The 57,671-nt window shown below is 54.9% G+C and carries 47 protein-coding genes, 5 tRNA genes and 2 pseudogenes (2 of these 54 only partly in view); 34 read left to right on the top strand and 20 right to left on the bottom strand.

Features of this window, described 5'->3' with window-relative positions; translation table 11 throughout:
* Nucleotides 1–768, bottom strand: partial view of an alpha-amylase gene (locus ACMGGE_RS15955; RefSeq protein WP_420293941.1) — the beginning only. The gene continues 1,263 nt to the left of window position 1, outside the view; the window shows 768 of its 2,031 coding nt (coding positions 1–768); it begins with the start codon at nucleotides 766–768; the stop codon falls past the left edge of the window.
* 313 nt (nucleotides 769–1,081) lie between these two features.
* Between ACMGGE_RS15955 and ACMGGE_RS15950 the strand changes: the two genes are divergently transcribed.
* Nucleotides 1,082–1,906 (top strand): protein bax, encoded by an 825-nt coding sequence (locus tag ACMGGE_RS15950; protein WP_048028064.1) that lies wholly within the window; start codon nucleotides 1,082–1,084, stop codon nucleotides 1,904–1,906.
* Nucleotides 1,907–1,945: 39 nt separating this feature from the next.
* Here ACMGGE_RS15950 and xylR read toward each other — a convergent pair whose 3' ends face one another.
* The 4 genes from xylR to xylF all read right to left on the bottom strand — a co-directional run bounded on the left by xylR (nucleotide 1,946) and on the right by xylF (nucleotide 6,923).
* Entirely contained in the window at nucleotides 1,946–3,124 is a 1,179-nt protein-coding gene (gene xylR / locus ACMGGE_RS15945) for a D-xylose utilization transcriptional activator XylR (RefSeq protein ID WP_420293940.1), read from the bottom strand.
* A gap of 33 nt (nucleotides 3,125–3,157) precedes the next feature.
* Nucleotides 3,158–4,339: a xylose ABC transporter permease XylH gene (gene xylH, locus ACMGGE_RS15940; RefSeq protein WP_045907874.1), complete on the bottom strand. Its 1,182-nt coding sequence runs from the start codon at nucleotides 4,337–4,339 to the stop codon at nucleotides 3,158–3,160.
* A complete protein-coding gene (locus ACMGGE_RS15935; protein WP_048226578.1) occupies nucleotides 4,317–5,858 on the bottom strand; it encodes a xylose ABC transporter ATP-binding protein in 1,542 nt (513 codons plus the stop codon). The genes xylH and ACMGGE_RS15935 overlap by 23 nt, the downstream gene beginning before the upstream one ends.
* 72 nt (nucleotides 5,859–5,930) lie before the next feature.
* Nucleotides 5,931–6,923 (bottom strand): D-xylose ABC transporter substrate-binding protein, encoded by a 993-nt coding sequence (gene xylF, locus ACMGGE_RS15930; RefSeq protein ID WP_008502746.1) that lies wholly within the window; start codon nucleotides 6,921–6,923, stop codon nucleotides 5,931–5,933.
* A 371-nt stretch (nucleotides 6,924–7,294) separates the two neighbouring features.
* On the opposite strand from xylF, the gene xylA reads away from it, so the two are divergent.
* The 4 genes from xylA to ACMGGE_RS15910 all read left to right on the top strand — a co-directional run bounded on the left by xylA (nucleotide 7,295) and on the right by ACMGGE_RS15910 (nucleotide 11,696).
* Nucleotides 7,295–8,617: a xylose isomerase gene (gene xylA / locus ACMGGE_RS15925; protein WP_086374966.1), complete on the top strand. Its 1,323-nt coding sequence runs from the start codon at nucleotides 7,295–7,297 to the stop codon at nucleotides 8,615–8,617.
* 61 nt (nucleotides 8,618–8,678) lie between these two features.
* Entirely contained in the window at nucleotides 8,679–10,133 is a 1,455-nt protein-coding gene (xylB, locus tag ACMGGE_RS15920; RefSeq protein WP_420293939.1) for a xylulokinase, read from the top strand.
* Between the two features lie 103 nt (nucleotides 10,134–10,236).
* Nucleotides 10,237–10,776, top strand: coding sequence for a cysteine hydrolase family protein (locus ACMGGE_RS15915; protein ID WP_063622830.1), 540 nt, complete (start codon nucleotides 10,237–10,239; stop codon nucleotides 10,774–10,776).
* Nucleotides 10,776–11,696: a GlxA family transcriptional regulator gene (locus tag ACMGGE_RS15910; RefSeq protein WP_414455884.1), complete on the top strand. Its 921-nt coding sequence runs from the start codon at nucleotides 10,776–10,778 to the stop codon at nucleotides 11,694–11,696. The genes ACMGGE_RS15915 and ACMGGE_RS15910 overlap by 1 nt, the downstream gene beginning before the upstream one ends.
* Here the strand turns inward: ACMGGE_RS15910 and ACMGGE_RS15905 are convergent.
* On the bottom strand, nucleotides 11,689–12,684 hold the full coding sequence (locus ACMGGE_RS15905) for an acyltransferase (protein WP_414455885.1): 996 nt from the start codon (nucleotides 12,682–12,684) through the stop codon (nucleotides 11,689–11,691). The genes ACMGGE_RS15910 and ACMGGE_RS15905 overlap by 8 nt on opposite strands.
* A 183-nt stretch (nucleotides 12,685–12,867) precedes the next feature.
* Between ACMGGE_RS15905 and ACMGGE_RS15900 the strand changes: the two genes are divergently transcribed.
* The 3 genes and pseudogenes from ACMGGE_RS15900 to glyS all read left to right on the top strand — a co-directional run bounded on the left by ACMGGE_RS15900 (nucleotide 12,868) and on the right by glyS (nucleotide 16,323).
* On the top strand, nucleotides 12,868–13,173 hold the full coding sequence (locus ACMGGE_RS15900) for a YsaB family lipoprotein (RefSeq protein ID WP_045907868.1): 306 nt from the start codon (nucleotides 12,868–12,870) through the stop codon (nucleotides 13,171–13,173).
* Nucleotides 13,174–13,333: 160 nt separating this feature from the next.
* The gene (glyQ, locus tag ACMGGE_RS15895; protein WP_003860141.1) at nucleotides 13,334–14,245 is read left to right on the top strand and encodes a glycine--tRNA ligase subunit alpha; all 912 of its coding nucleotides are present in this window, start codon (nucleotides 13,334–13,336) and stop codon (nucleotides 14,243–14,245) included.
* 9 nt (nucleotides 14,246–14,254) lie between these two features.
* A pseudogene (glyS, locus tag ACMGGE_RS15890) lies at nucleotides 14,255–16,323 on the top strand (glycine--tRNA ligase subunit beta).
* A gap of 221 nt (nucleotides 16,324–16,544) precedes the next feature.
* Here the strand turns inward: glyS and ACMGGE_RS15885 are convergent.
* Nucleotides 16,545–16,721 (bottom strand): annotated as a pseudogene (locus tag ACMGGE_RS15885) (hypothetical protein); the annotation flags it as partial.
* An 844-nt stretch (nucleotides 16,722–17,565) separates the two neighbouring features.
* On the opposite strand from ACMGGE_RS15885, the gene ACMGGE_RS15880 reads away from it, so the two are divergent.
* Nucleotides 17,566–19,185, top strand: a complete 1,620-nt coding sequence (locus ACMGGE_RS15880) for an ABC-F family ATP-binding cassette domain-containing protein (protein WP_420293938.1) — start codon at nucleotides 17,566–17,568, stop codon at nucleotides 19,183–19,185.
* 39 nt (nucleotides 19,186–19,224) lie between these two features.
* Here the strand turns inward: ACMGGE_RS15880 and ACMGGE_RS15875 are convergent, their stop codons facing one another.
* Nucleotides 19,225–19,512 (bottom strand): HTH-type transcriptional regulator, encoded by a 288-nt coding sequence (locus tag ACMGGE_RS15875; RefSeq protein WP_008502755.1) that lies wholly within the window; start codon nucleotides 19,510–19,512, stop codon nucleotides 19,225–19,227.
* Nucleotides 19,513–19,843: 331 nt separating this feature from the next.
* Here ACMGGE_RS15875 and ACMGGE_RS15870 point away from each other — a divergent pair, with 331 nt between their 5' ends.
* Nucleotides 19,844–20,554, top strand: a complete 711-nt coding sequence (locus ACMGGE_RS15870; protein ID WP_024909075.1) for a DUF3053 domain-containing protein — start codon at nucleotides 19,844–19,846, stop codon at nucleotides 20,552–20,554.
* 246 nt (nucleotides 20,555–20,800) lie between these two features.
* Entirely contained in the window at nucleotides 20,801–21,013 is a 213-nt protein-coding gene (gene cspE, locus ACMGGE_RS15865) for an RNA chaperone/antiterminator CspA (protein ID WP_003860775.1), read from the top strand.
* A gap of 59 nt (nucleotides 21,014–21,072) precedes the next feature.
* Here the strand turns inward: cspE and ghrB are convergent, their stop codons facing one another.
* The 6 genes from ghrB to ACMGGE_RS15835 all read right to left on the bottom strand — a co-directional run bounded on the left by ghrB (nucleotide 21,073) and on the right by ACMGGE_RS15835 (nucleotide 27,126).
* On the bottom strand, nucleotides 21,073–22,047 hold the full coding sequence (ghrB, locus tag ACMGGE_RS15860; protein ID WP_069720483.1) for a glyoxylate/hydroxypyruvate reductase GhrB: 975 nt from the start codon (nucleotides 22,045–22,047) through the stop codon (nucleotides 21,073–21,075).
* A gap of 28 nt (nucleotides 22,048–22,075) precedes the next feature.
* On the bottom strand, nucleotides 22,076–23,356 hold the full coding sequence (locus ACMGGE_RS15855) for an MFS transporter (RefSeq protein WP_045907864.1): 1,281 nt from the start codon (nucleotides 23,354–23,356) through the stop codon (nucleotides 22,076–22,078).
* A gap of 116 nt (nucleotides 23,357–23,472) precedes the next feature.
* The gene (locus tag ACMGGE_RS15850) at nucleotides 23,473–24,411 is read right to left on the bottom strand and encodes a sugar kinase (protein ID WP_126534947.1); all 939 of its coding nucleotides are present in this window, start codon (nucleotides 24,409–24,411) and stop codon (nucleotides 23,473–23,475) included.
* Between the two features lie 3 nt (nucleotides 24,412–24,414).
* Nucleotides 24,415–25,164: a sugar phosphate isomerase/epimerase family protein gene (locus ACMGGE_RS15845; RefSeq protein ID WP_420293937.1), complete on the bottom strand. Its 750-nt coding sequence runs from the start codon at nucleotides 25,162–25,164 to the stop codon at nucleotides 24,415–24,417.
* Between the two features lie 103 nt (nucleotides 25,165–25,267).
* Nucleotides 25,268–26,284, bottom strand: a complete 1,017-nt coding sequence (locus ACMGGE_RS15840; protein ID WP_045907861.1) for a LacI family DNA-binding transcriptional regulator — start codon at nucleotides 26,282–26,284, stop codon at nucleotides 25,268–25,270.
* Nucleotides 26,285–26,463: 179 nt separating this feature from the next.
* Nucleotides 26,464–27,126 carry an OmpA family lipoprotein gene (locus tag ACMGGE_RS15835; RefSeq protein ID WP_024909080.1) on the bottom strand — a complete coding sequence of 221 codons (663 nt, stop codon included), beginning with the start codon at nucleotides 27,124–27,126 and terminating at the stop codon, nucleotides 26,464–26,466.
* Between the two features lie 211 nt (nucleotides 27,127–27,337).
* Here ACMGGE_RS15835 and ACMGGE_RS15830 point away from each other — a divergent pair, with 211 nt between their 5' ends.
* Nucleotides 27,338–29,617 (top strand): molybdopterin guanine dinucleotide-containing S/N-oxide reductase, encoded by a 2,280-nt coding sequence (locus tag ACMGGE_RS15830; protein ID WP_420294190.1) that lies wholly within the window; start codon nucleotides 27,338–27,340, stop codon nucleotides 29,615–29,617.
* On the opposite strand, the gene ACMGGE_RS15825 is transcribed toward ACMGGE_RS15830, so the two are convergent.
* The gene (locus ACMGGE_RS15825) at nucleotides 29,580–30,026 is read right to left on the bottom strand and encodes an N-acetyltransferase (RefSeq protein ID WP_045907860.1); all 447 of its coding nucleotides are present in this window, start codon (nucleotides 30,024–30,026) and stop codon (nucleotides 29,580–29,582) included. The two genes, ACMGGE_RS15830 and ACMGGE_RS15825, sit on opposite strands and share 38 nt — an antisense overlap.
* The gene (gene tag, locus ACMGGE_RS15820; RefSeq protein ID WP_104949701.1) at nucleotides 30,004–30,585 is read right to left on the bottom strand and encodes a DNA-3-methyladenine glycosylase I; all 582 of its coding nucleotides are present in this window, start codon (nucleotides 30,583–30,585) and stop codon (nucleotides 30,004–30,006) included. Before tag ends, ACMGGE_RS15825 begins: the two co-directional genes overlap by 23 nt.
* Nucleotides 30,586–30,738: 153 nt before the next feature.
* On the opposite strand from tag, the gene ACMGGE_RS15815 reads away from it, so the two are divergent.
* The 9 genes from ACMGGE_RS15815 to dppF all read left to right on the top strand — a co-directional run bounded on the left by ACMGGE_RS15815 (nucleotide 30,739) and on the right by dppF (nucleotide 41,335).
* Entirely contained in the window at nucleotides 30,739–31,437 is a 699-nt protein-coding gene (locus tag ACMGGE_RS15815) for an autotransporter domain-containing protein (RefSeq protein ID WP_048028038.1), read from the top strand.
* A gap of 238 nt (nucleotides 31,438–31,675) precedes the next feature.
* The gene (locus ACMGGE_RS15810) at nucleotides 31,676–32,878 is read left to right on the top strand and encodes an MFS transporter (RefSeq protein WP_126534943.1); all 1,203 of its coding nucleotides are present in this window, start codon (nucleotides 31,676–31,678) and stop codon (nucleotides 32,876–32,878) included.
* A 256-nt stretch (nucleotides 32,879–33,134) separates the two neighbouring features.
* Nucleotides 33,135–34,826: a kdo(2)-lipid A phosphoethanolamine 7''-transferase gene (eptB, locus tag ACMGGE_RS15805; RefSeq protein ID WP_045907857.1), complete on the top strand. Its 1,692-nt coding sequence runs from the start codon at nucleotides 33,135–33,137 to the stop codon at nucleotides 34,824–34,826.
* Nucleotides 34,827–34,917: 91 nt separating this feature from the next.
* Nucleotides 34,918–34,994 (top strand) — tRNA-Pro (locus tag ACMGGE_RS15800).
* Between the two features lie 620 nt (nucleotides 34,995–35,614).
* Nucleotides 35,615–37,222: a dipeptide ABC transporter periplasmic-binding protein DppA gene (gene dppA / locus ACMGGE_RS15795; RefSeq protein ID WP_045907856.1), complete on the top strand. Its 1,608-nt coding sequence runs from the start codon at nucleotides 35,615–35,617 to the stop codon at nucleotides 37,220–37,222.
* A 177-nt stretch (nucleotides 37,223–37,399) separates the two neighbouring features.
* Nucleotides 37,400–38,419, top strand: a complete 1,020-nt coding sequence (dppB, locus tag ACMGGE_RS15790) for a dipeptide ABC transporter permease DppB (RefSeq protein ID WP_008502770.1) — start codon at nucleotides 37,400–37,402, stop codon at nucleotides 38,417–38,419.
* 9 nt (nucleotides 38,420–38,428) lie between these two features.
* The gene (gene dppC / locus ACMGGE_RS15785; protein ID WP_008502771.1) at nucleotides 38,429–39,331 is read left to right on the top strand and encodes a dipeptide ABC transporter permease DppC; all 903 of its coding nucleotides are present in this window, start codon (nucleotides 38,429–38,431) and stop codon (nucleotides 39,329–39,331) included.
* 10 nt (nucleotides 39,332–39,341) lie between these two features.
* A complete protein-coding gene (dppD, locus tag ACMGGE_RS15780) occupies nucleotides 39,342–40,325 on the top strand; it encodes a dipeptide ABC transporter ATP-binding protein (RefSeq protein ID WP_008502772.1) in 984 nt (327 codons plus the stop codon).
* Nucleotides 40,322–41,335, top strand: coding sequence for a dipeptide ABC transporter ATP-binding subunit DppF (gene dppF / locus ACMGGE_RS15775; RefSeq protein ID WP_008502773.1), 1,014 nt, complete (start codon nucleotides 40,322–40,324; stop codon nucleotides 41,333–41,335). Before dppD ends, dppF begins: the two co-directional genes overlap by 4 nt.
* 43 nt (nucleotides 41,336–41,378) lie before the next feature.
* Here the strand turns inward: dppF and coaA are convergent, their stop codons facing one another.
* A complete protein-coding gene (gene coaA / locus ACMGGE_RS15770) occupies nucleotides 41,379–42,329 on the bottom strand; it encodes a type I pantothenate kinase (protein ID WP_021242480.1) in 951 nt (316 codons plus the stop codon).
* 317 nt (nucleotides 42,330–42,646) lie between these two features.
* Between coaA and ACMGGE_RS15765 the strand changes: the two genes are divergently transcribed.
* The 13 genes from ACMGGE_RS15765 (at nucleotide 42,647) to rpoC (ending at nucleotide 56,713) form a co-directional block, all read left to right on the top strand.
* Nucleotides 42,647–42,722 (top strand) — tRNA-Thr (locus tag ACMGGE_RS15765).
* An 8-nt stretch (nucleotides 42,723–42,730) separates the two neighbouring features.
* Nucleotides 42,731–42,815 (top strand) — tRNA-Tyr (locus ACMGGE_RS15760).
* Nucleotides 42,816–42,932: 117 nt separating this feature from the next.
* Nucleotides 42,933–43,007: transfer RNA gene (locus tag ACMGGE_RS15755), tRNA-Gly, on the top strand.
* 6 nt (nucleotides 43,008–43,013) lie between these two features.
* Nucleotides 43,014–43,089, top strand: a tRNA-Thr gene (locus ACMGGE_RS15750).
* Nucleotides 43,090–43,207: 118 nt separating this feature from the next.
* Nucleotides 43,208–44,392, top strand: a complete 1,185-nt coding sequence (gene tuf / locus ACMGGE_RS15745; RefSeq protein ID WP_014830236.1) for an elongation factor Tu — start codon at nucleotides 43,208–43,210, stop codon at nucleotides 44,390–44,392.
* Nucleotides 44,393–44,621: 229 nt separating this feature from the next.
* Entirely contained in the window at nucleotides 44,622–45,005 is a 384-nt protein-coding gene (secE, locus tag ACMGGE_RS15740; protein WP_003862342.1) for a preprotein translocase subunit SecE, read from the top strand.
* Nucleotide 45,006: 1 nt separating this feature from the next.
* A complete protein-coding gene (gene nusG, locus ACMGGE_RS15735) occupies nucleotides 45,007–45,552 on the top strand; it encodes a transcription termination/antitermination protein NusG (protein ID WP_003862341.1) in 546 nt (181 codons plus the stop codon).
* 155 nt (nucleotides 45,553–45,707) lie between these two features.
* Entirely contained in the window at nucleotides 45,708–46,136 is a 429-nt protein-coding gene (gene rplK, locus ACMGGE_RS15730) for a 50S ribosomal protein L11 (RefSeq protein ID WP_008503452.1), read from the top strand.
* A gap of 3 nt (nucleotides 46,137–46,139) precedes the next feature.
* A complete protein-coding gene (gene rplA, locus ACMGGE_RS15725) occupies nucleotides 46,140–46,844 on the top strand; it encodes a 50S ribosomal protein L1 (protein WP_006810530.1) in 705 nt (234 codons plus the stop codon).
* A 291-nt stretch (nucleotides 46,845–47,135) separates the two neighbouring features.
* Nucleotides 47,136–47,633 (top strand): 50S ribosomal protein L10, encoded by a 498-nt coding sequence (rplJ, locus tag ACMGGE_RS15720; RefSeq protein ID WP_003862338.1) that lies wholly within the window; start codon nucleotides 47,136–47,138, stop codon nucleotides 47,631–47,633.
* Between the two features lie 66 nt (nucleotides 47,634–47,699).
* Nucleotides 47,700–48,065, top strand: coding sequence for a 50S ribosomal protein L7/L12 (gene rplL / locus ACMGGE_RS15715; RefSeq protein WP_002445276.1), 366 nt, complete (start codon nucleotides 47,700–47,702; stop codon nucleotides 48,063–48,065).
* A gap of 319 nt (nucleotides 48,066–48,384) precedes the next feature.
* The gene (gene rpoB / locus ACMGGE_RS15710) at nucleotides 48,385–52,413 is read left to right on the top strand and encodes a DNA-directed RNA polymerase subunit beta (protein WP_045909524.1); all 4,029 of its coding nucleotides are present in this window, start codon (nucleotides 48,385–48,387) and stop codon (nucleotides 52,411–52,413) included.
* A 76-nt stretch (nucleotides 52,414–52,489) separates the two neighbouring features.
* The gene (gene rpoC / locus ACMGGE_RS15705) at nucleotides 52,490–56,713 is read left to right on the top strand and encodes a DNA-directed RNA polymerase subunit beta' (RefSeq protein WP_045909523.1); all 4,224 of its coding nucleotides are present in this window, start codon (nucleotides 52,490–52,492) and stop codon (nucleotides 56,711–56,713) included.
* Nucleotides 56,714–56,770: 57 nt separating this feature from the next.
* Here the strand turns inward: rpoC and ACMGGE_RS15700 are convergent, their stop codons facing one another.
* The 3 genes from ACMGGE_RS15700 to ACMGGE_RS15690 all read right to left on the bottom strand — a co-directional run.
* Nucleotides 56,771–57,088, bottom strand: coding sequence for a PTS lactose/cellobiose transporter subunit IIA (locus tag ACMGGE_RS15700; RefSeq protein WP_008503455.1), 318 nt, complete (start codon nucleotides 57,086–57,088; stop codon nucleotides 56,771–56,773).
* Nucleotides 57,088–57,396: a PTS sugar transporter subunit IIB gene (locus tag ACMGGE_RS15695; RefSeq protein ID WP_008503456.1), complete on the bottom strand. Its 309-nt coding sequence runs from the start codon at nucleotides 57,394–57,396 to the stop codon at nucleotides 57,088–57,090. The genes ACMGGE_RS15700 and ACMGGE_RS15695 overlap by 1 nt, the downstream gene beginning before the upstream one ends.
* Nucleotides 57,397–57,576: 180 nt before the next feature.
* Nucleotides 57,577–57,671: the 3' portion of a sensor domain-containing diguanylate cyclase gene (locus ACMGGE_RS15690; RefSeq protein WP_196365539.1), read on the bottom strand. Its footprint extends 1,447 nt past the window's final position; 95 of the gene's 1,542 nt are visible here — the last part of the coding sequence; its start codon lies off the right edge, out of view — the gene reads right to left on this strand; it ends in the stop codon at nucleotides 57,577–57,579.

Below are 57,671 nucleotides of genomic sequence, written 5' to 3'. Positions count from 1 at the left end.
GTGGATCTGCTCAAGCGGGGAGCTTATCCAGAGCGCATTCACCCCCAACTGCTGCAGGTAATCGAGCTTGCTGGTCAGCCCCTTTAGATCGCCACCGTGGAACGTGCCAATCTCCTGCATGCCGTCTTTATGGCGGCCATAGCTGTTGTCGTTGCTCGGGTCGCCATTTACATAGCGGTCGGTCAGTACAAAATAGACAGTGGCGTTTTGCCAGCTAAACGGTGCCGGCTTGTCGGTTTCGGCGCGCTCAAGCAGCAGCAGGCCGTTACTGTTGGCGGCTGGCTGCAGGGTGATTTTCCCATCTTGTACGGTCGCCGTCTGTTTACTGTAGTAGTCGCGCACGACGGAGCCTTCCGGGAAGGTATGGCTGACGTCCAGCGTTAGCGGCTTACCGTCCCACTTCGGACACTGGCGGATAACGTTGGCCACCGGCTGTTCTGTCGCGCTCTGAACCGCCAGCAGCAGGGTGGGCGTGCCGGATCGGGTATCAATCCGCATCTGGTATTCACCGTCGCGGAAAAGGCGCCACTGCGGCGGAGCGCCGTCACAGGGCTTGAGCGACAGCATCTCATTGAGTTTTATCGCGCCTGTGGGCTGCCAGCACGTCTTGTCAAAACTCAGCGTAAGAGGACGCGTACCCTTCGCAAGCTTTGCCTGGCTGGTGAAAATCCCGGTGCCCTCGGCGCGAAATGCGCCAAACCCCGGCGATGACCAGTCGGCATGTGCCAGTGCGGGTAACATCAGAAAGGCTATTGCGGTGCGTTTCATTCCTGGTTCCTGTCGCGGATTTTTTGACCAGTGTGCCAGCAGGCGGGCGGGAAAAACTCATCCCCTGTCGCTTTCTGCCAGGAGGATGCGTGAGGATGAGTGATCTTGCGCAAAATTAGGCAGTTATCTGCGATAACGCACACATTTTTCCGGAAATGATGTTTTTATGAGCAAGTTTCAGGTGACATAGTTTCGGAATTGGACTATTTCTATACGTGCTCTTGAAGTCTATTTTTGATATGATTTGAGATTCCGCTCTCAAATTTGTGAAAAAATAAGGTGTTAGGATGATTACATCCGACCAGGAGACCTAATGATATCGACTCCCATTCGACGATATGGGGCTGCGATACTCATGTTACTCACCACGGCATTTTCGGGTGAGGTGCTTGCGAAGACGCACACGGATACAACGAGTAAGAAAGCCCACGTAATAAAGACGACAAGTAGTAAGGTTAGCAGTAAACAAGAGTATTCTCGCAATAGTGCAAAGAGTAGTTCACTTCCTGATTTGCGAAAATACCCTTCCGGAACACCAAGGAAAAAAGCGTTTCTCCGGACGGTAATGCCTTACATCACGAGTCAAAATGCCGCGATTACTGCGGATCGTAACTGGCTGATTTCCAAACAGTACGATAGCCGCTGGTCGCCGTCAGAGCGCGCGCGTCTGAAAGATATCACGAAGCGCTACAAGCTGAGCTGGAACGGTAACACGCGTCGTGTTCCGTGGAATGCTCTCCTTGAGCGTGTGGATATCATCCCGGGCAGCATGGTTGCGACCATGGCTGCAGCCGAAAGCGGCTGGGGAACGTCCAAGCTTGCGCGTAACAACAACAACCTTTTCGGCATGAAATGTGTGAAAGGCCGTTGTACTAATGCGCCCGGCAAGGTGAAAGGCTATTCGCAGTTTGAATCCGTAAAGGATTCCGTGAACGCCTATGTGGTGAATCTGAACACGCACCCGGCCTACTCATCGTTCCGTAAATCACGCGCTCAGCTGCGTAAAGCGGACCAGGAAGTGACGGCCAGTACGATGATCCACAAGCTGAAAGGGTATTCGACGAAGGGACAGAGCTATAACAACTATCTGTTCGCTATGTACCAGGATAACCAGCGCTTAATCGCCGCTCATATGTAATCTCAAAAAAACGCCTTCCACTGGAAGGCGTTTTCTTTTCTAGATCAGCACCTCGCTGTGGCGATCCCGATACTCCTTCGGCGTGGTGTCATACTCTTTGCGAAACACTGAATAAAAATATTGCAGCGACGGGTAACCGCACATCTGCGAGATTTCGTTGATCGACAGCGACGTGGAGATGAGCAGGCTGCGTGCTTTCTCCAGCTTTTCAGCATGGATGACGGCATGAATGGTTTCGCCCACCTCTTCTTTAAAACGCTTCTCCAGATTCGAACGCGAAATGCCCACCGAATCCAGCACCTGATCGACCTTAATCCCTTTGCAGGCGTGGTTGCGAATATAGTGCATGGCCTGAATGACGGCCGGGTCGCTTAAGGAGCGATAATCGGTTGAGCGACGTTCTACGACGCGAACCGGAGGCACCAGCAGGCGCTGAAGCGGCAGAGATTCTTTATCCAGCAGGCGATGCAGCAGCTTCGCTGCCTGATAGCCCATCTGACGCGTGCCCTGGGCAACGGACGAGAGCGCCACGCGGGACAGGTAGCGAGTAAGCTCTTCGTTATCGATGCCAATCACGCACAGTTTTTCGGGCACCGGAATGTGTAAGTGTTCGCAGACCTGCAGCACGTGCCGCGCGCGGGCGTCCGTCACGGCAATAATGCCGGTTTGCGGCGGCAGCGTTTGCAGCCAGTCAGCGAGACGGTTTTGCGCGTGCTGCCAGTTTTCCGGGGCGGTTTCCAGCCCCTGATAGACCACGCCGCGATACTTCTCCCGTGCGACCAGCTGGCAAAATGCGTGTTCACGCTCAACGGCCCAGCGCTTGCCGCTGGTGGCGGGTAAACCATAAAACGCGAAGCGATGGACGCCTTTCTCTTTTAAATGGAGAAACGCGGCCTCGACCAGGGCATGGTTATCGGTGGCAATATAGTGAACCGGCGGATAGTGTTCGGGCGAATGGTAGGAGCCGCCGACGCCCACGATCGGAACGTCGACGTCGGTCAGCAGTTGCTCAATGACGGGGTCGTCATAGTCGGCGATAACGCCATCGCCCAGCCAGTCTTTGATGTTCTCCAGACGGGTGCGAAAATCTTCCTCAATAAAGATATCCCACTCGGATTGCGACGCCTGCAAATATTCACCCACGCCTTCTACCACCTGACGGTCGTAGGCTTTGTTGGCATTGAATAACAACGTAATGCGGTGACGCTTTTCAAACATGGCTCACTTCCCAATTAAGTCACAATACCGTTATCAGGCCCGTCGCTTGGTGGCCGAGTCCATCCAGACTGCCAGTAAAAGAATGGCCCCCTTGACGATATACTGCCAAAACGTCGGGACGTCCATCATACTCATCCCGTTATCCAACGACGCCATGATAAATGCCCCCATCACCGCGCCCGCGACGCTGCCGATACCCCCTGCGAGGCTGGTGCCGCCAATAACGCAGGCGGCGATAGCATCCAGCTCGGCGATGTTACCGGCAGAGGGGGAACCCGCCCCCAGACGCGAGCTGAGGATCAACCCGGCGATGGCGACCATCAGGCCGTTAATGGCGAAGACCGCGAGTTTGGTGCGTTCAACGTTAATGCCCGAGAGGCGGGCAGCCTCAAGGTTGCCGCCGATGGCATAAATACGGCGGCCAAACGCGGTGCGCGTGGCCATAAACATGCCGCCCAGCAGTAAAAGCGTCAGCAGCAGCACGGGGGTCGGAACACCGCGATAGTCGTTTAAAAGCCAGATGGCGCCCAGCACAATGACGGCCGTGAGCGCCTGACGTCCCACCACCGACGTGGATGCTGGCGACGCCAGCCCCAGCGCCTGACGACGCATGCGTCCACGCCACTGCCACGCGACAAATGCCAGCAGCCCCGCCACGCCGATGGTAAAGCCCACACCATCCGGGAGGTAGCTCTGACCAATCTGCGACATGGCCGCGCTGGTCGGGGAGACGGTGGTACCGTTGGTGATGCCGATTAAGATCCCGCGGAAGGCCAGCATCCCCGCCAGGGTGACAATGAACGACGGCACTTTACGGTAGGCTACCCACCAGCCGTTCCAGGCCCCCAGAACCAGCCCCAATACCAGCGTGACCGCCACGGTCAGCGGCAGCGGCCAGCCGAGCCAGACGTCAAAAATGGCCGCCACGCCGCCGAGGAGCCCCATCATTGAACCGACCGACAGATCGATTTCCGCGGAGATAATCACGAACACCATGCCCACGGCCAGGATGCCGGTGATAGCGGTCTGGCGGAGCAGGTTGGAGACGTTACGCGCGCTCAGGTACGAGCCATCCGTCATCCAGGTAAAGAAGAGCATGATGACGATAATTGCCGCGATCATCACGAACACCTGCAGGTTCAGCGCTTTTAGTCCTGCGAACGCACCGGGCGTCGGAACGGCGACTTTGATATCAGACGGATTGCTTTTCGACATGACGTTCGCTCCTTAAAGCGGCTTCCATCACCTGCTCCTGCGTCAGGTTCTGGTTAATCAGGTTGGCTTTCAGTTTTCCCTCGTGCATGACCAGTACACGGTCGCTCAGGCCGAGCACTTCGGGTAACTCAGACGAAATGACAATGACGGCAATCCCTTGCTGTACAAGCTGATTAATCAGTTTGTAGATTTCATATTTGGCACCGATATCAATTCCGCGCGTCGGCTCATCAAGGATTAATATGCGTGGATTGAGAAGCAGGCAGCGCGCCAGAATCGCCTTCTGCTGGTTGCCGCCGCTCAGGCGGCCAATGGCCAGTTCCGGTGAGGAGGTTTTGACCTTCAATCGGGCGAGTGACTGAAGGATGCACTGCTGCTCGGCGGCATCGTCCAGGCTGCTCAGCGCGCCGGAGAAGCGATCGAGCGCCGCCAGCGTAATGTTTTTCCCCACCGCCATAACCGGCACGATGCCGTCTTTTTTGCGGTCTTCCGGCACCATGGCAATTCCGCGGGCGATCGCCTGCTGGCAGTTGTCGATTTTCACCGGCTGGCCGTCGATATAAATCGTGCCCTCCCAGCGCCCTGGCCACACGCCAAACAGACACTGTACGGCCTCCGTGCGCCCGGCGCCGACTAACCCGGCGATACCGAGGATTTCGCCGCTGTGCAGAGAAAACGAGACGTTATTCACACGCTTGATGTGGCGGTTAACGGGGTGCCACGCGGTCAGATTTTCCACGCGCAACACTTCATCACCTTTGGTGTGAGGCTCATTCGGGTAGAGCGCCGTCAGCTCGCGTCCTACCATCATGGTGATGATGTCATCCTCACTCATGCCCGCGGCTTCACGCGTGCCGATGTGCTGCCCGTCGCGGATCACGCAGATGGTGTCCGAAATGGCTTTAACCTCGTTCAGTTTGTGCGAAATGTAGATGCAGGCGATGCCGTGATTTTGCAGATCGCGAATGATATCGAGCAGTACCGCAGTTTCCTGTTCGGTGAGCGAGGCCGTGGGCTCATCAAGGATCAGCAGCCTGACCTGTTTATTGAGCGCTTTAGCGATTTCAACCAGCTGCTGTTGCCCCAGTCCCAGGTCGCCCACGCGGGTATCCGGTGAAATGCTGAGACTCACCTGCGCGAGCAGCTTTTCACAACGTAGCGTCATGGTGTCGTAATCCAGCACGCCGTGGCGGGAAATTTCGGCCCCAAGGAAAATGTTCTCCAGCACGGTGAGATGCTTCACCAGCGCCAGTTCCTGGTGGATGATGGCGATGCCTTTACGTTCGGTATCACGAATGTGAGTCGCCTGGATAACTTCGCCAGCAAAAACGATTTCGCCTTCGTAACTGCCATACGGGTAGATCCCGCACAACACTTTCATCAACGTTGACTTGCCTGAGCCGTTCTCGCCACACAGCGAAACGACTTCGCCGGGATTCAACCGGAGACTGACGTTATCGACGGCTTTCACCGTGCCGAAGCGCTTGGTGATGCTTTTCATTTCAAGTAAATAAGGCATAACTGCTCCACATAAACCGAGGGAAGAACAGTACAACGTGATGCGCCCCTGCAAAGCAGGGGCCGCGCCGGATTACAGTTCGCTCTTCTTATGGAAGCCGTCTTTAATGACGGTGGCGTCAATGTTCTCTTTATTGACTTCAATAGGGGTGAGCAGGCGAGCCGGAACGTCTTTCAGCCCGTTATTCAGCGTTGCGTCTGCTTTAGGTTGCTTGCCATTGCCCAGTTCCACGGCGATTTCCGCCGCCGTATTGGCAAGCTCGGTAATCGGTTTGTAGACCGTCATGGTTTGGGTGCCTGCGATAATGCGTTTTACGCCAGCCAGATCGGCATCCTGTCCAGAAATGGCGACTTTACCCGCCAGCCCCTGGGCGCTTAATGCCTGAATCGCACCGCCTGCGGTGGCATCGTTGGAGGCCACAACCGCATCAATTTTGTTGTTGTTGGCCGTCAGCGCATTTTCCATAATCTTCAGCGCGTTTTCTGGCAGCCAGCCGTCGGCCCATTGATCGCCAACCACTTTAATTTTCCCGTTGTCGATGTACGGTTTAAGGACCTTCATTTGCCCTTCGCGGAACAGCTTGGCGTTGTTATCCACCGGAGAGCCGCCCATCAGGAAATAATTGCCCTGAGGCACTTTGTCGATCAGGCTTTGTGCCTGTAATTCGCCGACTTTTTCATTATCGAACGAAATATAATAATCAATGTCCGCATTATTAATCATGCGGTCATAAGCCAGCACTTTTATGCCTTCTTGTTTGGCTTCTTTTACCACGTTACTTAATACCTGGCCGTTATAGGGGATAATGACCAGCACATCGACGCCACGGTTAATCATATTCTCGATCTGCGACATTTGCGTTTCTTCGTTGCCGTTAGCCGACTGAACAAACACGTTTGCGCCGAGGGATTCCGCTTTTTTTACAAAGATATCGCGATCTTTTTGCCAGCGCTCCAGACGCAGGTCGTCAATCGCCATGCCAATTTTGACCTCTTTGGCATGACCGGCAAAACTGGCAAGCAGGAGCGTAGTGCAGAGCGTTAGGGTCAGGTTCTTTATCTTCATAATTATTAGGCCTTTTTGTAGGGGTATGTGTTGCTGAGATAAAAGAAACATTCACTGCTGAGACGCAGCAAATTTTTAACGCGGAAAGGCGGGCTGGCAATTACAGATTTTTATCTTCTCATTACGATATTTGGTTTATTTCTGAATTTATGACCGCGATCGGATTTTAAAATACGTAACGTCTTAATTACATTTGATTCTGGAATTCGCGCCGAAAAATAGTTTGTCTGCGCATTATTTTGCGAGCCAGCGCACAGTTGTGCATTCTCTCAATAGCAGTGTGAAATAACGTAATTGAGCAACCCAAAATGTCTATTCACTATTACTCCTGTATCAACGACTCGCCGCATACCCTGATTATGGAGCTCAATATGCAAGCTTATTTCGACCAACTCGATCGTGTTCGTTACGAAGGCCCGAAAACGACCAATCCTTTAGCATTTCGTCACTACAACCCGGATGAGCTGGTGCTGGGTAAGCGCATGGAAGATCATCTGCGCTTTGCCGCCTGTTACTGGCATACCTTCTGCTGGAACGGCGCCGATATGTTCGGCGTGGGCTCCTTTGACCGCCCATGGCAGCAACCGGGTGAGGCCATCGAACTGGCAAAGCGCAAAGCCGATGTGGCGTTTGAGTTCTTCCACAAGCTGAACGTGCCGTACTACTGCTTCCATGACGTCGACGTGTCGCCGGAAGGCGCATCGCTGAAAGAGTATCTGAACAACTTTGCGCAGATGGTGGATGTACTGGCGGCAAAGCAGCAGCAAAGCGGCGTGAAACTGCTGTGGGGCACGGCAAACTGCTTCACAAACCCACGCTACGGCGCGGGTGCGGCAACCAACCCGGATCCGGAAGTGTTTAGCTGGGCGGCCACGCAGGTGGTGACGGCAATGAATGCCACGCATCAGCTGGGCGGCGAAAACTATGTCCTCTGGGGTGGCCGTGAAGGATATGAAACGCTGCTGAACACCGATCTGCGTCAGGAGCGCGAGCAGATTGGCCGCTTTATGCAGATGGTTGTCGACCATAAGCACAAAATCGGCTTCCGCGGCACGCTGCTGATCGAGCCGAAACCGCAGGAACCGACCAAGCACCAGTATGACTACGACGTGGCGACGGTGTATGGCTTCCTGAAGCAGTTCGGTCTGGAAAAAGAGATTAAAGTGAACATTGAAGCCAACCACGCCACGCTGGCGGGCCACTCTTTCCACCACGAGATCGCGTCTGCGATTGCGCTGGGCATCTTCGGCTCGGTCGATGCTAACCGCGGCGACGCGCAGCTGGGCTGGGACACAGACCAGTTCCCGAACAGCGTGGAAGAGAACGCGCTGGTGATGTACGAAATCATCAAAGCGGGTGGTTTCACTACCGGCGGCCTGAACTTTGACGCCAAAGTGCGTCGCCAGAGCACCGACAAATACGATCTGTTCTACGGCCACATTGGTGCGATGGACACCATGGCGCTGGCGTTGAAAGTGGCGGCTCGTATGATTGAAGACGGCGAGCTCGATAAACGCGTGGCGAAGCGTTACAGCGGCTGGAACAGTGAGCTGGGCCAGCAAATTTTGAAAGGTCAGTTATCACTTGCGGACATCGCGAAGTACGCTGAACAACATCAGCTTGCACCGCAGCACCAGAGCGGGCACCAGGAGCTGTTGGAAAATCTGGTCAATCACTACCTGTTCGATAAATAACAGCACGTAGGCCCGGTAAGCGTTAGCGCCACCGGGCATTTCTGTTAAAGGAGTCACCGTAATGTATATCGGGATCGATCTTGGCACATCGGGTGTGAAAGCCATCCTGTTAAGCGAACAGGGCGAGGTGTTAGCAACGCAGACGGAAAAGCTGCAGGTTTCACGTCCGCATCCGCTGTGGTCGGAACAGGACCCGGAGCAGTGGTGGCAGGCAACGGATCGTGCAATCAAGGCGTTAGGTGAACAGCATTCTCTGCGTGACGTGAAAGCGCTGGGGATTGCCGGGCAAATGCACGGTGCAACCTTGCTGGACAGCGAACATCGCGTGTTGCGTCCTGCGATCCTCTGGAATGATGGCCGTTGTGCGGAAGAGTGCGCGCTTCTTGAGGCGCGTGTACCCACGTCTCGTGAGATCACCGGCAACCTGATGATGCCCGGCTTTACCGCCCCCAAGCTGCTGTGGGTGCAGCGACACGAGCCGGAGATTTTCCGGCAGGTGGCGAAAGTCCTGCTACCGAAAGACTATCTGCGCTTTCGTATGACGGGCGATTTCGCCTCCGACATGTCAGATGCCGCCGGCACGATGTGGCTCGACGTGGCGAAACGTGACTGGAGCGAGGCGATGCTGGATGCCAGCCACCTGACCCGTGAACACATGCCCGCGCTGTTCGAAGGTAGCGAGGTAACAGGCACACTGCTGCCGGACGTTGCGGAACGCTGGAATATGCCTGCCGTACCGGTGGTTGCCGGGGGCGGTGACAACGCTGCGGGTGCCGTGGGCGTCGGCATGGTTGAGGCAGGGCAGGCGATGCTGTCTCTGGGAACGTCTGGCGTCTATTTTGCCGTCAGCGATGGCTATCGCAGTAATCCCGAAAGCGCTGTGCACAGTTTCTGTCATGCGCTTCCGGGAAAATGGCATTTGATGTCGGTGATGCTGAGCGCGGCGTCCTGCCTGGACTGGGCGGCGAAACTCACCGGCATGACCGACGTGCCTGCGCTCATTGCGGCAGCACAGCAGGCGGATGACGCTGCGGGTGCCGTCTGGTTTTTACCGTATCTTTCTGGAGAACGTACGCCGCACAACAACCCGGAAGCGAAAGGGGTGTTCTTTGGCTTAACCCATCAGCATGGCCCGGCAGAACTGGCGCGTGCGGTTCTGGAAGGGGTGGGGTATGCGCTGGCTGACGGAATGGACGTGGTCCACGACTGCGGCCTGAAACCCGCAAGCGTCACCCTGATTGGCGGCGGTGCGCGAAGCCCTTACTGGCGACAAATGCTTTCGGATATCAGCGGGTTGCAGCTGGATTTTCGTACGGGAGGGGATGTTGGCCCCGCGCTCGGCGCCGCGCGTCTGGCGCAGATAGCCATTCATCCGGAACAACCGCTTTCGCAACTGCTGCCGCAGCTTACCCTTGAGCAGGCGCATTTCCCTGACGCGGCAAACCATGCGCGGTACGCGGAAAGGCGCGCGGTATTCCGTAAAATCTATCAGCAGCTGCTGCCGCTAATGTCGTAAACACGCTTGTCCGACCGCGGCACGAGGATGTCCTTTTTTGGTCTGTGCGTGCCTTCCTTTCCTTGCCAGTATGGTGTCACACCCACTGGCGAGGAGATCCACCATGTCACGCATTGCACTCATCAATATTGATACTCAGCAGTCGTTCCATCATCGCAATTACTGGCAGGAGGACGACATTCCTGCCTTTCAGCAGGCAATGCTGGGGCTGATTGAAGGCTGCCAGGCGCGCGGTATTCCGGTCGTTGATATTTTCCATGTAGATGAAGACGGCCCCTTCACGCTGCAAAGCGGCTTTGTTAAACCTATGGCCTTTTTGCGTCATCAGCCGGATGTGGTTTTCCAGAAACACGTCCATAATGCCTTTACGGATACCGGGCTCGATCGCTGGCTGCGTGAACGTGATATCAACCAGTTGATTATCTGCGGCATTCGCACTGAGCAATGCTGCGAAACCACCGCCCGGGTGGCATCCGATCTGGGTTATGCTGTGACCTTTGTTAGCGAGGCCACGCTGACGTTCCCCATGACGTACAGGGGCATTACCCTGAGTGCAGCGGAAATTCGCCACCGTACCGAAACGGTACTGTCCGGGCGTTTTGCCGACATTAAAACGGTAGCGGAGACGCTGGAGTCACTGTAATGCCCATCGACGTCTGGTTCGTCATGTTGCCCGGGGTGCTGTCATTAGATATGACGGGCCCGGCAGAGACCTTTGTGCTGGCTGGCGACGCGTTTCGTCTGCATTACATTGGGCCGCAACCGGACGTTCCGACGTCGATAGGCCTGACGATGAGCGGCATTCAGCCGCTACCGGAAAGGCTTCCTGAGGGGAGCCTGCTGGTATTGCCCGGCGTGAGCGACTCCCGCGCTCAGTTTTCGACACCACAGGCGTTACGGATACAGCACTGGCTGATGCACCTGCAGCCGATTATTCAGCGCCGGGATATCACGGTGATGTGCGTCTGTTCTGGCGCGCTGCTGGCGGCGAAATCGGGCCTGCTGAACAACCGGCAGTGTACAACCCACCATGACGTTATCAGTCGTTTACGCACCGCAGCCCCCACAGCGACGATTAAAGAAAACCGCATCTTTGTGCAGGATGAGAACATCTGGACCAGCGCGGGGATCACGTCTGGCATCGATCTGGCGCTGCATATGATTAACCGCCTGTGCGGTCCCGAAAAGGCGCTGGCCGTGGCGCGCGAGATGGTGGTCTGGTTCCGCCGTTCCGGTGACGATCCCCAGCTCTCCCCGTGGCTACGCTACCGCAATCATCTTCATCCGGCGATTCATCGGGCGCAGGATGCGCTCACGGCCGAGCCACAAAAAACGTGGAGCTTGCCTGATATCGCCGCGCTGGCGCACGTCAGCCCGCGCCATCTCACCCGGCTTTTTCAGTCACATTTAGGGATTAGCGTTCGCGATTATCTGGAGCAGCTGCGTCTGGCGGTGGCGGAGCAGTGGCTATTGCAGGGGCGCGGCGTGGAGCAGGCTTCACTGGCGGCAGGGTTTTCCTCCCCGCGCCAGTACCATCGCGCCCGGCAGCGAAGCATTAGCTGACGAAGTGGCGAGTGTCGATTTTTTGCAGCAGCATCGACAGCAGCAGGCTGATCGCCAGGGTCGCGGCAAAAATCCAGACGATATCCAGCACCGGCCAGCTTTTAAGCTCAACGCCTCTTGTCCGAAGCGCGTGGATCACCAGCGCGTGAAAACCGTAAATCCCGAGAGAGTGTCGTGAAATGACGCTCAGTACGGGAAGGGGACGCGCATTCAGGGTGTTTTTAACGAGCGTGAGCAGCGATACGGCACAGATAAAGACCATCGGCCCGCAGTAGAGATACCAGGTATCGGCAAAATTACCGCGCCATTGAAGCTCATGCAGCGTCCCGCGTGAAATCACCGCCACGCCAGCGATAAACAGTGCCCCGCAGAGCCAGTTCAGACCACGTTTTTGCGTGTCCATCATTCCGATGGCGCGCCCCAGCATGCCGTAAAGCACGTAATAGAAGGTATCGCCGTTGATATAAAGGTTGACCGGCAACCACTCAAAACCGTCGATTTTCTGCGAGACCGTATTTGGGTTGGCGACAATGCCAATCACCACCATCAGGGCCAGAAGCATTTTTCCGCTGACGTTTTTCACCTGAATGAGGGGGGAGACCAGATAGATCACGATAATGGCGAAGAAGAACCACAGGTGGTAGAACACCGGCTTTTGCAGCACGTATTTTAGCGATAGTCCGGCGTTTATTGAGGTAAACAGAGTGATATAGAGCAAGGCAACGGCGCTGTAGAACCCCAGGCAGGCCGCGATGCGGATGAAGTGCCTTGGCTGCGCGCTGCGTTCACCAAAAAAGAGAAAGCCGGAAATCATAAAGAACAGCGGCACGCTGACCCGCGACGCAGAGTTGAGAATATTGGCGATATCCCAGTTAACGGGGCTGATGCTGTGCGCATTCGTGACGTACCAGGTCGTCGTGTGGATCATGACCACCATCAGACAGGCTATTCCTCGCAGGTTATCAATCCAGTTAATTTTTGACTGCATCAGTTCCTCGTATTCCCTGTAAATTGAGTGTGACTCCCATTGTCCAAATGTCTTCGTTTGGAAAATTCTGAGTTTTATTCCGCAGGCTTGTCGGGAGGCCACGAGATTCGCAGAATGCCGGACCATAATCTATAAAAGCGTTGATACTAAAAATAACAGCCACTGACCAGGGCGGTAATAAAAATGATGATGAAGCGTGTGGCGTCACTCTTTCTGCTGTTCATACTGGCGGGATGCAGTGCGCCACAGGAAGCACCTGTGCAAAAAGCGCAGCAGGGTAAAATGAGCCCGGAACGATCACTGAATATGGAAGCGCTCTGTAAAGATCGGGCCGCTCGCCGCTATAACTCGGACGTGCAGAAAATTGACGTTACCGGTTTTGAACGTTTTCAGGGCAGCTATGAGCTGCGGGGCCATACGTCGCGTAAAGAGGGCTTTGTCTGCTCGTTTGATGCGGACGGTCAGTTTTTACACCTCTCCATGCGCTAGCCTGCTCGGATAATCAACAGCCAGACGCCGTCAGCGTTCTGGCCGGAAGGCTTATTTCCCAATTTTCCCTAAACAACCCCGTTTCGTACTGTATATCTTGCAGCCAGCGGGTATACTGGTCCCTTCCATTTAAAACCACACGTATCCAGCACGAAATACTATGCAAAAGTTTGATACCAAGACCTTCCAGGGCCTGATCCTGACCTTACAGGATTACTGGGCTCGTCAGGGCTGTACCATTGTTCAACCTTTGGACATGGAAGTCGGCGCCGGCACTTCGCACCCGATGACCAGCCTGCGCGCGTTGGGGCCAGAGCCAATGGCGACCGCGTATGTGCAGCCTTCCCGTCGTCCGACCGATGGTCGTTACGGTGAAAACCCGAACCGTCTGCAGCATTACTATCAGTTCCAGGTGGTGATTAAGCCATCACCCGACAATATTCAGGAACTGTACCTCGGGTCGCTGAAAGAGCTGGGTATGGATCCAACCATCCACGACATCCGTTTCGTGGAAGATAACTGGGAAAACCCAACGCTGGGTGCCTGGGGTCTGGGTTGGGAAGTGTGGCTGAACGGCATGGAAGTGACCCAGTTCACCTACTTCCAGCAGGTGGGCGGTCTGGAATGTAAGCCGATCACCGGTGAGATCACCTACGGTCTGGAACGTCTGGCCATGTACATTCAGGGCGTAGACAGCGTTTACGACCTGGTCTGGAGCGACGGCCCGCTGGGTAAAACCACCTACGGCGACGTGTTCCATCAGAACGAAGTGGAGCAATCCACCTATAACTTCGAATACGCGGACGTGGACTTCCTGTTCACCTGCTTCGAGCAGTATGAGAAAGAAGCGCAGCAGCTGCTGGCGCTGGAGACTCCGCTGCCGCTGCCTGCCTACGAGCGTATTCTGAAGGCCGCCCACAGCTTCAACCTGCTGGACGCCCGCAAAGCCATCTCCGTGACTGAACGTCAGCGCTACATTCTGCGTATTCGTACCCTGACCAAAGCCGTTGCAGAAGCTTACTACGCGTCCCGTGAAGCCCTTGGCTTCCCGATGTGCAACCGAAACAAATAAGAGGCGGCCATGTCTGAGAAAACTTTCCTGGTGGAAATCGGCACCGAAGAGCTGCCACCAAAAGCCCTGCGCAGCCTGGCTGAATCTTTTGCTGCGAACGTGACTGCCGAGCTGGATAACGCTGACCTGGCACACGGTAAAATTGAGTGGTTTGCCGCGCCGCGCCGTCTGGCGCTGAAAGTGGCAAATCTGGCGGCGTCCCAGCCAGATCGCGAAGTCGAAAAACGTGGCCCGGCGATTGCCCAGGCCTTTGACGCGGAAGGCAAACCGAGCAAAGCGGCGGAAGGCTGGGCGCGCGGCTGCGGCATCACCGTCGATCAGGCCGAGCGTCTGACCACGGATAAAGGCGAGTGGCTGCTGTACCGTGCGCACGTGAAGGGCGAAAGCGCGGAAGCGCTGCTGCCGGACATGATTGCCACGTCTCTGGCGAAGCTGCCTATTCCGAAGCTGATGCGATGGGGCGCGTCTGACGTGCACTTTGTGCGTCCGGTTCACACCGTGACCCTGCTGCTGGGCGACACCGTTATTCCGGCCACCATTCTGGGCGTGGCGTCCGATCGCGTGATCCGCGGCCACCGCTTTATGGGCGAGCCAGAGTTCACCATCGACAATGCCGACCAGTATCCGCAGATCCTGCTGGAGCGCGGCAAGGTCATTGCTGACTACGAACAGCGTAAAGCCAAAATCAAAGCGGACGCGGAAGACGCGGCGCGCAAGATTGGCGGTAAAGCCGATCTGAGCGACAGCCTGCTGGAAGAAGTGACCTCGCTGGTGGAATGGCCGGTTGTGCTGACCGCGAAGTTCGAAGAGAAATTCCTGGCCGTTCCGGCTGAAGCGCTGGTGTACACCATGAAGGGTGACCAGAAGTACTTCCCGGTCTATGCCAACGACGGCAAACTGCTGCCAAACTTCATCTTCGTGGCAAACATCGAATCGAAAGATCCGATCCAGATTATCTCTGGTAACGAGAAGGTCGTGCGTCCGCGTCTGGCGGATGCCGAGTTCTCTTCAATACCGACCGTAAAAAGCGTCTGGAAGATCATCTTCCACGCCTGCAGACCGTGTTGTTCCAGCAGCAACTGGGTACGCTGCGCGACAAGACCGACCGTATCGCGGAGCTGTCCGGCTGGATTGCCCGTGAAATCGGTGCGGACGTTAATCACGCAACGCGTGCTGGCCTGCTGTCTAAATGCGACCTGATGACCAACATGGTGTTCGAATTTACCGACACCCAGGGCGTGATGGGTATGCATTACGCGCGTCACGATGGCGAAGCGGAAGACGTGGCCGTGGCCCTGAACGAGCAGTATCAGCCGCGCTTTGCGGGTGACGAACTGCCGTCTAACCCGGTTGCGTGCGCGGTGGCGATTGCCGATAAGATGGACACCCTGGCGGGTATCTTCGGTATCGGTCAGCATCCGAAAGGCGACAAAGACCCGTTTGCGCTGCGTCGTGCTGCGCTCGGCGTGCTGCGTATCATCGTTGAGAAGAACCTGAACCTGGATCTGCAGACCCTGACCGAAGAAGCGGTGCGTCTGTACGGCGACAAGCTGACCAACGCGAACGTGGTGGATGACGTGATCGACTTTATGCTCGGTCGTTTCCGCGCCTGGTATCAGGATGAAGGTTACACCGTCGACACCATTCAGGCGGTGCTGGCGCGTCGTCCGACCCGTCCGGCTGATTTCGATGCGCGTATGAAGGCGGTTTCCCACTTCCGTACGCTGGAAGCGGCATCTGCTCTGGCGGCAGCCAACAAGCGTGTATCCAACATTCTGGCGAAATCCGACGAGACGCTGAACGAGCGTGTGAACGCCGCGACGCTGAAAGAACCGGAAGAGATCGCCCTGGCGATGCAGGTTGTGGTGCTGCGCGACAAGCTCGAGCCGGTCTTCGCGGAAGGTCGCTACCAGGAAGCGCTGGTGGAACTGGCCGAGCTGCGTGACGTTATCGACGCCTTCTTCGAGAAAGTGATGGTAAACGTAGAAGATAAAGAGCTGCGTATTAACCGTCTCTCTATGCTCGAGAAACTGCGTGAGCTGTTCCTGCGCGTGGCGGATATTTCGCTGCTGCAGTAATGTGCCCGTTGTGACAAATGCTAAAAACCCGCTTCGGCGGGTTTTTTTATGGGGCTTTCGTACGCCGGATAAGCGCAGCGCCATCCGGCAGGTTTAGCCGATCGCGATCAGGCTGGCTTTTAAAGCGTCCGGAACAGGATCCAGAAGCGCGGGTTGCAGAAGATTCAGACAGGCATAAAGTCTGCCGTAAAGCGCCATTTTTGGGGCGGGTTCTTCGCAATCTACCAGTGCGTCGGTAAAACGTTCGCAGTTATCCGCCAGTTCGGTGAAGTCGGTGGTGTGGTTGAAGGGCAGGGTGAATAAAGAATGAGCGTGGGTTGGGGTAGTAGCCATATTGGCAGCCTCCGATAAGTGATAAAGCTCCCACCACCGGAAATGCTAACTTCGCTGGTGGTGGACTGAACAGAGTTAGCATTACCGGCCTTATCGGATACCGGCGCATCTTTCGATGCCCCTGCTCAGCCCACCATTGAGATGTAGCAAAGCATGCTGCACAAAATGTGCCGCCGATAAGATAAGCCAGGATGCTAAACCCGGCACCTGATTTTGCAGGTGCGAAGAGAACTTACTGCTCATCAAAACAGGCGGCAACAGATTTGAGCTATGCCACTGAGGATATTACCATTTCTGGAAAGAGACTCGCAAAATTACCGCAATGAAAAGCATACTGCAGGCAGAGGTCTTACAGCGACGCTATGGTCCGGCTGTAAATCGCTGAGGCGTTTCCTGTAGGCCGGGGCGAGGCGCATGGATGCGCCGAGAGGGTGGGCTTTACAAGGATGTTACCTCCGCCCGTCCCCGATAAGCCGGAAGGAATAAGCCGAAGGTACCGCGTAGCGGCGATTTACCGCCGGGAGCCCGGGTAGCCAGGGTGGTGGCGACTGAGCCACCCTGGCACGTTCACGGGTATTGTCGTTACAGAGTAGCAAGGAACATAAAGTGAACGGAATGACCACCAGAGCCGTATGCTCCCCCTCACCCTAACCCTCTCCCCAAAGGGGCGAGGGGATTGTTCACTGCTCGCATTAATTTGTGGGGATCCCTCAGCCCAAAGGGAGAGGGAGTATAAGTCGTCCAAAATTTAACCTTGAAACCGTCAACACATTACCGCTATCCTTATCGCGTTAACTTACTCGCGCTGGAGCACCCCCCAAAAATGAACAAACACGACTGATGAATTTCGATCCTTGCTAAACGCCACCGCGTCGGCAGGGGATGTTTTGATTTCATTCAGGAGTGCTTATGGCTCATTTTGCGCAGTCCCCTTCTTTTATTTTGCATCAGGTCACCTGTCAGTTTCCGACGGGCGATACCCTTTTTGGTCCGCTGAATCTTTCGCTGGAATCCTCCCTGTGCGCACTGGTTGGCCGCAACGGCAGCGGAAAAACGCGTCTGCTGCGTCTGCTGGCGGGGCTGGACGAACCGGCTACCGGTCATATCGAACGCTTTGGCTCGCATTTCTATGTGGCGCAGCAGCACGTCATTTCTTCGCAGACGACGCTGGCTGAACTGCTCGGATATAACGCGATTTTTGCGGCGCGTAAGCGCATCGACAGCGGCGATTACCAGCCCGACGATCTGGCGTTGCTCGACGGTTACTGGGATATAGCCGAACGTCTGAGCGAAGCGTTTATCAATGCGAAGCTTCCGCCGTTTGATCCGGATAAACCTGCCGGTGAACTCAGCGGCGGCGAGCGCATTCGTGCCCTGCTGTGCGGGGCGTTTACGGCTGAAGCGGATTTCATGCTGCTGGACGAACCCACTAACCATCTGGATCGACAAGGCCGGGCATGGTTCTACGACCAGTTGAGTCGGTATCAGGGCGGCGTACTGGTGGCCTCCCATGACCGTGAGTTACTGGCTCAGGTACCCCGTATCCTTGAGCTGAGCGCCTCGGGTCTGCACAGCTACGGCGGAAATTATGCGGATTATCAAGCCCAGCGCGATGCCGAACAGCAGGCGGCCCGTGCGGCGCTGGAACATGCGGCAACCGAGCGCAAACGCACCCGCGCACGCATGCAAAAAGAGCATGATGACAGCCAGCGGCGGTCGGCAAAGACGTTACGCACCGTCGATACCCTGAATATCGCGTCGTTTGAGCGGGTCAAATATAAAGGCGCGGCAAAGGAACGTATCGGCTCCTGGAAAAAACAGCACAGCGAGCAAAATGAAGCGCTGAACGCTGCGGTTAACAAGGCGCGTGAGCGGGTTGAAGACGATAACCCGGTGATGTTCACTCTGCCGGGGAGTCAGGTCCCGGAGGGCAAACAGGTACTGGTGCTGGAGGATCTGGTGCTGCCGCATGTGCCTGTTCCACCGCTTACCTGGCGTATGGACGGACCGATGCGCGTGGCGTTAAAGGGACCGAACGGCTGCGGAAAATCGACGCTGTTAAAAACTATCCTCGGCGAGATGACTCCCCGTTCGGGTACCTGTAAGGTCTCCGTTAGCTGTGCTTATCTCGACCAGCATCTCTCCCGGCTCGATCTCTCGCAGTCGGTCATGACGCATCTCAATTTGAGTCATACCCCTCTGGAAGAGGGGGTATTGCGAACCCGTTTAGCGCAGCTTCAACTGGGGGCTGACAAAGTGATGCTCCCATTGGCGGCGCTCAGCGGCGGTGAGCGTCTTAAGGCTGCCCTGGCCTGCGTGCTGTGGCGCGCGGAGGCTACGCAGCTTCTGCTGCTGGATGAACCGACCAACCATCTGGATCTGGCTTCAGTCCAGGCCATTGAAGCGGCGCTGGCCGGTTTCCCTGGGGCACTGCTGGTGGTATCACACGATGAGGCGTTTTTAAGCGGCTTAACGTTAACGCATGCGCTGGTGTGGGAAGAGGCGGGTTGGCGTTGTGATAGCCTGTAAAACACAAGCCCCCGCAAAGGCGGGGGCATTCAATCTTCACTACGCTATCTGTTTGCTGAGTGCAGGGTTGGCCTGAATCAGGCGCATCAGCCTTAACTCGGTTGGGGTGGGTTTCTCACGTTTTGACTCCCACTCCTGCACCATAGCCACGCTGACACCCATCGCTCTGGCGAATTCTTCGGTTTTCAGTCCTGTCCCTTTGCGCAATTGCTCATATTCTGTAAAGGGATTGGATTTTTGTTGCAGGGTAATCGTCTGCGGTACATCTTTAAAAATGATCTGTTCCAGACTGCTCAGCAGTTCAAACTCAGGATCTTTATATTCCATTGAGGACTCCTCTTAAATCTCACATCGTGATCAAGAACATCAGAGAGCCAATTAAGAATAGTCCCTAATACCAACCCAGGATCGTCACGGGTGTGATTAATCGTGCGGTAACGATCGCTGTATCCGATTCAGCAATATGGAGAGTTATGCTAATTCCCTGATTAGTCATATGTCGGCTTCGCCAGGTATTTTTTTGTAAATGATAAGAAATAAATCGGCAATAGCCGTTTTGCATGAAAAGAGTATCTTGCAAGGCTGACCTGGACTATCCTTGTCAGCGTCGGGCACGCGTGTGCCGGTGTGCGCTTTTTTGGGTGAAAGGAGTAATAAAATGGCGACAGGAAAGTCCTGCTCTCGCTGGTTTGCGCCTATTGCGGCGTTGTTGATGGTTGTTAGCCTGAGTGGGTGTTTTGATAAAGAAGGCGATCAGCGCAAAGCGTTTATCGATTTTCTGCAGAATACAGTGATGCGCAGCGGCGAGCGGTTGCCGACGCTGACTGCGGATCAGAAAAAACAGTTTGGCCCCTTCGTGTCCGATTACGCCATTCTTTATGGTTATTCACAGCAGGTGAGCCAGGCGATGGATTCCGGTATCCGCCCGGTAGTGGATAGCGTGAACGCCATCCGCGTTCCACAGGATTACATGACGCAGCGTGAACCGCTGCGCCAGTCCAACGGTGCGCTTGGCGTGCTGAGCCAGCAGTTGCAAAATGCGAAAATGCAGGCTGACGCGTCACGTTCTGCGCTGAAGCAGGGCGACGATCTCAAACCGGTCTTCGACAAAGTGTATGAGAAAGTGGTGACCAAACCGTCTGAAGCACTGCAGCCGTTGATTCCAGCCGCGCAAATCTTCACGCAGCAGCTGGTCCAGGTGGGTGACTTTATCGCCCAGCAGAATACGCAGGTGAGCTTTGTTGCCAACGGTATTCAGTTCCCGACCTCGCAGCAGGCAAGCCAGTACAATACGCTGATTGGGCCGCTGGCCTCCCAGCATCAGGCCTTTAGCCAGGCCTGGAGTGCGGCAGTCACTGCCACAGAATAAGACGAAAAACCCCGCTTCTGGCGGGGTTTTTTTATGCATACAGAAAATAACGCTTGTCATTCCTCTACCACATCGGTATAACTGTTCCCGTCGGTTTGTTACACAGACCTAAAGCAGTTTAGTAAAGCAGTCCAGATTGTTATCCATAGATACCCTTCGTAGTGACCCTTCCTTCATCGCTTAAAAATCTGTAACGCAATCCATCAAGCCGGAAGGCACAATATATTTGTTAATAAGGTAATTTCTATGTCTGCTAAAATGACTGGTCTGGTAAAATGGTTCAACGCTGATAAAGGTTTCGGCTTCATCACTCCTGACGATGGCTCTAAAGACGTGTTCGTACACTTCTCTGCTATCCAGAACGATGGCTACAAATCTCTGGACGAAGGTCAGAAAGTGTCCTTCACCATCGAAAGCGGCGCTAAAGGCCCAGCAGCTGGTAACGTTGTAAGCCTGTAAGCTTCCAACCCAGTAGCAAAGAATTTAAAAACCCGCCTTCTGGCGGGTTTTTTTCGTTTCTACCGTTGCACCTGCGGGTTCACGCAGTTTATCTCCACCTTTCCACCTAATGCGGCAATCAGATTATCAACCGCGGTGGCCGCCATATTGTAGCGCGTCTCATGGGTGGCTGAGCCGATGTGGGGCAGAGCAACCACGTTAGGCAGCGAAAGCAGTGGCGAATCTACCGGCAGCGGTTCCTGCTCAAACACGTCCAGACCTGCGGCATGGATCTCACCGTTTTGCAGGGCCTCAATCAGCGCCTTCTCATCCACCACCGGGCCACGACCCGCGTTGATGAAAATGGCGGACGTCTTCATTTTTTCAAACGCCTCTTTGCCGATCAGATGACGGGTTTCGTTCGTCAGCGGCAGAACCAGGCAGACAAAATCGGCTTCCTGCAGCAGGGTATCCAGCTCGCAGTAACGGGCGTTGAAGCGTTCTTCGGCTTCACTGTGATGGCGACGCGCGTTATACAGAATCGGCATGTTAAAACCAAAATGCGCGCGCTGCGCGAGCGCCAGCCCGATACGCCCCATACCGACAATGCCCAGCGTTTTGCCGTGAACATCCACACCGAACCAGTCCGGACCAATGCTCTTTGTCCATTCGCCCGCTTTGACGCGCTCAGCCACTTCCACCACGCGACGGGCCGTGGTGAGCATGAGCGCCATCAGCGTATCGGCCACGGTTTCCGTCAGGGCATGCGGCGTATGCATCAGCAGGATCTTGCGGGCGTTTAGGGCATCCACGTCGAAGTTGTCGTAACCCACGGAAACGGTTGAGGTAGCACGAAGCTTCGGCATTTTCTCCAGCAGGGCGACATCCACTTTTTCGCTTGAACCCAGCAGGCCCTCGGCGCTGGCGAACGCGTCGGCGTGCTGTGCCACGGTTTCCGGGCGCAGGTTCTTCACCTGCGTGACGGTGAAGTGCTCTTCAAGACGTTTCTGCAGATCTTCCGGCAGGGCTTTATACAAAATGACGGACGGCTTCATGCTAATCTCCGTTGATTTTTTTAAGGATTCAGGCGTGGCGAGCGCCGACAGGGTGTTGTTGATTATTAGCAGGCTTAACAATCAGAGTAAGCCACACCGAGGCGAAAAGCGCCACCCCCATAAAGATGTACGATGCGGACGGACTGCCGGTGGCACCGTTCAGGTAACCCACGAACCAGGAGCCGCAGAACGAACCCAGTGCACCCATACTGTTAATCAGCGCCATCGCGCCACCCGCAACGTTACGTGGCAGCATCTCGGGGATGATGGCGAAGAACGGTCCGTACGGGGCGTACATGGCGGCACCGGCAATCACCAGCAGCGTATAAGAGACCCAGAAGTGGTTTGCGCCCACGGCCCAGGAGCCAATAAAGGCGAAGGCAGCAATCAGCAGCAGCGGCCAGACAAACAGCTTGCGGTTCTGCAGCTTGTCCGACGCCCAGGAGACGATGATCATCGCGATGGTTGCCGCCAGATACGGTACGGATGACAGCCAGCCTACTTCGACCATGCCGAGGTTTTCACCGCCGCTGCGGATAATGGACGGCAGCCACAGCACAAAGCCGTACACGCCAATGCTCCAGGTAAAATACTGTGCGCAGAGCAGGATCACGTTACGCGAGCGGAAGGCTTCACCATAGTTACGTACCGCCTTCAGACCTTGCTGTTCTTTATCCAGTTGCGCCTGCAGCGCTGCTTTTTCATCTTCGGAAAGCCACTTCGCCTGGGCAGGTTTATCTTTCACCAGCACCCACCAGCAGAAGGCCCAGATAATCGCCGGCACCCCTTCAATGATAAACATCTCGCGCCAGCCGAAGGACTGGATTAGGTAGCCCGACACCACCGACATCCACAGTACCGTGACCGGGTTACCGAGGATCAGGAACGTATTCGCGCGCGAGCGCTCAGATTTGGTAAACCAGTTGCTGATGTAGATCAGCATCGCGGGCATAACCGCCGCCTCAACGACGCCGAGGATAAAGCGAATGGCGGCCAGGGCAGGAATATTGTTCACCATGCCGGTCAGTGACGCGCAGGCGCCCCACAGGATCAGACAGATGAAGATCAGCTTACGCACGCTGCGGCGTTCCGCATAAATCGCGCCGGGGATCTGGAAGAAGAAGTAGCCCAGGAAGAAAAGGGCACCCAGCAGGGAGGAGATACCTTTGGTGATCCCGAGGTCCTCGGTGATCCCTGCTGCGGACGCGAAGCTGAAGTTGGCACGGTCAAGGTACGCCAGGCTGTACGTGATAAACACGATTGGCATGATGTACCACCAGCGTTTTACTGCATTGGTCGAACTGTTCATAGGCTTGCCTCTGTTGTTGAGGTTGTTACCGCCGTTGTCTGTAGGGTACACGGTGGTTTAATTATTTGGTGCGGCTTGCTGCCTCACCCTGGCCCTCTCCCACAGGGAGGGGGAATTTAAACGCCGAGCTGTGCTCGCGTTGGTAATCCTTCGCTATCGCCCTGCACCTGAATGGCCAGCGAGCCAATCTTGTTGCCTCGCGCGACGGCCTGCGGCAGCGTTTTACCTTCCAGCAGGGCGCTAATCACGCCCACGGCAAAGCCGTCGCCCGCGCCGACGGTGTCGACCACGTTCTCGACCTTCACTGCCGCGACCGCACCCTGTTCACCGTTAGCCGTTTTAAACCATGCGCCATCGGCACCGGTCTTCAGCACCACCGCTTTTACCCCTTTATTCAGGTAGAAGTCAGCAATGCCTTCCGGCGTGCTTTCGCCGGTCAGGATCATCCCTTCTTTCAGGCCTGGCAGAACCCAGTCCGCCCTGAACGCCAGACGGTTCAGTTTCTCCACCATTTCCGCTTCGCTTTTCCACAGCACCGGGCGCAAATTCGGATCGAACGAGATCGTTTTGCCCTGGGCTTTCAGGGTAGCTGCCGCATGATCCAGCAGTTCATACGAGCTGGCAGACAGCGCGGCCGCCACGCCGCTCAGATGAAGATGGCGCGCGGAGGCAAAGTAATCGGCGTGGTAATCCGCGACAGAGAGGTGGCTTGCGGCCGAGCCTTTACGGAAATACTCTACGATGGGATCGGTTCCATTTTCGACCTTGGATTTAAGCTGAAAGCCGGTAGGGAAGCGTCCGTCGAGGGTGACGCCAGCGGCATCAATCCCCTCTTTTTTCAGCGAATCGAGAACGAAATGGCCAAAGCTGTCATCCCCCACGCGGCTGACCCAGCCCACGTTCAGGCCGAGACGCGCCAGGCCGGTCGCGACGTTCAGCTCTGCGCCTGCGACGCGTTTGATAAAGTGCTCCACCGCACTCAGCTCGCCCGTTTCGGTGGCGACAAACATGGCCATGGCTTCACCAATCGTGATGACATCCAGCGTCTTGTGCATGGTTTACTCCTCGCGCAGCAGGTTGACGTAATGGCGGGTAACGGCGGTTAAATCCGACCCTTCCAGCGGGAATTCGATACCGCGCGGGGCATCGGCAGGCAGCTGGCCGAGCAGATCCAGCCAGCGTGCATCGGCGCGGTCCGGTGCGACGGCGCGGAAGTTATCTTTATGCGGCACGGCGGCTTTCACGTGGATATAGCTCACCGCAGGGGCCAGATGACGCGCGGCCTCTTCCGGTGAGTCGCCCACCCACAGCCAGTTGCCCATGTCGAAGGTCAGCGTGACGGGGAGCGCCATTTCCCGACAGGTGGCCTGGAAGCGCTGCATGGGCGCGAGCTGTCCGCAGTCGGTCTGATCGTTCTCCACGACCAGCGCCATACCGCTGGTGTTCAATAGCGTACGCAGGGCGTCGAGCGGTTGCGTGTCGCTGAAATGGCCGAGGGAAACCTTCAGCCACAGGGCGTTCAGGGTGTTGGCTTCAGAGAGATAGTGGGGCAGGTCCGGGTTGAGGGTGCCGTCAGGCATAAACAGGGCTGCGGGTGCGGAGTAGCACGCCAGCAGGCCCAGCAGCTCAATGGATTCGCCCAGCGCAGGCAGCGCCAGCAGCTCTTCGCTGTTGAACAGCTCGCGGCGGATCTCCACGCCGTCTGCCCCCGCGCCAGCAATAACAGGGAGCATCGCCCGTTGACCTCCCGCCTGCCGCACCTGTTCCGCACCGTACGCGGCGGTGACCACCATAATTTTTCTGCCCATCTTCGGACTCCATCGCAACATATCAATACTATTACGCTAGATGGAACCGGTTCCAAAGAAAAGGTCAGGATGTTGAATTTATGATCGCTATCACAAGGGAAATTTAACGCGCGGTAGAGCCACGAACGATCAGTTCACCGGAGAAGACCTGCTCGCGAACGGCATCGCTGGTGCCTTCAATACGACGAACCACTTGTTCAACAGCAGCATAGCCAATCTGCCAGGTGGGTTGTTTGAGGGTGGTAATGCCTACGCCAGCCAGTTCCGCCCACTCCAGTTCATCGAATCCCAGCAGACCAATGTCGCTGCCCCAGTGCAGGCCAATGCGCTTGAGCGAGCGGGCAACCTGCAGGGTCAACGCCCCGTTGGCGGAGATAACGGCTTTTCGCATCCCACGATGGCGCATGTGGAACTGACGCAGGGTGTTGTCGAGCTGCGCGGCTTCGTGCAGCGGCGTTTCGGCATTTTCGGCGATCACGCCGGGATAACGCTCCAGCGTGGCGCGAAATGCGCTCAGGCGTTCACGACGGGTGTTGACCATCCCCAGCGGTTCACTCAGAAACAGAATGGCCTCGAAGCCCTGTTCAATCAGATGTTCGGTGGCGGTCGTCGCGGCCTGGGTGTTGTCCAGCCCGACCACGTCGCAGGCAAATTCCGGGATTTTACGGTCGATGAGGACCATGGGCAGGGAGGATTGCTGCAGGCGATTTAATCCTTCTTCACGCATGCCTACCGCGTTGACCACAATCCCTTCCACCTGATAGCTGCGCAGCAGGTCGAGATAATGCAGTTCCTGGTCGACTTCGTTGTTGGTATTACAGACCAGCGGCGTAAAGCCTTTCTCGCGACAGGCGGCTTCGATACCGCTGAGCACGTTCACGGAGTAGGGGTTGGTGATATCGGCGATGATCAGCCCGATAAGGCGGGTGCGGCCGCGTTTGAGCCCGCGCGCCATGAGGCTGGGACGGTAGTCGAGATCGGCAATGGCCTGTTCAATACGCGCCAGCAACGCATCGGACAGCAGGTGTTTCTCGCCGTTAAGATAGCGCGAAATGCTGGTTTTACCGGTTTTGGCGGCTTTCGCCACGTCGCTGATGGTGGCCCGGGCTGGTTTGCTCATCACTGATTTCCCTGAATTTAGTGAGAATACCTTAGCGGGAAAATCGGACGAATCAAGTAATTTGCCCGGTGGTGCTGCGCTTACCGGAGGTTGCGGTCTGATGCCCTCACCCCAACCCTCTCCCACGGGAGAGGGCGCAAACACTAAAAACGGCAACGGGGTTGCCGTTTTGCTTTTACCTATTGAATTGGGCTTAACGTAATCTCAACACGGCGGTTCTGCGCTTTGCCTTCCGCCGTGCTGTTGCTGGCGATAGGGTTGGCAGGGCCCATGCCGCTGGTGCGGATGCGGTTTGCTTCAACACCCTGGGTGATGAGTGAGCTGGCCACGGCATCGGCGCGCTGCTGGGACAGACGCATGTTCAGATCCTGGCTGCCGGTGCTGTCGGTATAGCCCATCACGTTCACCGCGGTCTTGTTGTACTCTTTCAGCACCATCGCCACGCCGGTCAGGGTATTCGCGCCAGCCGGTTTCAGCGTTGCGCTGCTGCTGTCGAAGGTCACGTTGTTCGGCATGTTCAGGATGATGTTATCGCCGCTGCGCGTCACGCTCACGCCGGTTCCCTTCATTTTGTCGCGCAGTTTTGCTTCCTGCACGTCCATGTAATAGCCAACGCCGCCGCCCAGCGCTGCGCCCGCTGCTGCGCCAATCAGCGCGCCTTTGCCGCGGTCTTTCTTGGAGGAGGAGAGCGCCCCAACGCCTGCGCCGACCAGCGAGCCGATACCCGCGCCAATGCCGGATTTACCCGCTTCGCGTTCACCGGTGTAAGGGTTGGTTGTGCAGCCAGAAACAGCCAGGGCACCGCTCACCAGAGCGGCAATAACGAGTACGCGTTTTTTCATCTTCTTTCCTTAATCCTTTTTATTCTTTGCCACGGCGAGCGTGGCAGTTGATTATGACGTCCAGATACGGAGAAAATTCCGGGTATAACTCTGAAATTTGTGACAAACCATAAACGGCCTCAACAAGAAGGCCGTAAACCTGCACGCAACCAGGAGCGCACGCTTGAGCACCTCAACGAAAACCATTCTGACCGCCGCCCACTGGGGGCCGATGCTGGTCGAAACCGATGGCGAAAATGTTCTGTCGTCTCGCGGAGCATTGCCAACACAACATCCCAACTCTTTACAGACCGTCGTTCGCGATCAGGTGCATAGCAAAACGCGCGTGCGCTGGCCGATGGTGCGTAAAGGTTTTCTGGCCTCGCCGGACAAGCCGCAGGGTATTCGCGGGCAGGATGAGTTTGTTCGCGTGAGCTGGGATGACGCGCTGGCGCTGATCCACACCCAGCACAAGCGCATTCGCGACAGTTACGGTCCGTCGTCGATTTTCGCCGGGTCCTACGGCTGGCGCTCTAACGGGGTGCTGCATAAGGCGTCGACGCTGCTGCAGCGCTATATGAGCCTGGCGGGAGGCTATACCGGTCATCTGGGGGATTACTCCACCGGTGCGGCGCAGGCGATCATGCCGTACGTCGTGGGCGGGAACGAAGTGTATCAGCAGCAGACCAGCTGGCCGCTGGTGCTGGAGCATACCAATGTGGTGGTGCTGTGGAGCGCTAACCCTCTTAACACGTTGAAAATTGCCTGGAATGCCAGCGACGAGCAGGGCATTGGCTATTTCGACGCGCTGCGCAAAAGCGGCAAGCGCATCATCTGCATTGACCCGATGCGCTCTGAAACCCTGGATTTCTTCGGCGACAGCGCCGAGTGGGTTGCCCCGCATATGGGCACCGACGTGGCAATGATGCTGGGTATCGCACATACGCTGGTGGAAAACGGCTGGCACGATGTCGAATTCCTGACGCGCTGTACCACCGGCTTCGATAAGTTCGCCGACTACCTGACGGGCCAGTCCGATGGCGTGGCGAAAACGGCAGAGTGGGCAGCAGAGATTTGCGGTGTTCCTGCGGATAAACTCCGCGAACTGGCGGCGTTATTCCATAAAAATGCCACGATGTTAATGTCCGGCTGGGGGATGCAGCGTCAGCAGTTTGGCGAGCAGAAACACTGGATGCTTGTGACCCTTGCCGCGATGCTTGGGCAGATCGGTACGCCGGGCGGCGGTTTTGGTCTCTCCTATCATTTTGCCAATGGTGGTAACCCCACGCGTAAAGCGGCGGTGCTGGCGTCTTTGCAGGGCTCAGTGCAGGGCGGCGTGGATGCGGTGGATAAAATCCCGGTGGCGCGTATTGTTGAAGCCCTGGAAAATCCGGGCGGTTTCTATCAGCACAATGGTCTGGACCGCCACTTCCCGGATATTAAATTTGTCTGGTGGGCGGGCGGGTCAAACTTCACGCACCATCAGGATACCAATCGCCTGATCCGCGCCTGGCAGAAGCCGGAGCTGGTGGTCATTTCAGAGTGCTTCTGGACCGCTTCGGCGAAACACGCCGATATCGTCCTCCCGGCGACCACCTCGTTTGAGCGTAACGATCTCACCATGACCGGCGACTACAGCAATCAGCATATGGTCCCGATGAAGCGCGTTGTCGCCCCGCGTGATGAAGCGCGTGACGATTTTGACGTGTTTGCTGAACTGAGCGAACTGTGGGAAACGGGCGGTCGCGCGCGTTTTACTGAAGGGAAAAGCGATCTGCAATGGCTGGAGACGTTCTACCAGATTGCCGGACAGCGCGGCGCGGCGCAGGGCGTGACGCTTCCGCCATTTGCTGAGTTCTGGGAGGCGAACCAGATTATTGAAATGCCGGAGAACGAACAGAACGCGCAGTTTGTTCGTTTCGCTGATTTTCGACGCGATCCGGAAAACCATCCGCTGAAAACCGAGAGCGGAAAGATTGTGATCTACAGCGAGCGCATCGCCAGCTTTGGCTATGCTGACTGCCCGCCGCATCCTACGTGGCTCGAGCCGGACGAATGGCACGGCAACGCCCGGCCGGATCAGCTGCAGGTGTTGTCTGCCCATCCCGCGCACCGTCTGCACAGTCAGCTTAACTATACCTCCCTGCGCGAGCAGTATGCGGTCGCCGGGCGAGAGCCGATCACGCTGAATACCCTCGACGCGAAAGCGCGCGGGATTGCGGACGGCGACGTGGTGCGCGTCTGGAACTCGCGTGGACAGGTGCTGGCAGGGGCGGTGGTGAGCGACGGGATTAAGCCGGGCGTGATCTGCATTCATCAGGGCGCATGGCCTGACCTTGAGCTCGCCGAAGGCGGTATCTGCAAAAACGGGGCGGTTAATGTGCTGACCAAAGATCTCCCCAGCTCGAAGCTGGGGAATGGCTGCGCAGGAAACACGGCGCTGGCCTGGGTCGAGAAATATACGGGTCCCGAGCTTACCTTAACGGCGTTTGATCCGCCTGCCAGCTCATGATCCACGTCGGGTGCTGGGTGTCATCCTGCCAGGCGCTGTCTTCAATGCGAAAGCCCTGCGCATGGTAGAAGTTCACCGCCCGGACATTTTTCTGATACACCTCCAGGGTTAAGTGCGGGAAGCGCTGTTGAACATGGTTCAGCAGCGCGCGCCCGATCCCTTTCCCGATGCATGACGGCGCTACAAACAGGGCGCCGACAAACTGAGACTGCATCACGCTGATAAATCCGCAAGGTTCGCCGTCCTGTTCCCAGACCCAGGTTTCAGCGGACGGCAGGTAAACATCCCGCACCATGGCCTCATTCTCTTTCCAGTAATTCGGCGCGATAAACGGATGCGCTTCTGTGGTGCTTTCAAGCCACAGGCTCAGAAGCGGCGCGGTATTTTCACTTTGCCATTTGCGGATCATGATGACCTCCCGGATGACAGAAGCAGCCGGTAACGTGGTCGTTGACCAGGCCACAGGCCTGCATAAAGGCGTAGCAGATGGTGGAGCCGACAAACTTAAAGCCGCGTTTTTTCAGGGCCTTCGAGAGCGCATCCGAGGCTGGGGTGGAGGCCGGGATGTCCGCGAGTGTGGCGGCCTGCGTGACTTGCGGATCGTTATTCACAAACGCCCAGACAAAATCTGAAAATGATTCGCCGTTTTGTTCCATAGCCAGATAAGCCCGTGCGTTACCGATGATGGCCTGGATCTTACCGCGATGGCGGATGATGCCGGCATCCTGCACCAGTCGCTCGACGTCCTCATCGGTCATCGCGGCGACGGCGACGGGATCGAACTGATGGAAGGCGTTGCGGTAATTTTCGCGTTTCTTCAGTACCGTAATCCATGACAACCCCGCCTGCTGGCCCTCAAGGCAGATCATCTCAAAGAGCTTTTTGCCATCCGTTTCCGGCACGCCCCATTCCCGATCGTGATAGTCGATATAAAGCTGATCCTGGCTTACCCAACCGCAACGTTCCATCCGTCATCTCCCTTATTGATACTGATTTCGCAAAAATTTCGTTCTGACTGGCTTGACGTGTTTACTATAAAGACAATAGTTAATACAGGGCTATAAGCTCTTCCTGAATAACGACAAATATCGCCGAATTCGGCTCTCTCTGGGGTCGCGTTGATGATGATAAAAAAAATCAGTGGTCGCCATGCTGTGTCTGGCCTGGTGGGAATTTCAGCCTGCCTGTTTTTTTGTAATACAGCGTCTGCCTGGCAACAGGAATATATCGTTTCAGATGCCCAAAATAATACGGCGGAACGCTATACATGGGACGCGGATCACCAACCGCGCTATGAGGATATTCTCGCTGAGCGTATTCAGTCTTCGCAAAACGCCCCGGGTCTTGCCCTGAATATACCGTCTGGCAGTACGGCAGAGGGGGCGATGAGCGTGGGCTGGAATTTTCCCGTTTCAGCGCGCATCACCACTGGCCCGGTGGTGGCGTGGCGTTATGACGGCACGGCTCCCATGATGATCAACGAGTTTGGGGATAGCGCGTCGACACAGTCAGTCACGGACCCGCTCTGGCATGCCAGCATCAGCACGCTGGGGTGGCGCGTGAATACCCAGTACGGCGATCTCCGGCCCTGGGCGCAGATCAGCTATAACCAGCAGTTTGGTGAAAATCAGTGGAAATCGCAGTTTGGTATGCCACAAACGCCCGCCCCTGCTCAAAACGGTAGCTGGATGGATGTCACCGTAGGAACAGATATTCCCTTTAATACCCACATGGCGGCCTATGCGTCGCTGGCTCAGGGGGAGCATACCACTACCGGTGAGGAGTTTTTATACACCCTCGGCGTCAGCGCGAATTTCTAGAATTGTTACTTTTTCAAACGTTACGATAACATCTCGAATACAACAACCACAGGGTTTACAGCGATAGCAGGTACTAACACGCTATCGCTTTATTCCCGTGCCAGGTCATTCATTCCCGATTCCAGGCATTTCATTCCGTTCCGCCTGCATTTCATGCCGTTTTACCCCAGGCATATTAAGGTTTTGTTTATCGTTGTCCTCAGCGAACTTCCTTAATTTCTCTTGCAGGACAACTGCCATGAACACATCAACCTATAACCGCACGCGCTGGCTCACGCTCTTTGGTACCATCGTCACTCAGTTTGCGCTGGGGTCGGTCTATACCTGGAGCCTGTTTAACAGTGCGCTTTCCGACAAACTCGGCGCCCCGGTCAGTCAGGTCGCGTTCTCCTTTGGTTTGCTGAGCCTGGGTCTGGCGATTTCATCTTCCGTCGCGGGCAAGCTGCAGGAGCGTTTTGGCGTGAAGCGCGTGACCATGGCGTCCGGTATCCTGCTGGGTCTGGGCTTTTTCCTGACCGCGCATTCAAGCAACCTGATGATGTTGTGGCTAAGCGCTGGCGTGCTGGTGGGGCTGGCGGACGGTGCGGGGTATCTGCTGACGCTGTCAAACTGCGTGAAGTGGTTCCCGGAACGTAAAGGCTTAATCTCGGCGTTTGCCATTGGTTCTTACGGTTTGGGCAGCCTCGGGTTCAAATTTATCGACGCCCATCTGCTGGCGTCCGTCGGTCTCGAAAAAACCTTCATGATCTGGGGCGCTATCGTGCTGGTGATGATTCTGTTCGGCGCCACGCTGATGAAAGATGCGCCGCAGCAGGAAGTGAAATCTGTAAACGGCGTGGTGGAGAACGACTTCACCCTCGCGCAGTCCATGCGTAAGCCACAGTACTGGATGCTGGCGGTGATGTTCCTGACGGCCTGCATGAGCGGTCTGTATGTCATCGGCGTGGCGAAAGATATCGCGCAGGGGATGGTGAAACTGGATGCAGCCACGGCGGCCAACGCGGTGACCGTGATTTCCATTGCTAACCTCTCGGGTCGTCTGGTCCTCGGTATTCTGTCTGACAAAATTGCCCGCATCCGCGTGATTACGATTGGGCAGGTGGTTTCGCTGGTCGGTATGGCGGCGCTGCTGTTCGCTCCGCTGAATGAAGTCACCTTCTTCGCGGCGATTGCCTGCGTGGCCTTTAACTTCGGCGGCACCATTACCGTCTTCCCGTCACTGGTGAGCGAGTTCTTTGGCCTGAACAATCTGGCGAAAAACTATGGGGTTATCTATCTGGGCTTTGGGATTGGCAGTATCTGCGGCTCGCTGATTGCCTCCCTGTTCGGCGGGTTCTACGTGACCTTCTGCGTGATCTTTGCCTTGCTGATTATCTCGCTGGCACTGTCCACGACGATTCGTCAGCCGCAGCGTGAAGTCTTCAAAGAGGTGCATGCCTGAGACGTTAAATAAGGCCGGTTATCCGGCCTGTTTCTTATGTGAAAACCGAGGCTTTGCTGGCGTTGTCAAATTCCTGAAGTGTTTTTTGTAAATAACTGTACCGATCACACACTCTGCTGCCACTTTTCCCTTCCTCTGTGGTCTACTTACCACGCCTGTCGTCGTTTCACTGAACGATCCCCTGTGCGTATATGTAATCTGCCCACGTAATAATCAGCGTGGGCGGTGGTACTGTCCCTTGTTCCGGGTAGCTTGCATGAAATACATTAAATCGATGGCGCAACAAAAGCTCTGCTTTTTGCTGGCGTTGTACATCGGCCTGTTTATGAATGGCGCAGTTTTTTTTCGTCGGTTTGACGGTTATGCGCATGATTTTACCGTCTGGAAAGGAATTGCAGCGGTTGTCGAATTGGTCGCTGCGGTACTGGTCACCTTCTTTTTATTCCGTATTCTTACTCTGTTTGGCCGTCGCGTGTGGCGAGTGCTGGCAACGTTTATCGTGCTGTGCTCGGCGGGTGCCAGCTATTACATGACCTTTATGAACGTGGTGATTGGCTACGGCATTATTGCCTCGGTGATGACCACGGATATCGACCTCTCTAAAGAGGTTGTTGGGCTCCACTTTATTCTCTGGCTGGTGGCCGTCAGCGCCTTGCCGCTGCTGCTCATCTGGAGCAACCGCTGCCGCTACACGCTGGTTCACCAGATCCGCACGCCCGGAAAGCGATTCAGAAGCGTCGCCGTGGTGCTGCTGGCGGGCCTGATGGTCTGGGGGCCGATTCGCCTGCTGGAAGTGAAGCAGAAGAATGATGAGCGTACCTCCGGCGTGGATCTGCCAAGCTATGGCGGTGTGGTCGCCAACTCGTATTTGCCGTCTAATTGGATCTCCGCGCTGGGGCTGTATGCGTGGGCGCAGGTGGATGAGTCCTCGGATAATAAGTCGCTGATAAACCCGGCAAAGAAATTTACCTATGTTGCGCCAAAGGATATCGACGATACCTATGTCGTCTTTATTATCGGAGAGACCACTCGCTGGGATCATATGGGTATTCTCGGCTATAACCGAGATACCACGCCGAAACTGGCGCAGGAAAAGAACCTGATTGCCTATCGTGGCTATTCCTGTGATACCGCCACCAAGCTCTCCCTGCGCTGCATGTTTGTGCGCGAGGGCGGGGCGAGCGACAACCCGCAGCGTACGCTGAAAGAGCAAAACGTCTTCTCGGTGCTGCATCAGCTTGGATTTACGTCTGACCTCTATGCGATGCAGAGCGAGATGTGGTTCTACAGCAACACCATGGCGCAAAACATTTCCTACCGCGAGCAGATTGGCGCAGAGGCGCGCAACCGTGGAAAACCTGTCGATGACATGCTGCTGATTGATGAGATGAAACTCTCCCTCAACGGTAAGCCTGATGGCAAGCACATGATCATCCTGCATACCAAAGGGTCGCACTTTAATTACACCCAACGCTATCCGCGTAGCTTTGCCAAATGGACGCCGGAATGTGTCGGGGTGGATAAAGACTGCACCAAAGCGCAGCTGATTAACTCCTACGACAACTCCGTAATGTATGTGGATCACTTTATTGATACGGTGATTGACCAGGTTCGTGATAAGAAAGCGATCGTCTTCTATGCGGCGGACCACGGTGAATCCATCAATGAATACGAGCATCTGCACGGTACGCCACGCAAGATGGCGCCGCCGGAGCAGTTCCGCGTGCCAATGATGGTGTGGATGTCCGACAAGTATCTGGAAGACCCGGAGAAAGCGAAGATGTTTGCTCAGCTGAAGAAAGAGGCGGAGATGAAGGTGCCGCGTCGTCACGTTGAGCTGTATGACACCATCATGGGGTGTCTCGGCTATACCTCACCGGATGGTGGAATTAACGAAAACAACAACTGGTGTAAACTCCCCGATAACAGCGCAAAAGCCGCGCAGTAGCTGCTCTGGCGAGAATATCGCCAGTTGAATGGCTTTTTGAAAATAAGGGATTGACGGGGGCGCACCTCAGCAGTAAGATGCGCTCCGCATTCGGCGAGTAGCGCAGCTTGGTAGCGCAACTGGTTTGGGACCAGTGGGTCGGAGGTTCGAATCCTCTCTCGCCGACCACATTCTGAAAAGGGCTAACCGCAAGGTTAGCCCTTTTTGCATTATGACCTTATCTCACCAGAGTATCCAAAACGCCTGTTAGACTGGCTTCTCCCTGTCTGTTAACGATTTTGTGACATAATCCATTGTATTTTTTTATATATAGATTGATCTTTTTTCGCGTTGCTTATGGATAACCTCAGCATTTTTCGCTGTGCGTTTTAACGTTCGCGGTATTTAGTGCTCAGATAATCACCATTCTGCAAGAAAATTTACCCATTCTGAATAAAAGTTAATCACTGATTGTGGCGAAATAGGGAGAGAGTTGTGCTGCAACATGGCGAGTAGCATAAATTTCCCTGCTGAAAACTGGCGCTCATGGTTTTTTTAATCTTTGTTTGCGGTTTCTCACACTCAGCGTAAATCCCCGTCACCTGTATTGACGTTTTCACATTCTGTTGACAGATTGTAGGGCATGAGGGGCATTTCAGGGACGATCTGCGCTGCAACTCAAACGCTCTTCTGAAAGGATTCTCCATCCCTTTAACGCCTTCGGGCACCTCCGACCGGACCGGGTAAAAAATAAATAAAGGTCTGGCGGCGTAACACAACAAAGCAAAACATCACATTGGAGCAGAATAATGAGTATTTCCTTGAAGAAGTCAGGGATGCTGAAGCTTGGTCTGAGCCTGGTGGCTATGACCGTGGCAGCAAGCGTACAGGCAAAAACCCTGGTTTACTGTTCTGAAGGCTCGCCGGAAGGCTTTAACCCACAGCTCTTTACCTCTGGTACGACGTACGACGCAAGCTCTGTACCGATCTATAACCGTCTGGTTGAATTCAAAACTGGCACCACGGAAGTGATTCCGGGTCTGGCTGAGAAGTGGGACGTCAGCGAAGACGGTAAAACCTATACCTTCCACCTGCGCCAGGGCGTGAAGTGGCAGGACAGCAAAGATTTCAAACCAACGCGCGACTTTAATGCCGACGACGTTGTGTTCTCCTTCGACCGTCAGAAAAACGCCCAGAACCCGTACCACAAAGTCTCTGGCGGCAGCTATGAATACTTCGAAGGGATGGGCCTGCCGGATCTGATCTCTGAAGTGAAAAAAGTGGACGATAATACCGTTCAGTTCGTGCTGACGCGTCCTGAAGCGCCGTTCCTGGCTGACCTGGCCATGGACTTCGCCTCTATTCTTTCCAAAGAGTACGCGGACAACATGCTGAAAGCCGGTACGCCGGAGAAAGTCGACCTGAACCCAATCGGTACCGGTCCATTCCAGCTGCTGCAGTACCAGAAAGACTCCCGTATTCTGTATAAAGCGTTCGAAGGCTACTGGGGCACCAAGCCGAAGATTGACCGTCTGGTCTTCTCCATCACGCCTGATGCGTCCGTACGTTATGCAAAACTGCAGAAAAACGAATGCCAGGTGATGCCATACCCGAACCCGGCAGACATCGCCCGCATGAAGCAGGACAAGAACATCAACCTGCTGGAGCAGGCTGGCCTGAACGTGGGCTATCTCTCCTTCAACACCGAGAAGAAACCGTTTGATGACGTGAAAGTGCGTCAGGCGCTGACCTACGCGGTGAACAAAGAAGCGATTATCAAGGCGGTTTACCAGGGCGCTGGCGTTGCAGCCAAAAACCTGATCCCACCAACCATGTGGGGCTATAACGACGACGTTAAAGACTACTCCTACGATCCTGAGAAAGCGAAAGCGCTGCTGAAAGAAGCGGGCCAGGATAAAGGCTTCACCGTCGAGCTGTGGGCGATGCCGGTACAGCGTCCGTACAACCCGAACGCACGCCGTATGGCAGAAATGGTTCAGGCTGACTGGGCTAAGATTGGCGTTCAGGCCAAGATTGTGACCTACGAGTGGGGCGAGTACCTGAAGCGCGCCAAAGCGGGTGAGCACCAGGCAGTCATGATGGGCTGGACCGGTGATAACGGGGATCCGGACAACTTCTTCGCCACCCTGTTCAGCTGCGCGGCGGCAAAAGACGGTTCTAACTACTCTCGCTGGTGCTACAAGCCGTTTGAAGACCTGATCCAGCCGGCGCGTGCGACCGACGATCACAACAAACGTATTGAACTGTACAAGCAGGCACAGGTTGTTATGCACGATCAGGCTCCGGCGCTGATTGTTGCTCACTCCACCGTGTACGAGCCAGTGCGTAAAGAAGTGAAAGGCTACGTGGTTGATCCACTGGGCAAACACCACTTCGAAAACGTATCGGTTGAATAATTAAAAGCAACGCCAGGCGGCGCTGCGCTTGCACTGGCCTACGGTCTGTAGGTTGGGTAAGCGTAGCGCCACCCGGCAGCAGTGCTTAATTCTCTCTCTGAAAGGAGAGGGGATAAGATTTGTGAGCAATACAGACGTCACGCCACTGGTCGTGCGTCATCAGAGAGAATCCGGGTTATGTTGCAGTTCATCCTCCGACGTCTGGGACTTGTTATCCCCACGTTTATCGGTATCACCCTTCTCACTTTTGCCTTCGTCCATATGATCCCCGGCGACCCGGTAATGATTATGGCGGGCGAGCGTGGTATTTCCCCTGAGCGCCATGCACAGCTGCTGGCTGAACTCGGTCTCGATAAGCCGATGTGGCAGCAGTATCTCCACTATATCTGGGGCGTGCTGCACGGTGATTTAGGGATTTCGTTGAAAAGCCGTCTTCCGGTGTGGGACGAGTTCGTGCCGCGTTTTAAAGCGACACTGGAGCTTGGCGTCTGCGCCATGATTTTCGCCACCGCGGTGGGTATCCCTGTTGGGGTACTGGCTGCCGTCAAGCGTGGCTCTATTTTTGACCATACCGCCGTGGGCCTCGCGCTGACCGGCTACTCCATGCCTATCTTCTGGTGGGGCATGATGCTGATCATGCTGGTCTCGGTGCAGCTTAACCTGACACCAGTTTCCGGGCGCGTCAGCGATATGGTCTTCCTGGACGACTCCAACCCGCTCACCGGCTTTATGCTGATTGATACGGCTATCTGGGGTGAAGAGGGCAACTTCATGGATGCCGTCGCGCATATGATCCTGCCTGCCATGGTGCTGGGCACCATTCCTCTGGCGGTGATCGTCCGTATGACCCGTTCATCGATGCTGGAAGTGCTGGGTGAGGATTACATCCGCACCGCCCGCGCCAAGGGCCTGACGCGTATGCGCGTCATTATCGTCCATGCGCTGCGTAACGCCATGCTGCCGGTAGTGACCGTTATCGGTCTCCAGGTGGGAACGTTGCTGGCGGGGGCGATCCTGACCGAAACCATCTTCTCCTGGCCGGGCCTGGGCCGCTGGCTGATTGACGCGCTGCAGCGCCGTGACTATCCGGTTGTGCAGGGCGGTGTACTGCTGGTCGCGACGATGATTATCCTCGTCAACCTGCTGGTCGATTTGCTCTACGGCGTGGTGAACCCGCGTATTCGTCATAAGAAGTAAGGGGCCATCATGTCACAGGTTTCTGAAAACAAAGTTGTTGCTGCACCGGTTCCGATGACGCCGATGCAGGAGTTCTGGCACTACTTCAAGCGCAACAAAGGCGCGGTGGTGGGGCTGGTGTATGTCGCTATCATGATCCTGATTGCGGTGTTCGCAAACGTGCTGGCGCCGTATAACCCGGCGGATCAGTTCCGCGATGCGCTGCTCGCCCCGCCTGCCTGGCAGGACGGCGGTAGCCTGGCGCACCTGCTGGGGACCGATGATGTGGGCCGCGATGTGCTGTCGCGTCTGATGTACGGTGCGCGCCTGTCGCTGCTGGTCGGCTGTCTGGTGGTGGTGTTATCCCTGATTATGGGGATCGTACTGGGTCTGGTTGCCGGTTACTTCGGCGGCATTGTTGATAACATCATCATGCGTATCGTCGACATCATGCTGGCGCTGCCAAGCCTGCTGCTGGCGCTGGTGCTGGTGGCGATCTTCGGGCCGTCGATCGGTAACGCCGCCCTGGCGCTGACGTTCGTGGCGCTTCCTCACTACGTGCGTTTAACCCGCGCGGCGGTGCTGGTGGAAGTGAACCGCGACTACGTCACGGCGTCTCGCGTAGCGGGGGCCGGTGCGATGCGCCAGATGTTTGTCAATATCTTCCCGAACTGCCTTGCGCCGCTGATTGTTCAGGCGTCGCTCGGTTTCTCTAACGCCATTCTTGATATGGCCGCTCTTGGCTTCCTGGGCATGGGTGCGCAGCCGCCAACACCGGAGTGGGGCACCATGCTCTCCGACGTGTTGCAGTTCGCACAAAGCGCCTGGTGGGTTGTCACCTTCCCGGGTCTGGCAATCCTGCTGACGGTGCTGGCATTTAACCTGATGGGTGATGGCCTGCGTGATGCGCTTGATCCCAAACTGAAGCAGTAAGAGGCACGAGATGGCGTTATTAAATGTAGATAAATTATCGGTGCACTTCGGCGATGAAGGCACCCCGTTTCGCGCCGTGGACCGCATCAGCTACAGCGTCAATCAGGGCGAAGTGGTGGGTATCGTTGGGGAGTCCGGTTCCGGTAAATCCGTCAGCTCGCTGGCGATCATGGGGCTGATTGATTACCCGGGCCGCGTGATGGCGGAAAACCTGCAGTTCAACGGTCAGGACCTGAAGCGAATTTCTGAAAAACAGCGCCGCCAGCTGGTGGGCGCGGAAGTGGCGATGATTTTCCAGGATCCGATGACCAGCCTGAACCCGTGCTACACCGTCGGTTTCCAGATTATGGAAGCGATTAAGGTGCACCAGGGCGGGAATAAGAAAACCCGTCGTCAGCGGGCGATCGATCTCCTGAACCAGGTGGGTATTCCTGACCCGGCTTCGCGTCTGGACGTTTACCCGCACCAGCTTTCCGGCGGGATGAGCCAGCGCGTGATGATCGCCATGGCAATTGCCTGTCGGCCAAAGCTGCTGATTGCGGATGAACCGACGACGGCGCTGGATGTGACCATTCAGGCACAAATCATCGAGCTGCTGCTGGAGCTGCAGCAAAAAGAGAATATGGCGCTGGTGCTGATTACGCACGATCTGGCGCTGGTGGCCGAAGCCGCGCACAAAATCATCGTGATGTATGCCGGCCAGGTGGTCGAGACCGGAAATTCGCACGATATCTTCCGCGCGCCGCGTCACCCGTATACCCAGGCGCTTTTACGCGCGCTGCCGGAGTTTGCTCAGGATAAAGCGCGTCTGGCATCGCTGCCGGGTGTGGTGCCGGGTAAATATGACCGTCCGCAGGGCTGTCTGCTCAATCCACGCTGTCCGTATGCGACGGACAAATGCCGGGCGGAAGAGCCAGAGCTGAACCAGCTGGCTGACGGTCGTCAGTCGAAATGCCACTACCCACTCGATGATGCCGGGAGGCCAACACTATGAGTACGCAACAGGCCACCACGCAACAGCCGCTGTTGCAGGCCATCGACCTGAAAAAATATTACCCGGTGAAGAAGGGACTGTTTGCCCCTGAACGCCTGGTGAAAGCGCTGGACGGCGTCTCCTTTAACCTCGAACGCGGTAAAACGCTGGCGGTGGTGGGAGAGTCAGGCTGCGGGAAATCGACGCTGGGCCGTCTGCTGACGATGATTGAAGTGCCGACTGGCGGTGAGCTTTATTATCAGGGCCAGGATCTGCTCAAGCACGATCCGCAGGCGCAGAAGCTGCGTCGCCAGAAAATCCAGATTGTGTTCCAGAACCCGTATGGTTCTTTGAACCCGCGTAAAAAAGTGGGGCAGATTCTGGAAGAACCGCTGCTGATTAACAGCAATCTGAGCAAAGAGCAGCGCCGTGAAAAAGCGCTGGCGATGATGGCGAAGGTCGGCCTCAAAACCGAGCATTACGACCGCTATCCGCACATGTTCTCCGGTGGCCAGCGTCAGCGTATCGCCATCGCACGCGGTCTGATGCTTGACCCGGACGTGGTGATTGCCGATGAGCCGGTGTCGGCGCTCGACGTCTCCGTGCGGGCGCAGGTGCTGAACCTGATGATGGATCTGCAGCAGGAGCTGGGACTCTCTTACGTGTTCATCTCCCACGACCTGTCGGTGGTGGAGCATATTGCCGATGAAGTGATGGTGATGTACCTGGGGCGCTGCGTGGAGAAGGGGACCAAAGACCAGATCTTTAATAACCCTCGCCACCCGTACACCCAGGCGCTGCTGTCCGCGACGCCGCGTCTGAACCCGGACGATCGTCGTGAGCGTATTAAGCTGACGGGAGAGCTGCCAAGCCCGCTGAATCCGCCGCCGGGATGTGCATTCAACGCCCGCTGCAGCCGTCGCTTTGGCCCCTGCACCCAGCTACAGCCGCAGCTGAAGGAGTATGGCGGCCAACTGGTGGCCTGCTTTGCGGTCGATCAGGATGAAAACGGCGAGAAGCCACACGCATAATGAAAAAAACCGGCGCTAAGCCGGTTTTTTTATGTCTGCTTTATTATTTCCGCAGGCGAATCTGGTCAACGGCGTGCTTCTCGCTCTTGGTGAGGATCAGGCTCGCACGCTCGCGCGTCGGCAGGATGTTCTCTTTGAGGTTCACGTAATTGATCTCATTCCACAGCCCCGTCGCCACATTGATCGCTTCTTCTTCAGAAAGCTGAGCATAGTGGTGGAAATAGGAGTCCGGATCGGTGAACGCCCCTTCGCGGAACTTCAGAAAGCGGTTGATGTACCAGTTCTGCAGCAGGTCTTCCGGCGCATCGACGTAAATAGAGAAATCGACGAAATCCGAGACAAAGACGTGATGCGGGTCGTGAGGATAGTCCATGCCGCTTTGCAGCACGTTCAGACCTTCCAGAATGAGAATATCCGGCTGGACCACCGTTTTATCCCCACCCGGGATGCGATCGTAGATCAGGTGCGAATAGACCGGCGCTGTCACGTGAGGCACGCCGGATTTCAGGTCGGAGACAAATTTCACCAGACGGTGCATATCATAAGAGAGCGGGAAGCCTTTCTTCTTCATCAGCCCGCGTTCTTTTAAGACTTCGTTTGGATGCAGGAAGCCGTCGGTCGTGATCAGCTCCACGCTGCGGTGTTCCGGCCAGCGGCTCAACAGCGCCTGCAGAACGCGTGCGGTGGTACTTTTACCCACGGCCACGCTGCCTGCGATACTAATGATATAAGGAATGCGTTGACCGTTCGTCCCGAGAAACTGCTCCAGCACCGCCTGACGACGCAGGTTCGAGCTGATATAGAAGTTAAGCAAGCGAGAGAGGGGGAGATAAATTTCTGCCACCTCTTCAAGGGACAGATCTTCGTTTATCCCTTTTAACCGTGCGATTTCACCTTCCGTCAGCGTCATAGGGACGGAATCACGCAGGGCAGCCCACTGGCTGCGGTTAAAGTGAAGATAAGGCGTCATTAACGTTTGCTCTTTTTTGCTCATAAGCATGCTTCAGTGAGCCAGCGCTATACTGCCGGATCGTGGCTCATCACACAGTTAATTTTGGACAATGGGCAGGAGGTTAACACCAGATGGCAGGAATAATAAGAAAAAAGATGGATAGCGCTGCGTTACGCGGAAGCCGTCACGCTATGGTGTATATAGTGTAAATCACGCGTGCATGTTGATTATTTGACCCGCAATGACTACTTTTACAGCGCTTAGCGCTTCGTTCGCATAAAATGTGAGCGAAAGAACGTTTTATGCAAATTTTTAGTTGCATGACCGCGCAGGTATCCATAGAATGCGCGCTACTTGATGCCGACTTAGCTCAGTAGGTAGAGCAACTGACTTGTAATCAGTAGGTCACCAGTTCGATTCCGGTAGTCGGCACCATCAAGTCCGGTGGGGTTCCCGAGCGGCCAAAGGGAGCAGACTGTAAATCTGCCGTCACAGACTTCGAAGGTTCGAATCCTTCCCCCACCACCACTTTCTGGCAGCGTAAATGCCGCCGGAGCTGGTTGGAAAAATTAGCCAGCTCAAACTGAAAAAGAGAGAAATCTCTTTTTTTGTTACAGAAAGAACTGGGTAGCCGAGTTTCAGGATGCGGGCATCGTATAATGGCTATTACCTCAGCCTTCCAAGCTGATGATGCGGGTTCGATTCCCGCTGCCCGCTCCAATACGTGCTGATATGGCTCAGTTGGTAGAGCGCACCCTTGGTAAGGGTGAGGTCCCCAGTTCGACTCTGGGTATCAGCACCACTTCACTTCTCCTTCCCGTTTCTCTCTGTTTCAATTTTACTGTATTCAACAATTCAGGCATTTCGCCTGGTTGATGTGGTGATATCACCGATTTATCCGTGTCTTAGAGGGACAATCGATGTCTAAAGAAAAGTTTGAACGTACAAAACCGCACGTTAACGTCGGTACTATCGGCCACGTTGACCATGGTAAAACAACGCTGACCGCTGCAATCACTACCGTTCTGGCAAAAACCTACGGTGGTTCTGCTCGTGCATTCGACCAGATCGATAACGCACCAGAAGAAAAAGCTCGTGGTATCACCATCAACACCTCTCACGTTGAGTACGACACCCCGACTCGCCACTACGCACACGTAGACTGCCCAGGCCACGCCGACTATGTTAAAAACATGATCACCGGTGCTGCGCAGATGGACGGCGCGATCCTGGTTGTTGCTGCGACTGACGGCCCAATGCCTCAGACTCGTGAGCACATCCTGCTGGGTCGTCAGGTAGGCGTTCCTTACATCATCGTGTTCCTGAACAAGTGCGACATGGTTGATGACGAAGAGCTGCTGGAACTGGTAGAGATGGAAGTTCGTGAACTGCTGTCTCAGTACGATTTCCCAGGCGACGATACCCCAATCGTTCGTGGTTCTGCTCTGAAAGCGCTGGAAGGCGACGCAGAGTGGGAAGCGAAAATCATCGAACTGGCTGGTTTCCTGGATTCTTACATCCCAGAACCAGAGCGTGCGATTGACAAGCCATTCCTGCTGCCAATCGAAGACGTATTCTCCATCTCCGGTCGTGGTACCGTTGTTACCGGTCGTGTAGAGCGCGGTATCATCAAAGTTGGTGAAGAAGTTGAAATCGTTGGTATCAAAGAGACTGCGAAGTCTACCTGTACTGGCGTTGAAATGTTCCGCAAACTGCTGGACGAAGGCCGTGCTGGTGAGAACGTTGGTGTTCTGCTGCGTGGTATCAAACGTGAAGAAATCGAACGTGGTCAGGTTCTGGCTAAGCCAGGCTCAATCAAGCCGCACACCAAGTTCGAATCTGAAGTGTACATCCTGTCCAAAGACGAAGGCGGCCGTCATACTCCGTTCTTCAAAGGCTACCGTCCACAGTTCTACTTCCGTACTACTGACGTGACCGGTACCATCGAACTGCCAGAAGGCGTTGAGATGGTAATGCCAGGCGACAACATCAAGATGGTTGTGACGCTGATCCACCCAATCGCGATGGACGACGGTCTGCGTTTCGCAATCCGTGAAGGTGGCCGTACCGTTGGCGCGGGCGTGGTTGCTAAAGTTCTCGGCTAATTGCTGATAACATTTGACGCAATGCGCAATAAAAGGGCATCATTTGATGCCCTTTTTGCACGCTTTCACGTCAGAACCTGGCTCATCAGTGATTATTTTTGTCATAATCATTGCTGAGACAGGCTCTGCAGAGAGCGTATAATTCGAAAAGCGAATTAGCATTTCGATTTGGTTTGCCTCGCAATCGCGGGGTGAAAATGTTTGTAGAATACTTCTGACAGGTTGGTTTATGAGTGCGAATACCGAAGCTCAAGGGAGCGGGCGCGGCCTGGAAGCGATGAAATGGGTAGTAGTAGCCGTTCTGCTGATCGTAGCGATTGTCGGCAACTACCTTTATCGTGACATGATGCTGCCGCTACGCGCGCTTGCAGTGGTAATTCTGATTGCTGCAGCGGGTGGTGTCGCGCTGTTGACGACGAAAGGCAAAGCGACTGTCGCTTTTGCTCGCGAAGCGCGTACCGAAGTCCGTAAGGTAATTTGGCCGACTCGCCAGGAAACATTGCACACCACGCTGATCGTAGCGGCGGTTACCGCTGTAATGTCACTGATCCTGTGGGGACTGGATGGTATTCTGGTTCGCCTGGTATCCTTTATCACTGGCCTGAGGTTCTGAGATGTCTGAAGCCCCTAAAAAGCGCTGGTACGTCGTTCAGGCGTTTTCCGGTTTTGAAGGCCGCGTAGCAACGTCGCTGCGTGAGCATATCAAATTACACAACATGGAAGAGTTATTTGGCGAAGTTATGGTTCCGACCGAAGAAGTGGTCGAGATCCGTGGCGGCCAGCGTCGCAAAAGCGAACGCAAATTCTTCCCGGGTTACGTGCTGGTTCAGATGGTGATGAACGACGCGAGCTGGCACCTGGTGCGCAGCGTACCGCGCGTGATGGGCTTTATCGGCGGCACGTCTGACCGTCCGGCGCCAATCAGCGACAAAGAAGTGGATGCGATTATGAACCGCCTGCAGCAGGTTGGTGATAAGCCGCGTCCGAAAACGCTGTTTGAACCGGGTGAAATGGTGCGTGTTAATGACGGTCCGTTTGCTGACTTTAACGGCGTCGTTGAAGAAGTGGACTACGAGAAGTCCCGCCTGAAAGTTTCTGTATCTATCTTCGGTCGTGCGACCCCGGTAGAACTGGACTTTGCTCAGGTCGAAAAAGCCTAAGCAGCGATCAAAAAAGCGACGATTTAATCGTTGCACAGGGCGCGAGATTGGAATACAATTTCGCGCCTTTTGTTTTTATGGGCCCGGCCCGTAAAACGAATTTTATTCACGGGGAGCCTCGCTGAGGCGCTATTACCCAATCAGAGGATTTTAGAATGGCTAAGAAAGTACAAGCCTACGTCAAGCTGCAGGTTGCAGCTGGTATGGCGAACCCAAGTCCACCAGTTGGTCCAGCTCTGGGTCAGCAGGGTGTGAACATCATGGAATTCTGTAAAGCGTTCAACGCAAAAACTGAATCCCTGGAAAAAGGTCTGCCAATCCCAGTCGTAATCACTGTTTACGCTGACCGTTCTTTCACTTTCGTTACCAAAACCCCTCCAGCAGCAGTTCTGCTGAAGAAAGCGGCTGGTATCAAGTCTGGTTCCGGTAAACCGAACAAAGACAAAGTGGGTAAAATTTCCCGCGCTCAGCTGCAGGAAATCGCGCAGACCAAAGCTGCCGACATGACTGGTGCCGACATTGAAGCGATGACTCGCTCAATCGAAGGTACTGCACGTTCCATGGGCCTGGTAGTGGAGGACTAAGAAATGGCTAAACTGACCAAGCGCATGTCCGTGATCCGTGACAAAGTTGATGCGACCAAACAGTACGACATCAACGAAGCTATCGCTCTGCTGAAAGAACTGGCAACTGCTAAGTTCGTTGAAAGCGTTGACGTTGCCGTTAACCTGGGCATCGACGCGCGTAAATCTGATCAGAACGTTCGTGGCGCAACTGTACTGCCACACGGTACTGGCCGTTCCGTACGTGTAGCTGTATTTGCTCAGGGTGCAAACGCTGAAGCTGCTAAAGCTGCCGGCGCTGAACTGGTAGGTATGGAAGATCTGGCTGATCAGATCAAGAAAGGCGAAATGAACTTTGACGTTGTTATTGCTTCTCCAGATGCAATGCGCGTTGTTGGCCAGCTGGGCCAGGTTCTGGGTCCACGCGGCCTGATGCCAAACCCGAAAGTGGGTACTGTAACTCCTAACGTTGCTGAAGCGGTTAAGAACGCTAAAGCAGGTCAGGTTCGTTATCGTAACGACAAAAACGGCATCATCCACACCACCATCGGTAAAGTGGACTTTGACGCTGACAAACTGAAAGAAAACCTGGAAGCTCTGCTGGTTGCGCTGAAAAAAGCAAAACCAACTCAGGCGAAAGGCGTGTACATCAAGAAAGTTAGCATCTCCACCACCATGGGTGCAGGTGTTGCAGTTGACCAGGCTGGCCTGAGCGCTGCTGCAAACTAATGCCTTTACGTGGGCGGTGATTTTGTCTACAATCTTACCCCCACGTTTGCTAACAAAAGTTAGCGGCTAAAAGATTTGTTCGTTGGAGCCTGGCCTAATCCAGGCCTCCGTCGAAGACCGCAGGTGTTTCGCAAGAGACTTAATCCCCTGCGTAGACGGTGACAGAACGCTAAGATTATTTTTGGATACTCTGGCTTGTTTCTGCTCACCGTATTAAGACGCTCTTTCCGTTGGGAAGAGTGAAGTGAGTTCCGGAACATGAGTTCCGGCAAACATCCAGGAGCAAAGCTAATGGCTTTAAATCTTCAAGACAAACAAGCGATTGTTGCTGAAGTCAGCGAAGTAGCCAAAGGCGCGCTGTCTGCAGTAGTTGCGGATTCCCGTGGCGTTACTGTAGACAAAATGACTGAACTGCGTAAAGCAGGTCGTGAAGCTGGCGTATACATGCGTGTTGTTCGTAACACCCTGCTGCGCCGCGTAGTTGAAGGTACTCAGTTCGAGTGCCTGAAAGACACGTTTGTTGGTCCGACCCTGATTGCATACTCTATGGAACACCCGGGCGCTGCTGCTCGTCTGTTCAAAGAGTTCGCGAAAGCGAATGCAAAATTTGAGGTCAAAGCTGCAGCCTTTGAAGGTGAGTTGATCCCGGCATCGCAAATCGATCGCCTGGCAACCCTGCCGACCTACGAAGAAGCAATTGCACGCCTGATGGCAACCATGAAAGAAGCTGCGGCTGGCAAACTGGTTCGCACTCTGGCTGCTGTACGCGATGCGAAAGAAGCTGCTTAATCGCAGTTATCTTTATAAAGCATTTGCTTACGTATAAACTTATTCTGATTTTCAGGAACAATTTAAATGTCTATCACTAAAGATCAAATCATTGAAGCAGTAGCAGCTATGTCCGTAATGGACGTTGTAGAGCTGGTTTCTGCAATGGAAGAAAAATTCGGTGTTTCTGCTGCTGCTGCTGTAGCTGTAGCTGCGGGCCCGGCTGAAGCTGCTGAAGAAAAAACTGAATTCGACGTAATTCTGAAAGCTGCTGGCGCGAACAAAGTTGCTGTTATCAAAGCAGTACGTGGCGCAACTGGCCTGGGTCTGAAAGAAGCTAAAGACCTGGTAGAATCTGCTCCAGCTGCGCTGAAAGAAGGCGTGAGCAAAGACGACGCAGAAGCACTGAAAAAATCTCTGGAAGAAGCTGGCGCTGAAGTTGAAGTTAAATAAGCCAACTTTTCTGGTTGCAGCCTAAGTCATTAGGCTGATGGCTGGTGACTTTTTAGTCACCAGCCTTTTTGCGCTGTAAGGCATCAGTAGCATTTCACACTGTTTGACTGCTGATTGTCCTGACAATGCATGTTTCTATCGACGACTTAATATATTGCGACAGGGTGCTCGCTCTGTGTAAATCGCGACGAAATGATTTAAGCGTGATAGCAACAGGTATTGCGGAAAGTATTCAATTTTCCGGTCCACAAAATGGTGTTGCACAAACTGTCCCTTCGTCGGACAGATGGGTCGACTTGTCAGCGAGCTGAGGAACCCTATGGTTTACTCCTATACCGAGAAAAAACGTATTCGTAAGGATTTTGGTAAACGTCCACAAGTTCTGGACATTCCATATCTCCTTTCTATCCAGCTTGACTCGTTCCAGAAGTTTATCGAGCAAGATCCTGAAGGGCAGTACGGTCTGGAAGCAGCCTTCCGCTCCGTGTTCCCGATTCAGAGCTACAGCGGTAACTCCGAGCTGCAGTACGTCAGCTACCGCCTTGGCGAACCGGTGTTTGACGTTCAGGAATGTCAGATCCGTGGCGTGACCTATTCCGCACCGCTGCGCGTAAAACTGCGTCTGGTGATCTACGAGCGCGAAGCGCCGGAAGGCACCGTAAAAGACATTAAAGAACAAGAAGTCTACATGGGTGAAATTCCACTCATGACTGACAACGGTACTTTCGTTATCAACGGTACTGAGCGTGTTATCGTTTCCCAGCTGCATCGTAGCCCGGGCGTCTTCTTCGACAGCGATAAAGGTAAAACACACTCTTCCGGTAAAGTACTGTATAACGCACGCATCATTCCTTACCGTGGTTCCTGGCTGGACTTCGAGTTCGATCCAAAAGACAACCTGTTTGTCCGTATCGACCGTCGTCGTAAACTGCCTGCAACCATCATTCTGCGTGCACTGAACTATACCACTGAGCAGATCCTGGACCTGTTCTTTGAGAAAGTGATCTTTGAAATCCGCGACAACAAGCTGCAGATGGAGCTGGTGCCGGAACGTCTGCGTGGTGAGACCGCGTCGTTCGACATCGAAGCCGACGGCAAAGTGTATGTGGAAAAAGGTCGCCGTATCACCGCGCGCCACATCCGCCAGCTGGAAAAAGATGATATCAAACACATCGAAGTTCCGGTTGAATACATTGCAGGAAAAGTAGCCGCGAAAGATTACGTTGATGAATCAACTGGCGAGCTGATCTGCCCGGCGAACATGGAGCTGAGCCTGGATCTGCTGGCTAAGCTGAGTCAGGCTGGCCACAAACGTATCGAAACGCTGTTCACCAACGATTTGGACCACGGTCCGTACATCTCTGAGACTGTACGCGTCGACCCAACGACCGATCGTCTGAGTGCGCTGGTTGAAATCTACCGCATGATGCGTCCTGGTGAGCCACCAACTCGCGAAGCGGCGGAAAGCCTGTTCGAGAATCTGTTCTTCTCCGAAGACCGCTACGATCTGTCTGCGGTTGGTCGTATGAAGTTCAACCGTTCTCTGCTGCGCGACGAAATTGAAGGTTCCGGTATCCTGAGCAAAGACGACATCATCGAAGTGATGAAGAAGCTCATCGATATCCGTAACGGTAAAGGCGAAGTGGACGATATCGACCACCTCGGCAACCGTCGTATCCGTTCCGTCGGCGAAATGGCGGAAAACCAGTTCCGCGTTGGCCTGGTGCGTGTAGAGCGTGCGGTGAAAGAGCGTCTGTCTCTGGGCGATCTGGATACCCTGATGCCTCAGGATATGATCAACGCCAAGCCGATTTCTGCAGCAGTGAAAGAGTTCTTTGGTTCCAGCCAGCTGTCTCAGTTCATGGACCAGAACAACCCGCTGTCTGAGATTACGCACAAACGTCGTATCTCTGCACTCGGCCCAGGCGGTCTGACCCGTGAACGTGCAGGCTTTGAAGTTCGAGACGTACACCCGACGCACTACGGTCGCGTATGTCCAATCGAAACGCCTGAAGGTCCAAACATCGGTCTGATCAACTCCCTGTCCGTGTACGCACAGACGAACGAATACGGTTTCCTTGAGACGCCGTACCGTAAAGTGACTGACGGTGTTGTAACCGACGAAATTCACTACCTGTCTGCTATCGAAGAAGGCAACTACGTTATCGCTCAGGCGAACTCCAACCTGGATGACGAAGGCCACTTTGTAGAAGATCTGGTGACCTGCCGTAGCAAAGGCGAATCCAGCTTGTTCAGCCGCGACCAGGTTGACTACATGGACGTATCCACCCAGCAGGTGGTATCCGTCGGTGCGTCCCTGATCCCGTTCCTGGAACACGATGACGCCAACCGTGCATTGATGGGTGCGAACATGCAACGTCAGGCCGTTCCAACTCTGCGCGCTGATAAGCCGCTGGTTGGTACCGGTATGGAACGTGCTGTTGCCGTTGACTCCGGTGTTACTGCAGTTGCTAAGCGTGGCGGTACCGTTCAGTACGTCGACGCATCCCGTATCGTTATCAAAGTTAACGAAGACGAGATGTATCCGGGCGAAGCAGGTATCGACATTTATAACCTGACCAAATACACCCGTTCTAACCAGAACACCTGTATCAACCAGATGCCTTGCGTATCTCTGGGTGAGCCAGTTGAGCGCGGCGACGTGCTGGCAGACGGTCCGTCCACCGACCTCGGTGAACTGGCGCTCGGTCAGAACATGCGCGTAGCGTTCATGCCGTGGAACGGTTACAACTTCGAAGACTCCATCCTCGTCTCCGAGCGTGTGGTTCAGGAAGATCGTTTCACCACCATCCACATTCAGGAACTGGCATGTGTGTCCCGTGACACCAAGCTGGGGCCAGAAGAGATCACCGCTGACATCCCTAACGTGGGTGAAGCTGCGCTCTCCAAACTGGATGAATCCGGTATCGTTTACATCGGTGCGGAAGTGACCGGCGGCGACATTCTGGTAGGTAAGGTTACGCCTAAAGGTGAAACCCAGCTGACGCCAGAAGAGAAACTGCTGCGTGCCATCTTCGGTGAGAAAGCGTCTGACGTTAAAGACTCTTCTCTGCGCGTACCAAACGGTGTTTCCGGTACGGTTATCGACGTTCAGGTCTTCACTCGTGACGGCGTTGAGAAAGATAAGCGTGCGCTGGAAATCGAAGAGATGCAGCTCAAACAGGCTAAGAAAGACCTGTCTGAAGAACTGCAGATCCTCGAAGCGGGTCTGTTCAGCCGTATCTATGCGGTGCTGGTTGCCGGTGGCGTTGAAGCTGAGAAGCTCGACAAACTGCCACGCGATCGCTGGCTGGAACTGGGCCTGACCGACGAAGAGAAACAAAATCAGCTGGAACAGCTGGCTGAGCAGTATGACGAACTGAAACACGAGTTCGAGAAAAAACTCGAAGCGAAACGCCGCAAAATCACTCAGGGCGACGATCTGGCACCAGGCGTGCTGAAGATTGTTAAGGTGTATCTGGCTGTTAAACGTCAGATCCAGCCTGGTGATAAGATGGCAGGTCGTCACGGTAACAAGGGTGTTATCTCTAAGATCAACCCGATCGAAGATATGCCGCACGATGCTAACGGTACGCCGGTAGATATCGTACTGAACCCACTGGGCGTACCGTCTCGTATGAACATTGGTCAGATCCTGGAAACTCACCTGGGTATGGCTGCGAAAGGCATCGGCGACAAGATTAACGCCATGCTGAAACAGCAGCAGGAAGTCGCGAAACTGCGCGAATTCATCCAGCGTGCCTACGATCTGGGTACCGACGTGCGTCAGAAAGTCGACCTGAACACCTTCAGCGATGAAGAAGTGCTGCGTCTGGCAGAAAACCTGCGCAAAGGTATGCCAATTGCAACGCCGGTATTCGACGGTGCAAAAGAAGCTGAAATTAAAGAGCTGCTGCAACTGGGTGGTCTGCCAACGTCTGGTCAGATTACGCTGTTTGACGGCCGTACCGGTGAACAGTTCGAACGTCCGGTAACCGTAGGTTACATGTACATGCTGAAACTGAACCACCTGGTCGACGACAAGATGCACGCTCGTTCTACCGGTTCTTACAGCCTGGTTACTCAGCAGCCGCTGGGTGGTAAGGCACAGTTCGGTGGTCAGCGCTTCGGGGAGATGGAAGTGTGGGCGCTGGAAGCATACGGCGCGGCATACACCCTGCAGGAAATGCTCACCGTTAAGTCTGATGACGTGAACGGTCGTACCAAGATGTATAAAAACATCGTGGACGGCAACCATCAGATGGAACCGGGCATGCCAGAATCCTTCAACGTACTGTTGAAAGAGATTCGTTCGCTGGGTATCAACATCGAACTGGAAGACGAGTAATTCTCGCTCAAACAGGTCACTGGTGCCGGGTTAATCCCCGGCACCGGATTGTGCTAACTCCGACGGGAGCAAATCCGTGAAAGATTTATTAAAGTTTCTGAAAGCGCAGACTAAAACCGAAGAGTTTGATGCGATCAAAATTGCTCTGGCTTCGCCAGACATGATCCGTTCATGGTCTTTCGGTGAAGTTAAAAAGCCGGAAACCATCAACTACCGTACGTTCAAACCTGAGCGTGACGGCCTTTTCTGTGCGCGTATTTTCGGGCCAGTAAAAGATTACGAGTGCCTGTGCGGTAAGTACAAGCGCCTGAAACACCGTGGTGTGATCTGTGAGAAGTGCGGCGTTGAAGTGACCCAGACCAAAGTACGCCGTGAGCGTATGGGCCACATCGAGCTGGCGTCCCCAACTGCTCACATCTGGTTCCTGAAATCCCTGCCGTCCCGTATCGGTCTGCTGCTGGATATGCCGCTGCGTGATATCGAACGTGTTCTGTACTTCGAATCTTATGTGGTTATCGAAGGCGGGATGACGAACCTGGAACGTCATCAGATCCTGACTGAAGAGCAGTATCTGGACGCGCTGGAAGAGTTCGGTGACGAATTCGACGCGAAGATGGGTGCGGAAGCTATTCAGGCCCTGCTGAAGAGCATGGATCTGGAGCAAGAGTGCGAGCAGCTGCGTGAAGAGCTGAACGAAACCAACTCCGAAACCAAGCGTAAAAAGCTGACCAAGCGTATCAAACTGCTGGAAGCGTTCGTTCAGTCTGGTAACAAACCAGAGTGGATGATCCTGACCGTTCTGCCGGTTCTGCCGCCAGATCTGCGTCCACTGGTTCCGCTGGATGGTGGTCGTTTCGCAACGTCCGATCTGAACGATCTGTATCGTCGCGTGATCAACCGTAACAACCGTCTGAAACGTCTGCTGGATCTGGCTGCGCCGGACATCATCGTACGCAACGAAAAACGTATGCTGCAGGAAGCGGTAGATGCCCTGCTGGATAACGGTCGTCGTGGTCGTGCGATCACCGGTTCTAACAAACGTCCTCTGAAATCTTTGGCCGACATGATCAAAGGTAAACAGGGTCGTTTCCGTCAGAACCTGCTCGGTAAGCGTGTTGACTACTCCGGTCGTTCTGTAATCACCGTAGGTCCATACCTGCGTCTGCATCAGTGCGGTCTGCCGAAGAAAATGGCACTGGAGCTGTTCAAACCGTTCATCTACGGCAAGCTGGAACTGCGTGGCCTGGCCACCACCATCAAAGCCGCGAAGAAAATGGTTGAGCGTGAAGAAGCCGTCGTTTGGGATATCCTGGACGAAGTGATCCGCGAACACCCGGTACTGCTGAACCGTGCACCAACCCTGCACCGTCTGGGTATCCAGGCATTTGAGCCGGTCCTGATCGAAGGTAAAGCTATCCAGCTGCACCCGCTGGTTTGTGCGGCATATAACGCCGACTTCGATGGTGACCAGATGGCTGTTCACGTACCGCTGACGCTGGAAGCCCAGCTCGAAGCGCGTGCGCTGATGATGTCTACCAACAACATCCTGTCTCCAGCGAACGGTGAGCCAATCATTGTTCCTTCTCAGGACGTTGTACTGGGTCTGTACTACATGACCCGTGACTGTGTTAACGCCAAAGGCGAAGGCATGGTGCTGACTGGCCCGAAAGAAGCTGAGCGTATTTATCGCGCTGGCCTGGCCTCTCTGCATGCGCGCGTTAAAGTGCGTATCACCGAATACGAAAAAGATGCAAACGGCGAATTCGTTGCGAAAACCAGCCTGAAAGACACGACCGTTGGCCGTGCCATTCTGTGGATGATCGTACCGAAAGGTCTGCCTTTCTCCATCGTCAACCAGGCGCTGGGCAAGAAAGCGATCTCCAAAATGCTGAACACCTGTTACCGCATTCTGGGTCTGAAGCCGACCGTTATCTTCGCTGACCAGACAATGTACACCGGCTTTGCGTATGCAGCGCGTTCAGGTGCATCTGTTGGTATCGATGACATGGTCATCCCAGAGAAGAAACACGAGATCATCTCTGAAGCGGAAGCTGAAGTTGCTGAGATCCAGGAGCAGTTCCAGTCTGGTCTGGTTACCGCGGGCGAACGCTATAACAAAGTTATCGATATCTGGGCCGCGGCGAACGATCGTGTATCCAAAGCGATGATGGATAACCTGCAGACCGAAACCGTGATTAACCGTGACGGCGTAGAAGAGCAGCAGGTTTCCTTCAACAGCATCTACATGATGGCCGACTCCGGTGCGCGTGGTTCTGCAGCACAGATTCGTCAGCTGGCAGGTATGCGTGGTCTGATGGCGAAGCCAGATGGCTCCATCATCGAAACGCCAATCACCGCGAACTTCCGTGAAGGTCTGAACGTACTCCAGTACTTCATCTCCACGCACGGTGCGCGTAAAGGTCTGGCGGATACCGCACTGAAAACAGCGAACTCCGGTTATCTGACGCGTCGTCTGGTTGACGTTGCGCAGGACCTGGTTGTGACCGAAGACGATTGTGGCACCCTCGAAGGTATCACCATGACCCCGGTTATCGAGGGTGGTGATGTTAAAGAGCCACTGCGCGATCGCGTTCTGGGTCGTGTAACCGCGGAAGACATTCTGAAGCCGGGTACGGCAGACATTCTGGTTCCACGCAACACGCTGCTGCATGAGCACTGGTGTGACCTGCTGGAAGCAAACTCTGTTGACTCCGTGAAAGTCCGTTCCGTTGTATCCTGTGACACCGACTTTGGTGTATGTGCACACTGCTACGGTCGTGACCTGGCGCGTGGCCACATCATCAACAAAGGTGAAGCCATCGGCGTTATCGCGGCACAGTCCATCGGTGAGCCGGGTACACAGCTGACGATGCGTACGTTCCACATCGGTGGTGCGGCATCTCGTGCGGCTGCTGAATCCAGCATCCAGGTGAAAAACAAAGGTAGCATCAAGCTCAGCAACGCGAAGTCGGTTGTGAACTCCAGCGGTAAACTGGTTATCACTTCCCGTAACACCGAGCTGAAGCTGATCGACGAATTCGGTCGTACCAAAGAGAGCTATAAAGTGCCTTACGGTGCGGTTATGGCGAAAGGTGATGGCGAGCAGGTTGCCGGCGGTGAAACCGTTGCAAACTGGGATCCACACACCATGCCGGTTATCACCGAAGTAAGTGGTTTCATCCGCTTCACTGACATGATTGACGGCCAGACCATTACTCGTCAGACCGACGAGCTGACCGGTCTGTCTTCTCTGGTGGTTCTGGATTCTGCTGAACGTACTACTGGTGGTAAAGATCTGCGTCCTGCACTGAAAATCGTTGATGCTCAGGGTAACGACGTTCTGATCCCTGGTACCGATATGCCTGCGCAGTACTTCCTGCCGGGTAAAGCGATTGTACAGCTGGAAGATGGCGTACAGATCAGCTCTGGTGACACCCTGGCGCGTATTCCTCAGGAATCCGGCGGTACCAAGGACATCACCGGTGGTCTGCCACGCGTTGCGGATCTGTTCGAAGCGCGTCGTCCGAAAGAGCCTGCAATCCTGGCTGAAATCAGCGGTATCATCTCCTTCGGTAAAGAGACCAAAGGTAAACGCCGTCTGGTTATCACACCAGTAGATGGCAGCGAACCGTACGAAGAGATGATTCCTAAGTGGCGTCAGCTCAACGTGTTCGAAGGTGAACGTGTAGAACGTGGTGACGTGGTTTCCGATGGTCCAGAAGCTCCGCACGACATTCTGCGTCTTCGTGGCGTACACGCGGTAACGCGTTACATCACCAACGAAGTACAGGACGTTTACCGTCTGCAGGGCGTTAAGATTAACGATAAGCACATTGAAGTTATCGTTCGTCAGATGCTGCGTAAAGCAACCATCGAAAACGCGGGCAGCTCCGAGTTCCTGGAAGGCGAGCAGGTTGAATACTCACGCGTCAAGATCGCTAACCGCGAACTGGAAGCGAACGGCAAAATCGGTGCGACCTTCTCGCGCGATCTGCTGGGTATCACCAAAGCGTCTCTGGCAACCGAGTCCTTCATCTCTGCAGCATCGTTCCAGGAAACGACTCGTGTCCTGACCGAAGCCGCTGTTGCAGGTAAACGTGATGAACTGCGCGGTCTGAAAGAGAACGTTATCGTGGGTCGTCTGATCCCGGCTGGTACCGGTTATGCGTACCATCAGGATCGTATGCGTCGTCGTGCTGCGGGCGAACTGCCAGCTGCACCGCAGGTGACTGCTGAAGATGCATCCGCGAGCCTGGCAGAACTGCTGAACGCAGGTCTGGGTGGTTCCGACAACGAGTAATCGTTGAGCCGCTAATAAAAAACCCGCCTCGGCGGGTTTTTTTACATCTGCATGTTTTCAATTCACTAACGGGATCCGGCGATAAAGCTCAATCATATCGCCTGCCAGGTCCTGAATGACCATGGCGTTCATCAGGTGATCCTGAGAGTGGACGGTGATCAGGTTAACCGGAAGCTTCCCGGTCCCCTCATCAAGACCAATAAGCTGCGTCTGTATGGTGTGCGCATGTTTCACATATTCACGCGACTCTTCCATCGCTTTTTCAGCTTCGTCAAACTCACCTTTACGCGCCATCTGCAACGCCGTCAGGGCCGCACTGCGCGCTGCACCTGCGTTAACAAGCAGTTCCATAATCGTGGTTTCTAAGTCTTCCATTATGACTCCAGAAGTTTGAGCGCTTTATCCAGTACGGCATCACCTTTCATCATGCCGTAATCCATCATGTCGATCACCGCGACCTTTTTACCTAACGGGTCGGCCTGTGCCTGTAATTTAGCCTGCTCGTATTTAACCTGTGGCCCCAGTAATACGATGTCGGCCGTCGCGATGTTGTCTTTAAACTCCGCAACCGGAACGGCTTTAATGGTGACTTCAACCCCTTTTTTCTGCGCGGCGTCTTTCATACGTTGAACCAGCATGCTGGTTGACATTCCCGCTGCACAGCATAAAACGATGTTCTTCATAATCAGCCTCGATCTACATGTGTTTATTGATAATTATCCCGTGCAGACCGCTTCAACAACCGCTTTACCGCGATTGTGTGTCAGGCATCACAAAGAAACAGGCGATTTTCTGAAACCGGTTACAATTTTACACTGGCGGGTACCCGGCCCGTCGAAACGGGCAGGGTTAAGGAGAGAGGATTAACTGATGGATGTGCGAACGATGCGGTTTTTTCCCTGCTGTTTGGCGCTGTAGAGGGCGTTATCAACGCTTCCGACGAATTGTTCCAGCGGTT

It is taken from the genome of Enterobacter sp. BNK-22, assembly GCF_048684805.1.
GTDB lineage: Bacteria > Pseudomonadota > Gammaproteobacteria > Enterobacterales > Enterobacteriaceae > Enterobacter > Enterobacter quasiroggenkampii.
The sequence above is the reverse complement of the archived record's forward strand: the minus strand, read 5'-3'. Positions and strand labels throughout refer to the sequence as shown.

Coding starts and splice junctions, on each gene's coding strand:
- ACMGGE_RS15880 (WP_420293938.1), top strand. CDS start 17,566: ATGGCTCATTTTGCGCAGTCCCCTTCTTTTATTTTGCATCAGGTCACC.
- ACMGGE_RS15875 (WP_008502755.1), bottom strand. CDS start 19,512: ATGGAATATAAAGATCCTGAGTTTGAACTGCTGAGCAGTCTGGAACAG.
- nusG (WP_003862341.1), top strand. CDS start 45,007: ATGTCTGAAGCCCCTAAAAAGCGCTGGTACGTCGTTCAGGCGTTTTCC.
- dppC (WP_008502771.1), top strand. CDS start 38,429: ATGTCACAGGTTTCTGAAAACAAAGTTGTTGCTGCACCGGTTCCGATG.
- xylA (WP_086374966.1), top strand. CDS start 7,295: ATGCAAGCTTATTTCGACCAACTCGATCGTGTTCGTTACGAAGGCCCG.
- ghrB (WP_069720483.1), bottom strand. CDS start 22,047: ATGAAGCCGTCCGTCATTTTGTATAAAGCCCTGCCGGAAGATCTGCAG.
- dppB (WP_008502770.1), top strand. CDS start 37,400: ATGTTGCAGTTCATCCTCCGACGTCTGGGACTTGTTATCCCCACGTTT.
- ACMGGE_RS15950 (WP_048028064.1), top strand. CDS start 1,082: ATGATATCGACTCCCATTCGACGATATGGGGCTGCGATACTCATGTTA.
- ACMGGE_RS15845 (WP_420293937.1), bottom strand. CDS start 25,164: ATGGGCAGAAAAATTATGGTGGTCACCGCCGCGTACGGTGCGGAACAG.
- ACMGGE_RS15910 (WP_414455884.1), top strand. CDS start 10,776: ATGCCCATCGACGTCTGGTTCGTCATGTTGCCCGGGGTGCTGTCATTA.
- tag (WP_104949701.1), bottom strand. CDS start 30,585: ATGGAACGTTGCGGTTGGGTAAGCCAGGATCAGCTTTATATCGACTAT.
- ACMGGE_RS15840 (WP_045907861.1), bottom strand. CDS start 26,284: ATGAGCAAACCAGCCCGGGCCACCATCAGCGACGTGGCGAAAGCCGCC.
- xylB (WP_420293939.1), top strand. CDS start 8,679: ATGTATATCGGGATCGATCTTGGCACATCGGGTGTGAAAGCCATCCTG.
- dppF (WP_008502773.1), top strand. CDS start 40,322: ATGAGTACGCAACAGGCCACCACGCAACAGCCGCTGTTGCAGGCCATC.
- ACMGGE_RS15835 (WP_024909080.1), bottom strand. CDS start 27,126: ATGAAAAAACGCGTACTCGTTATTGCCGCTCTGGTGAGCGGTGCCCTG.
- rplA (WP_006810530.1), top strand. CDS start 46,140: ATGGCTAAACTGACCAAGCGCATGTCCGTGATCCGTGACAAAGTTGAT.
- cspE (WP_003860775.1), top strand. CDS start 20,801: ATGTCTGCTAAAATGACTGGTCTGGTAAAATGGTTCAACGCTGATAAA.
- rplK (WP_008503452.1), top strand. CDS start 45,708: ATGGCTAAGAAAGTACAAGCCTACGTCAAGCTGCAGGTTGCAGCTGGT.
- ACMGGE_RS15935 (WP_048226578.1), bottom strand. CDS start 5,858: ATGCCTTATTTACTTGAAATGAAAAGCATCACCAAGCGCTTCGGCACG.
- dppD (WP_008502772.1), top strand. CDS start 39,342: ATGGCGTTATTAAATGTAGATAAATTATCGGTGCACTTCGGCGATGAA.
- ACMGGE_RS15905 (WP_414455885.1), bottom strand. CDS start 12,684: ATGCAGTCAAAAATTAACTGGATTGATAACCTGCGAGGAATAGCCTGT.
- tuf (WP_014830236.1), top strand. CDS start 43,208: ATGTCTAAAGAAAAGTTTGAACGTACAAAACCGCACGTTAACGTCGGT.
- ACMGGE_RS15830 (WP_420294190.1), top strand. CDS start 27,338: ATGCTGGTCGAAACCGATGGCGAAAATGTTCTGTCGTCTCGCGGAGCA.
- secE (WP_003862342.1), top strand. CDS start 44,622: ATGAGTGCGAATACCGAAGCTCAAGGGAGCGGGCGCGGCCTGGAAGCG.
- ACMGGE_RS15810 (WP_126534943.1), top strand. CDS start 31,676: ATGAACACATCAACCTATAACCGCACGCGCTGGCTCACGCTCTTTGGT.
- ACMGGE_RS15825 (WP_045907860.1), bottom strand. CDS start 30,026: ATGATCCGCAAATGGCAAAGTGAAAATACCGCGCCGCTTCTGAGCCTG.
- ACMGGE_RS15915 (WP_063622830.1), top strand. CDS start 10,237: ATGTCACGCATTGCACTCATCAATATTGATACTCAGCAGTCGTTCCAT.
- glyQ (WP_003860141.1), top strand. CDS start 13,334: ATGCAAAAGTTTGATACCAAGACCTTCCAGGGCCTGATCCTGACCTTA.
- rpoB (WP_045909524.1), top strand. CDS start 48,385: ATGGTTTACTCCTATACCGAGAAAAAACGTATTCGTAAGGATTTTGGT.
- xylH (WP_045907874.1), bottom strand. CDS start 4,339: ATGTCGAAAAGCAATCCGTCTGATATCAAAGTCGCCGTTCCGACGCCC.
- ACMGGE_RS15695 (WP_008503456.1), bottom strand. CDS start 57,396: ATGAAGAACATCGTTTTATGCTGTGCAGCGGGAATGTCAACCAGCATG.
- ACMGGE_RS15855 (WP_045907864.1), bottom strand. CDS start 23,356: ATGAACAGTTCGACCAATGCAGTAAAACGCTGGTGGTACATCATGCCA.
- ACMGGE_RS15850 (WP_126534947.1), bottom strand. CDS start 24,411: ATGCACAAGACGCTGGATGTCATCACGATTGGTGAAGCCATGGCCATG.
- xylR (WP_420293940.1), bottom strand. CDS start 3,124: ATGTTTGAAAAGCGTCACCGCATTACGTTGTTATTCAATGCCAACAAA.
- ACMGGE_RS15870 (WP_024909075.1), top strand. CDS start 19,844: ATGGCGACAGGAAAGTCCTGCTCTCGCTGGTTTGCGCCTATTGCGGCG.
- dppA (WP_045907856.1), top strand. CDS start 35,615: ATGAGTATTTCCTTGAAGAAGTCAGGGATGCTGAAGCTTGGTCTGAGC.
- ACMGGE_RS15900 (WP_045907868.1), top strand. CDS start 12,868: ATGATGATGAAGCGTGTGGCGTCACTCTTTCTGCTGTTCATACTGGCG.
- rplJ (WP_003862338.1), top strand. CDS start 47,136: ATGGCTTTAAATCTTCAAGACAAACAAGCGATTGTTGCTGAAGTCAGC.
- rplL (WP_002445276.1), top strand. CDS start 47,700: ATGTCTATCACTAAAGATCAAATCATTGAAGCAGTAGCAGCTATGTCC.
- coaA (WP_021242480.1), bottom strand. CDS start 42,329: ATGAGCAAAAAAGAGCAAACGTTAATGACGCCTTATCTTCACTTTAAC.
- ACMGGE_RS15815 (WP_048028038.1), top strand. CDS start 30,739: ATGATGATAAAAAAAATCAGTGGTCGCCATGCTGTGTCTGGCCTGGTG.
- eptB (WP_045907857.1), top strand. CDS start 33,135: ATGAAATACATTAAATCGATGGCGCAACAAAAGCTCTGCTTTTTGCTG.
- xylF (WP_008502746.1), bottom strand. CDS start 6,923: ATGAAGATAAAGAACCTGACCCTAACGCTCTGCACTACGCTCCTGCTT.
- ACMGGE_RS15700 (WP_008503455.1), bottom strand. CDS start 57,088: ATGGAAGACTTAGAAACCACGATTATGGAACTGCTTGTTAACGCAGGT.